Source organism: Allobosea sp. FBZP-16 (assembly GCF_002831785.1).
In the GTDB taxonomy this organism is placed as follows: domain Bacteria; phylum Pseudomonadota; class Alphaproteobacteria; order Rhizobiales; family Beijerinckiaceae; genus Allobosea; species Allobosea lupini.
Genome location: NZ_LNCQ01000029.1, coordinates 57,128 through 105,779 on the forward strand (window position 1 = coordinate 57,128; position 48,652 = coordinate 105,779).

Below are 48,652 nucleotides of genomic sequence, written 5' to 3' on the forward strand. Positions count from 1 at the left end.
TCTCGAATCGGATTTCGCGAAGATCGTCGACTCCGCAGCTGTGCTGGCCGCATGGAATCGCGCCAGCTGATGCCGTTCGCAGCGAGCCTCAGCACGGGCAGCATCAGCCCCGCTCAAACCTCTGCCAGACGCAGACCTTGTGCACGTATTCCCGGTCGCGCTCGGCCTCGCCGAAGGGCGCGACCGGCCAGAGCCAGCTCTCGTCCTCCTTCGGCAGGCCGACGCCGTACATCAGGTCGAGCCGATCATGGATCGCTCCGCCGCGGTCGCGCTCGACCATCTCGACATCGCTGATCAGGCAGACATGGCCCTTGAAGCGGGCGAGGTCGTCGAGATGCCAGGCGATGCAGCGGGCCGGCAGGTTCGCGGGCAGGGTGGCGGCCCGGGCGGGATTGTCCTCGAGCCAGTCGGCAACCGGCCAGGCGAGCTGCGAAAGCAGGTTGGCGGATATGATAAGATCGACACGGTCATCGGCGACGAGGTCCGCGAGCGGGTCCTGCCGGCCCTCCGCCTCGGCGGCGAGCCAGGCCATGGCGCCGGTGAGGTCCCGGCTGAGCAGGCTGACTTTCGGCTGCCGCCAGAGCCTCAGACGCAGCAGCGGCAGATGAACGATATCGACAAGCACGACCTCGTCGAAGCTGGTGCAGAGCATGCCCAGCGGGATGTCGCGGGCGGGGCCGGAGCCGAGCACCACGACCTTGCGGCGGCGTGGCAGGGAGGCTGCGACCTCGGCGATGATGGCGCGGCAGCGGGCCCGGTGCGGCTCCCAGGCCTTGCGTTGGCGCCGGCCGCGCGACCAGAGCCCGACACTCTGCCGCAGCAGGCCGAATCGGCGCGCAAGCGGCGCGGCCGGCGTCAGGGCTCGCAGCGCCAGCTCGGCGAGCACGATTAGCTGAGTGCCCCGCGCGCCGCCACCGGCCAGACCGCCTCGACATGAGCGTCCGGGCCGCCCAGGCCGCGCACGCAGACATACCAGTCGTGCAGGTTGACGGTCGGGTCGCAATGGCCGGGCACGAGCAGCACCCGGTCCCCGCGATGCGGCACGGCGACGGGATCGCCGGTCAGGATGCCGTGCTCGTCGGAGGGCTTGGTGTAGACCACGCCGTCGCGCTGCCAGGGCACCGGCATCCCTGAATCGACCGCGGCGGCCTTGTGACCGGCGTCGACGATGGCACGATCCGGCACCGGCTTGCTCATCACCCCCGCGAGCACGAACAGCGCGTGCTGGAAGGTGTTGAAGGTCGAGCCGTCAGCCATGCGGTTGCGGGCATAGTCGGCGTCCATGAAGATGTAGGAGCCGCATTGCAATTCGTTCCAGATGCCGGAGCGGCTCTCCAGCTCGTAGGTGCCGGTGCCGGCGCCGCCGACGGTCTCGCAGGCGAGACCGGCCTGGGCGAGGCGCTCGATCGCATTGCGGGTGAGAAGCCCTGCGCGCTCGATCGCCTCACTGCGCTCGTCGACCGAGCGCATGTGCTGGGCCGAGCCGTGATAGGCCTGCACGCCGCGGAAGCGCAGCGTGTTGCTGCGCGCCACCGCTTCGGCGAGCCGGACCGCCGCCTCGCCGGGGGCGACGCCGCAGCGGCGCCCGCCGATGTCGAGCTCGACCAGCACGTCGAGGACGACGTCATTGCGCGCCGCTGCTTCGGCGGCCTCGCGCACGCCCTCGATATGATCGACGCAGAGCCCGATTCGGGCCTCGCGCGCGAGCTTTGCCAGCCGGTCGAGCTTGGCGGCGCCGGCGATCTCATTGGTGACGAGCACATCGGTGACGCCGCCGGCGACCAGGATCTCCGCCTCGCCGACCTTCTGGCAGCATTGCCCGACCGCACCATGGGCGATCTGGCGCAGGGCGATCTCCGGGCTCTTATGCGTCTTGGCATGGGGGCGCAGGCGTATGCCCGTCGCCTCGGCGAAAGCCGCCATGGTGACGAGGTTCCGCTCGAAGGCGTCGAGATCGATGATCAAAGCGGGCGTATCGATCTCGGCGAAGGACTGTCCGGGCCGGGCCGGCGGGGGAAGGGGCATGGGTTCTCGAATCTGGTGAATCAACTCATGGCCATGGGACGTCAGGTTCTTGTCCGGAGCAAGACCGGCAGTGGCGCTCGCATGGCGGCCATGTTAGGCCGCGCGCCATGAAGATCGGCCGCGTCACCGACGACACCTTTGCACTCTTCGCCCGAGTCTGGCGCGAGCGCGGGCGGCAATACACGCCGCAACTCATCGCCATCCTCGGTCTCGTCGTGGTCATCGCGGCGACGACGAGCTTCTATCCACTGCTGATCAAGGCGGCCTTCGATGCCTTCGCCGATCCCGTAGGGGCCGAGGCGACCGGCTTCGTGCGCCGCATGGAGCGGCTGGTCTCGAAGTCGATCGATTTCGAGATCGGCGTCGTCAACGCCGTCGCCGTCGTCGTGGTGATCGTCACTGCGATCAAGGGCTTCTCGCTGCTGACCCAGACGGTGATGACCAACAGCGTCGTCAGCCGGATCGAGGCCGACATGCAGAGCGCGCTCTACAACCATCTGATCGACGCCGACCTGGCGCAGCTCCAGAGGGAAAACCCGGCCTCGCTCACCCAGCGCTTCACCACCGACTTCACCTTCGTCAAGGAGGCGCTGACCCGGCTGGTCAACATCGCGGTCCGCGACGTGATGACGGCGATCGCGCTGGTCGGCGCCATGCTCTGGATCGATTGGAAGATGACGGCGGTCGTGCTGCTGATCGCGCCGGTCGTCGCCAGGCCGATCGGCCGGATCGGCAAGAAGCTGCGCCGCATGGCGGCCTCGCAGCAGGAGCAGACCGGCCTAATGGCGAGCCTGGTCACCGAGAGCCTGCAGGGTGCGCGCGTCGCCAAGACCGATTCGCTCGAGCCTTATCTGAAGGAGCGCGCGGCCGGTGCCTTCGAGACGATCCGGGCGCTGAAGATGAAGGCGGCCAACGCCCGCGGGCGGCTTGATCCGTTGCTGGAGGTCGCCGGCGGGCTTGCGGTCGCCGGCGTGCTCGCGGCGATCGGCGTGCGCATCACCTCGGGCAGTTCCACCGTCGGCGATTTCACAGGTTATGTCTCGGCGTTGCTGCTCGCGGCCCAGCCGATGCGCTCGCTCGGCAATCTCAACGCCATCGTCCAGGAGGCGGGCGCCTCGCTGAAGCGCTATTACGCGCTGATCGACGAGAAGTCGCTGATCACCGAGCGCCCCGACGCCAAGCCGCTCGCGGTAGGCGGGGGCGCGGTTGCCTTCCGAGACCTGCGCTTCCGCTATCGCGACGACCAGCGCGGGCTCGAAGGCATCGACCTCGTCGCCGAGGCCGGCAAGACCACGGCGCTGGTCGGCCGTTCCGGCTCGGGCAAGTCGACCATGCTGGCGCTAGTGCCGCGGCTCTATGATCCCACCGAGGGCCGGGTCGAAATCGACGGGCAGGACATCCGCGACGTGACCCTGCGCAGCCTGCGCGGCCAGATCGGCGTGGTCAGCCAGGATGTCGTGCTGTTCGACGACACGGTGCGCGCCAATATCGGCTTCGGCCGCCCCGGCGCGAGCGAGGGGGACATCGTCGCCGCGGCCAGGGCGGCGGCGGCGCACGACTTCATCATGGCGATGCCCGACGGCTACGACACGAAGGTCGGCGAGCGCGGTTCGCGGCTTTCCGGCGGCGAACGCCAGCGTCTCGCCATCGCCCGCGCCATCCTCAAGGATGCGCCGATCCTGCTGCTCGACGAGGCGACCAGCGCGCTCGACACCCAGTCGGAGAGATTGGTGCAGGAGGCGCTGGCGGAGCTGATGAAAGGCCGGACGACGCTGGTCATCGCGCATCGGCTGTCGACCGTGCGGGAGGCCGACCAGATCGTCGTGCTCGACGAGGGCAAGGTGGTCGAGACCGGCGACCATGACGGGCTGATCGCGCGCGACGGTGCCTATGCGCGGCTCTACCGGCTGCAGTTTGCCGAGGGCTGAGCGATGCGCCTGGAGACCGAGCGCCTTGTCCTCGACCTGCACGGCGTCGAGCATTTCGAACCGCTCAGGCTGATGTGGGGCGATGCGGCGGTGGTGCGCCATATCGGCCAGCCCTCGAGCGCGCAGGAGGCCTGGATGCGGCTGCTGCGTTATCGCGGGCTCTGGCCGCTGCTCGGCTACGGCTATTGGGCGTTGACCGAGAAGGCGAGCGGCCGCTTCGTCGGGGATCTGGGTTTCGCCGATTTCCACCGGGCGATCGAGCCATCGATCCGCGGCATTCCCGAGGCGGGGTGGGTGCTGGCGGGCTGGGCGCATGGACGCGGATTCGCGAGCGAGGCGCTCACCGCCGCGCTCGGCTGGCTCGACGGGCAAGGCGCATATGACAGCTCGGTCTGCCTGATCGCGCCGGAGAACGAGCCCTCCCTGCGGCTGGCGCGACGCTTCGGCTTCCGGGACGAGCGCCTCGTCAGCTTCTTGGGGCATGACACATTGCTGCTGCGGCGGGCGCGGCCAGCATAGTCAAAAGGGAAGGTGCCGGCTTCCCCACAATCATGCCGGGCATGCGGCTTGAGCCGCCGTTGCTGACAGGAGCCGCCACATTCTGCTGGCAGTGTCGCTGCTCAAAAAACTGACGAGATCTGATTGTGACGACCATGACGACCGCCGCCGTTCCGGCGCGCAAGGCCACCCGCCGCGAATGGCTGGGCCTGATCGCGATCGCCTTCCCCTGCATGATCTATTCGATGGACCTGACGGTGCTGAACCTGGCGGTTCCGACGCTGACACGCGAACTCAAGCCGACAGCGGGCGAACTGCTCTGGATCATCGACATCTACGGCTTCATGGTCGCCGGCTTCCTGATGACCATGGGCACGCTCGGTGACCGGATCGGCAGACGCAAGCTCCTGCTGATCGGCGCGGCGGCCTTCGGCCTGGCTTCAACGGTCGCCGCCTTCTCGAGCAGCACCGAGATGCTGATCGTGATGCGGGCGCTGCTCGGCATCGCAGGGGCGACGCTGGCGCCCTCGACGCTGTCGCTGATCGCTGTGATGTTCGAGGACGAGACCGAGCGCACCTTCGCGATCTCGATGTGGATCGCCAGCTTCTCGGCCGGCGCCGTGATCGGCCCGCTGATCGGCGGTGCGCTGATCGAGTATTTCTGGTGGGGATCGGTCTTCCTGATCGCGGTGCCGCCGATGCTGATCCTGCTGGTGATCGGGCCGATCCTGCTGCCGGAATACAAGGCGCCGCAGGCAGGGCGACTCGACCTCGTCAGCGCGCTGCTCTCGCTGGCGGCGATCCTGCCGGTGATCTACGGGATCAAGCATTTGGCCGAGTTCGGGCTGTCGGGGTCTGCTGTCGCCAGCATCGTCGCAGGGCTGGTGTTCGGCGTGGTGTTCGCCCGCCGGCAGACGCGCCTCGCCGATCCGATGGTCGATCTCGCCTTGTTCGGGATTGCCGCCTTCCGCGCGGCGCTGGCGATCAACCTCGCCGGCATCATGGTGATGTTCGGCAGCTTCATCTTCATGGCGCAGTATCTGCAGCTGGTCGCCGGGCTGACGCCGCTGGAAGCCGGCATCTGGTCGCTGCCTTCGGCAGTCGCCTTCACGCTCGCTTCGTTCGCGGTGACACCGCTGTCGGTGCGCTTCAAGCCCGCGACGCTGATGGCGGGCGGCATGGTGCTCTCTGGCCTCGGCTTCGCCTGGCTCGCCCTCGCGCCGAACCTCGTCCAGATCGTCGCCTCATCGATCCTGTTCTCGATCGGCTTTACGCCGGTGATCGCGCTGACGACCGGGATCGTGGTCGGTTCGGCGCCGCAGGAGCGGGCAGGGGCGGCCTCGGCCATGTCCGAGACCAGCATCGAATTGGGCGGTGCGCTCGGCGTCGCCGTGTTCGGCAGCCTGGGGGCGGCACTTTATCGCCAGAGCATGGCGGGGCTTTCGGTCACGGGTGTCGACAGCGCCACGCTGGCGCCGGCGCGCTCGACGCTCGGCGGGGCTCTGGCGGCGGCCGAGCAGCTGGCGCCGGACCAGTCGGCTCATCTGCTGCAGGCGGCGCGCGAGGCCTTCATGACAGGCTTCCACGCGGTCGCGCTGATCGCGATCGCCGGCATGGTCTTCTGCATCGCGGTGGCGCTGACGACCTTGCGTGACGCAAAGCCGTCGGCGGCGCATTGAGCGAGGCGACAGCTTGGGGCAATCCCGAGCCTGACGGCTGGATCAGGGCTCGCGCAGCAGCGCCTCGGCCGCGGCCGGGAAGCCGCGGAAGGAGAGCGGCAGCGTGACCTCGCGCTTGCCGGCGTCGAGATAGCGCATCTGGCCGGCCTCGCTGAGGCCGCGCCAGCGCTTGAAGGCGTCGTCGCTCAGTGTCGCCTCGGCGAAGCAGCCACCGGGCAGGCAGCGCTGGAAGACGGCGAGCGCCTCGTCCTTCTCGGCGACGACCACGCGCACGCTGACCTTGTCGCCGAGTGCAAGGTTCGGAGGCACCTGGATCACCAGCTTGATAGGCTCGCTCTTGACCGGCCGGCCGATGGCGACCAGAGCGATCGGGCCGCGCTGCCCCTGCTGTTCCAGGGTCTGGACGATCTCGCAGACGCGGGCTGCAACACTCTGCTGGCAGCGCAGGATCCAGTCGCCATAGGTCGCGGCGGTGTTGTCGGGCTGGGAGATGGCGCCGGGTGTCGGAGTCGCCTGCGCCTGGACCGGGCGCTGCTGGGCGGGGCGTTGCGCCGGCGCCTGCTGTGCGAAAGCCGCGCCGGAGAGGAGAGCGGCGGAGAAGGCGAGGGCAGTCTGTCGTCTCGGCATGGCTGGAATGGTCCAAAGCGGGCAATCGCCGACTTCAAGACTAGGAGTGACGGCCGCGCAAGTCGCGGTTGTGAACGGCTGTCAAGGATGCCAGCCGCTCTCCTGCGCCGGAGCCTCGTCCTTGACCTCCTGGGCGCGCGCTTCCTCGACCACCGCGAAGACCGCGCGCAACGCCGCCTCGACACCTTCGCCCGAGGCGGCCGACAGGGCGATCGGCGTGCGCCCGCTGGCGCGCTTCAGGCGGGCGAGCTGTTCCTTGCGCGCCTCCGGCGTCAGGGCGTCGACCTTGGAGAGCGCGACGATCTCCGGCTTCTCGTCGAGGTCGGCGCCATAGGCGGCAAGCTCCTTGCGCACCGTCTTGTAGGCCTTGCCTGCATGTTCGGTCGTGCCCTCGACAAGGTGCAGGAGCACGCGGCAGCGCTCGATATGGCCGAGGAAGCGGTCGCCGAGGCCATGGCCTTCATGTGCGCCTTCGATCAGGCCGGGGATGTCGGCGAGCACCATTTCGCGCGCGTCGACGCGGACGACGCCAAGGCCGGGATGCAGCGTGGTGAAGGGATAGTCGGCGATCTTCGGCTTGGCCGCCGTCACCGTGGCGAGGAAGGTCGACTTGCCGGCATTGGGCAGGCCGACGAGGCCGGCATCGGCGATGAGCTTGAGCCGCAGCCAGACCCAGCGTTCCTCGCCTGGCAGGCCGGGATTGGCGTGGCGCGGCGCCTGGTTGGTCGAGGTCTTGAAATAGGCGTTACCGAAGCCGCCATTGCCGCCCTTGCACAGCACGAAGCGCTGGCCCGGCTCGGTCAGGTCGGCGATCAGCGTCTCGCCGTCCTCGTCGAGGATCTCGGTGCCCGGCGGCACCTTGAGCACGATCGGGGGACCATTGGCGCCGTGCCGGTCCTTGCCCATGCCGTGCTCGCCGATCCTGGCTTTGAAATGCTGCTGGAAGCGGAAGTCGATCAGCGTGTTGAGGCCCTGGACGCATTCGACCACGACGTCGCCGCCGCGCCCGCCATCGCCGCCATTGGGCCCGCCGAACTCGATGAACTTCTCGCGCCGGAACGAGACGCAACCGGCGCCGCCGTCGCCGGCCTTCACATAGATCTTGGCTTGGTCGAGGAATTTCATGAGGGAGTAGGTAGTCGCATGAGCGCGCGAGAGCAATGCGTCGCCCGCCTCTCCGGGCGTCCCGAATCGCACTTCATGCAGAATTATGTTGCAGTGCAGCAACGAATGCCCATCTCGGGGGTTGTCATCCGCCAGCCCCACTCCGCGGCTGACGAAGCAAGGGCCATGACGATGCGAAAGCTCTCCGACACGATCGCCCGCCTATCGGCCTACCGCACCCAGCTTGGGACGGGGGCGGGCCCCGATATGTCCGGCCGCCTCGGCACCTTGCCGGAGTTCGGCAGCAACCCCGGCGCGCTGCTTGCCCGAACCCATCTTCCGCCCGAGCTTCCCGCCGGCGCGCCGCTCGTCGTGGTGCTGCATGGCTGCACCCAGACCGCTTCCGGCTACGATCTTGGCTCCGGCTGGTCGACGCTGGCCGATCGCGACGGCTTTGCGCTGCTGTTTCCCGAGCAGCAGCGCGCCAACAATGCCAATCTCTGCTTCAACTGGTTCGAGCCGGGCGATACGCAGCGCGGCAGGGGCGAGGCGCTGTCGATCAGCCAGATGATCGAAACGATGATCACGCGCTACGGCCTCGATCGCGGCCGCGTCTTCATCACCGGCCTGTCGGCGGGCGGGGCCATGGCCGGCGTCATGCTGGCGACCTATCCCGAGCTCTTCGCCGGTGGTGCGATCATTGCAGGTCTGCCCTATGGCGTCGCGGGTACCATTCCCGAAGCCTTCGACCGCATGCGAGCCCATGGGCTCCCGGGAGAGAAAAGGCTGCAGGATCTGGTGCGCTCCGCCTCGCGGCATGATGGGCCCTGGCCGACGATCTCGATCTGGCAGGGCAGCGCCGACCGCACCGTCGCCCCTGCCAATGCCGCAGCGCTGGTCGCGCAATGGCGCGGTGTCCACGACCTGCCTGCCGAGCCGTCCGCGAGCGAATCGGCGGATGGCCAGAGGCGCCGGGTCTGGCGGGACGCCGACGGACGCGACCTGATCGAGGAGTACAGCATTGCCGGAATGGGCCATGGCACGCCGATCGCCGGCGACGGAATCGGCCGACCGGGGCCGTATATGCTGGCCGCCGGCATTTCCTCGACACAGCGGATCGCCGGGTTCTGGGGGCTGCGGGCCGGTAAGGCAGAGAAAGCCAAGCCGTACGCGAAAACACCGGCCGCTCCGCTCCCGGCGCGCGAGCCTGCCATGGCCGCCGATCCGGCGCGGCCGGAGCCAGAACCGCCGCGCGTGACCGATCAGCCGGCTACGCCGCCTGCAGCCGCTGGCGTGCGCAAGATCATCGAGGATGCGCTGCGCTCAGCCGGCCTGATGCGGTGAAGACGGATTTCGGCCCCGCCCGGGAGGGCGGGACCGATGGGTTCAAGCGAGGCAGGGCTCCTCGCTGAAGCTGTCAGCCTGCTGCTGATGTTCGGCCGCCGGCAGCGGCGCCCAGCCGGACGCGCTCCAGCTCTTCAGCGCCGCCCAGGTCGAGCGGTCGAGCCGGAACTGCTCGCAGGGGAACAGGCCGCCACGCGCCGGCAGTGACTTCAGGAAGGAACCCTCCTGCCGGAAGCCGCTCTTCTCCAGCACCCGGCGCGAGGCCGGGTTGATGACACGGGTGTCGGCCTCGACCGCATCGATCTCGACCAGCGAGAACATCGTGTCGATCAGCGCCTGCACCGCCTCGGTGGCATAGCCCTTGTTCCAGTGCGGCGTGCCGAGCCAGTAGCCGATGAACGGCCGTCCGGTCGCCTGCTTGTGCGCGCCGATCATGCCGATCAGGTCGTTCGGCTTCTCACGCGGGGTGATCGCCAGCACGAGATGATCGCCGAGCGCATTGCCCTTGCGCGTCGCGAAGATGAAGGGATCGACTGCCTGGGTCGGATAGGGATGCGGAATCGAGGCGGTCATCTCGGCCACGGCCTTCTCGCCGGCGAGGCGCAGGATGGCGGTGGCATCGGCGATCCGCGGCCAACGCAGCCACAGCCGCCGGGTCTCGAGCCGGAAGACGTCGTCTCTCGTCAATTCGGGGAACATCTTGGTCTCTCCGTCGGCGCAAACGAAAGGGGGAGCTGGGCTTTGGTCCCATCTCCCCCTCGCTTGACCTTCGGGAAACCCGCTTGGGGCTCTTATTCCCTTGATCCGTCCGGTTCGATGGAACCGGCGGATCGAGAACATTCCCTATCCGCCGTTTATTCTGCGGCCTCTTGGGCCGGGACTACGTTCACGAAAGCTCGGCCGAGCTTCGTCGTGAATCGGACGCGACCGTTCGACGTGGCAAAGAGCGTATGGTCTTTGCCCATGCCGACGTTCACGCCGGCGTGCCATTTGGTGCCGCGCTGACGAATAATGATGTTGCCGGCCACGACCGCCTGGTCGCCGAAGCGCTTCACGCCGAGGCGCTTGCTTTCGGAGTCGCGACCGTTGCGGGACGAGCCGCCTGCCTTTTTGTGAGCCATAACGCCCTACCTCAAAAACTCTTCAGTCCATGTAACCCGAATCGGCGGCAAAAGCCACCCCGACCGGGCGTGAAGCTGCGCGGTGCCTGTCAGCGCCGGTCAGTAGTCCTCGCCGGAAGCGAGCTCGGCCTGGTCAGCCTTGGCCCGCGGCGGCTTGCCGGCGAGCAGCTCCTTGGCCTGCTCGACCCACTCCTCGCGGGTGGCGCGGCCACGCAGCTTGAGCTCTTCGTCCCACTTGGCGATATCGGCCTCGGTCCAGGCGGCGATGTCGTTCCAGGAGGTGATGCCGGCGGCGCGCAGCTTCTTCTCGATGGTCGGGCCGACGCCCGAGATCAGCGAGAGGTTGGAGGCGTCGAGGCCCTCGGCCTTGGCTTCAGCCTTGGCCTTGGCCGGCTTGGCCGAAGCGGTCTTGGCCGAAGCCTTGCCCTTGACGGTTTCGCTGCCGGCCTTGAGCGCGACCGGAGCGGCTTCGCCCTTTTTCATCTCCGGCTTCTTGCCGCCGGTGAGGATGTCGGTGATGCGCACCACGGTCAGCTCGGCGCGGAAGCCGCGCTTGCGCTTGGAATTCTGGCGGCGGCGCTTCTTGAAGGCGATGACCTTCTCGCCGCGGGCCTGCTCGACGATCTCGCCGGCGACGGTGATGTCACCGAGGAAGGGAGCGCCGATCGTCGACTTCTCGCCATCGGTCAGCATCAGGACGGAGCCGAAAGCGACGGTGTCGCCCGGGTTGCCCTCGATCTTGGCGACGGTGATGCGGTCATTGGCGGCGACGCGGAACTGCTTGCCGCCGGTCTTGATGACTGCGAACATCTTAGTGTTCTCCATGTTGAGCCCCGCCCTGTCATGTGCCCCTGCAGGGCGCACGCGGGACGGCTTTTTGGCAGTCGGTTGCGTGGTCGGGTTGCTCTTCGAGGCCCGCTGCGCCTGCCGCATGGAAGCGGCATGGTGGGCGGCAGCCAAAAGAGATCAGGCGCGGGTTTCCCCACGCCGGACGCGGCTTCCTAGTCGCGCAGGGGCGAGCCGTCAAGGAAAAGCAGCATGGCAGCGATTGATTTCAAGGCGATGACGGCGTTGTGGACGCATCGCTCCGGAAAGGCTTGTGCAGCGGGGATGCAATGTGTAGTAAGCACCCCGCCTCGACCAGAGCGACCGCGGACAGGTGGCAGAGTGGTTGAATGCACCGCACTCGAAATGCGGCATACCCGCAAGGGTATCGGGGGTTCAAATCCCTCCCTGTCCGCCATTCTATCCCGTAAGATGCTGATGTTGCTGACAAATATGTTGGGCTTCAGTTGGCGAGTCGCAAAATCACCTACAAGAGCCCAATCGCTGGGAAATACCTGCGCTTAACGGCGTAAGTTCTATTGATTTTACCGTTTGAGCGGGGATTTGCGCGAGCAGTCCTTAAGCGGGCTACGACGAGGGGCCGGGCGGCTCGCATTGAGAGCCCTAGGCTCAACGAACCATAGCTCCGACCATTCTCGAAAAGCCTCTTTATTTCAAAGGATTGCCTGATTGTCCCGGCGCCGAATCCATCCTGGGGATCGACTGAGCGCCGGGATATGAGGATGTGTCGAAGGCGCATCGCGGCAGCGAATTTCCGATTCGGTGAGACTTTCGGAGCGCAGCCGAGGATGCGTACGAGGGTGGCATTGCAGTCGGTGCGGTGAGAACAGACTTCAACGCCGGAGCGATCGCCAAGCCGCATGCGGCCAACCCAAGTGAAAGTTCCCTGTCCGTGACAGGGGCCAACGATATCTTTTTTCTCTCCGAAGCAGACGCAAAGAAGTCCGGCAAACATGGCCTTCAGGACGCGTTTGGAGAAGTTATCAAAGAATCGCAAATTGAAGTTGTATTATGAAAACTGACTAGCCATCACACTGCTGTGGCCCGAAATCTATTTCTCTCTGAAGGCCCGGCGCATCTGATCGGCCATCGGCTTGACCAAATAGCTTGCCAGCGAGCGGGGATCGGTGCGGATGAAGACCTCGACGGGCATGCCTGGCAGTAGTACCGTGTCACTCGGTATTCCGCTGCGATCGAAACGCAGGCGCACGACGAAATAGGGCTCGTCGACGCGTTCATCCTTCACCGCATCGGCACTGATCCGGATCACGCGCCCCTCGATCTCCGGCGTGGTGCGCTGGTTCAGATTCGAGAAGCGTAAGCTCGCCGGCTGGTCCAGGCGGATTTGGTTGACATCGACCGGCCTCACCCGGGCTTCAGCGATCAAAGCATCGTTCTCCGGCACGATCTGCATCAACTGTTCGCCTGCCGTGATGACGCCGCCGAGGGTATGGACGGAAAGGCTGAGCACCACGCCAGCCTGCGGGGCTCGAATCTCGACTCGCTCGCTCTGGTCGAGCGCGGTGGCTCGCTTCTCGGTCAGTTCGGACGTCTTGGCTCGGATGTCGGCGAGCTGCTTGGCGACATCGGTCCGGGCGGTCTGGTCGATCTCGATGATCTGAAGCTCCGTCTCCGAGATCTTGCCCCTGGTCTGGGCAAGCATCGCCGCGAGCTTTCCCGCCTCGCCGCCAAGCCGCGCGCGCTCACGCTCAAGTGCCATCAGGCGCGTGGAGGGGATGAGCTTCTTCTCCCAAAGCTCGCGGATGCCAGTGAGTTCCTTCTCGACCAGGTCGAGCTCGAGCCGCTTGGCCTCCTGCTGACCTTGCAGGCCTGCGCCCTCGTCGTGAAGCTGCTTGATCCGCTCGCGCAGCTGCGCCTTCTGGCCAGCGAGCGCCTCAGTACGGTAGCGGAAAAGCGTCTTTTCTCCAGAGACGAGACTTGCGAGCGACGGGTCCGATGCGGCAGCCAACAATGCAGGAGTAAAGCCGGGTTCGCTTGCCCCGTCCCGCTCCGCCTCAAGCCTGGCACGGCGCGCCGAAAGCTCCCACAAATCATTGGTCACGGCATTGAGCGTCGCCTTGGCAACTGTCGGATCGAGCCGCAGCAGGACCTCGTCTTTGGCGACGCGGCTGCCTTCGCTCACCAATATCTCGCTTACCACGCCGCCGCTCGGGTGCTGGATCCTCTTGAGCTCGCTCTCGACCACCAGATTGCCGCTCGCAATGACTGCTCCGGAGACATCGATGGCAGCGCTGAGCGTGGTGAATCCACCGATCAGCGCGACGAGCACTCCGGCAAGCGCAACGCTATGCAGCGCAAGCGAGCGTTCAAGCGTGCGTCCGGGCCTGGGCATCGGCTGCGCTCCTTCTCGATGCGGCTATCGCCCGCCCCTTCGAAGCGGTGCGCATGGTCTTGCCTTGGGCAGCGCGAGCCTGGGGCGGCGCCGATGCGGCGAGGGCCTTCAGCACCTCGTCGCGAGGCCCCAGGCGCTGGACATGCCCTTCATTCAACACCATCAGCTGGTCGACGGCGGCGAGAGCGCTCCCATGATGAGCGATGACAATGGCAATGCCGCCACGTTGCCGTATGCCGACGATGGCCCGCAGCAGCGCCTGCTCGCCTGCCGAGTCAAGGCTCGCATTAGGCTCGTCGAGCACGACAAGGAAAGGTCGGCCGAACAGCGCGCGCGCCAGACCAATGCGCTGGCGCTGGCCACCGGAGAGCATGGTGCCTCCTTCGCCGACCTGCGTGTCATAGCCGTCGGGAAGGCGCAGGATCATCTCATGCACGTCTGCTTCAGCTGCTGCGACCTGAACCGCCTCGGCCGACCGATCCATCGCGAAACGTGCAATATTCTCGGCGACGGTTCCCGCGAGCAGCTCCACATCCTGCGGGAGGTAGCCAATCGCCCCGCCGATGACGTCCCGATCCCATTGGTCGAAGGTGGCACCGTCGAGGCGGATGACTCCACGCGCGGTGGGCCAGACACCCACAACGGCGCGAGCCAAGGACGATTTGCCGGACCCACTCGGGCCGACGATGCCGAGGGCGCTGCCGGCCCGCAACACGAAGCTGGCATTGGCGACCACGGCTCGTTCGGAAGCGGGAATGGCCACGCTGACAGCCACGACAGATAGTTCCCGCTTCGGCAATGCGATCGATGTCGGGCCCTGGCGGCTCGGCGTAGACGTCAGCGCCGCATCGAGCCGGGACCACGACTGACGCGCGGCAACGAACCCGCGCCAGTTCGCGATCGCCAACTCCACGGGTGACAGAGCGCGGATGGTCAGGATCGTTGCCGCCAGCATGATGCCGCCGGAAGCTTCCTGATGGATGACGAGCCAAGCGCCCAGCGCAAGGACTGCCGACTGCAGTACCGTGCGCAGCAACCGCGTCGCGGCATTCAGATAGCTCGCGAGACCCTGGGCCGCATCCTGACGATCGAGATAAGTATGCGTCCGCTCGAGCCACCGCCCCTGCATCCGGCTACGCATGCCAAGCGCATCGATCATCAGCGCATTGCGGCGCATTTCCTCGGTCCGCCGACCACGCGCTGTCGACAGGGTGGCAAGCTCCTCACTGGAGCGGGCGGTGAGGCGGTCGCCTGCCCAGGTCAATAAGCTCAGCAGGACGGCACCGGCAAGGACCGCGACCCCGAGGCCAGGGTGAAATGCGAAGCACAACGCGACATAGAGCGGAGTCCAGGGCAAATCGAAGAAGGCGGCACTGCCGCCGCCCGCGAAGCTGCGGATCGTATCGAGATCACGGATCGCCTGGAGCCCCTCGGCGCCCTGCGCTTCGGCCAGGACATGCAAGGCTTTCGGGCTGACGCGGTCCGCGAAAAGACGACCGATCCTGATCAGCATGCGGCTGCGAAGCACCTCGAACAGGCTCTGAAACAGGAACATGGCGAGGGCGAACAGGCTTAGGCCGATCAGGGTTGCCTCGCTACGGCTCGGTAGAACGCGGTCATAAACCTGGAGCATGAAGAGCGGGCCTGTCAGCATCAGCAGATTGATCACGCCACTGGCGATCGCGACACTCGCGATCGCTCCGCCCACCGGGCGTAATGCGGCCTTCAGTTCGGACGCGGCCTTCGTCTTAGCGGCAGGCGACGACATGGGCGAACTTCACCTAGCGTTTTCCGGGAAGGGCGGCGCGATGATGCGCCGCCCAACTCAGTGTCAGATCAGGCCGAGCGCGTGGCCGAGCCCGCCGCCCGACTGACCGTGATTGTCGAGGTCCAGCAACGAAGTCACAGTGCCGATGACGCCACCGTCTGATCCATCTGCCTCGATCACGTTCGTCACCGTGGCTAGCAGCCCGCCGCCCCCGTCCGCCGTCGGCGTGAGCAAGCCGGCGAGGCCATCGGTCCCGGCGCCGTCAAGCGAGGGAATGACGATAGCGCTGCCGAGGCCAGCTGAGGCGGCGTCGTTGGCGAGATCGGCCAGCGCGCCTTCCACGGTCTGGCTGATGCCGGCCAAAAGCCCGCCGGCGTCCGCAGTTCCGCCGCCGAGGCCGAGCGCCTGCGTCGTCGAAACAAGCCCGTCGATGGCGAGCGGAATGCCGATGGCAGTTCCACCGGTGTCACCGAAAGTGTCGAGGGCCTGGCTGACCGAGCCTGTCAGACCATTCGGGGAATTGCTGAGACCACCCTCCGTTGTGCCAAGGATGTTCGCGACGAGATCCCCGGTTGCAGTCAAGGTCACGTCGAGCTGATGACCTGCGTCGGTCAGGCTTGGCGTACCGTTCCCCGAGAGAAGCTCGCCGGGGAGCTTCAGGACGTCAGTGACGAGATTGCCGCTGCCGTCCGAGTTCGAGCCGACCAAGTCGAGGGTCGTCGTCAGATTGTCCACGAGGCCCCCCACGACACCGAGAGCCCCGCCGCCACCCGGGCTGAGCAGGTCCCCGACCTGGTCGAGGTCGAGGCCGCTACCGCCGATGATGCCGTCCGATCCGAGCAAGCCGAGACCCGACGGATCTGAGCCAAGATCTTGCGGGATCGCGGTGATCAGCCCGGCCACGCCATTGGCGAGATCGCCGACATGGTCAGCGACATGCGTCACTGCGCCGAGGACATCGCCACCAGCGAGCAGGGTGCCCGGCAAGTTGACGACGTCGGTAACGAGATTGTCGGTCGTGCCGATTTTGCCGAGGCCGATCGTCTCGCCGAGGTTCGTCACAGCGTGAGTGACATAGGTCAAGCCGATCTCGTGGCTCGCACCTTCGAGGAGTTGGTGGAAATCGAGGACCAGCTCGTTCGCGGTGTCGATCAGCGGCCTTTCGCCCGCGCCCGTCACCGTCTCAGTCACGTCATCGACGAACTGGCCAGCATAAATTGTAGCAGAACCCAGATTGTTGATGGCGTCAGCAACATTGCCGGTCGTCTCGTTGAGGCCGCTCACCTCGCCCGGTAGCTTGGTGACATCTGCAACCAGCGTCTGGTTGGTGTCATGGCCAAGGTCGGTGAGGCTATGGCCGAGCGCCTCGACGAGAGCACCGGGTGAGGCCACAGTCTGGCTGCTGCCTTCGCTAGCCGTGAGCAACGCTGCTGAGCTGACGGAATTGATCAGGTCTGCGACTTGCGAAGAGGCGCTGATGGCGGGCTGTGCCTCATCCGGGCTGCCCTGGGCGCTCAGAAGATCCAGCGGGATCAGCGAGGCGAGCTGAGCGGTGAGCGCATCAGCCGAAAGTCCACCTGGTTGTGTAAAAAGTGATTCGGAGCCGGCTATGGCTTCGATGCTACGCATTCCCAGTAGATCGTTCGAAACCATCATCATGATTACCTCCTGCGGTCGGTCCTTGATCCTCCTCCAGCCAGTTCGATCGGTACGCATAGGCACAATTTCAGTTCCGATCCGCACTATTTATGGGTAAACAATCGATTGAGAACTCATGTAGGCTGCTAGATATCGAAGATGATAAGCCAAGTGGTTCGGCAGCAAACTGATTGCCGAACTGGGTAATAGCAGCCCTGCGACGCTCCCTATCAGGAGGTCACCGCATGCCTTGGCGCCCTTCGCCTACGGGTCGAAGGGTAGCCGCAGCGGTACGACGGTCGACCGCGAGCCGCATGGCAAGCCTGCCAGAGCCGAGGCGTGCAACAAGAAGACCTGCAGCATTGGTCAGGCTCCAATGTCCTGATGTGGCACACTTCGGCGGTGAGAAAGCACTACTGATGCGCAGCCTCGTCGGCCACGGAGCCGAACCGGAGCTGCCCTGTTGCTCTTCCGGTCTCATAAAGGCCTCGCAATTCGTCAGGCCTGAAGTCGAGTGGGTCTACGGCTTCCGGCACGCTCGTCGGCAGCGCGACGAGGTGGAAGCGGGCGCCGGCTCGCCTGGCTTTCGCTTCGGCGTCCTGAACGGAGGTGTACACCAGCTGCCGGATGAGCTGGGTGATGCCGCGTCGCGCCAGACCGAGCATGTGCCGCGCTTCGCTCCGCAGCGCGGCGTCGCGACTGACATGTCCGTTGGCGATGACCCAGACATGCGTCGCGACAGTCCTGCGTGCCTTGAGCATGAAGGCCTCAAGCGGAACCGGCGTCTTGACGCCGCCGTCGCTATGGACGGCGAGCTTGCCTTCCTGGTCGCGCACATACACCGGTTCGACCAGCCCCGGGACGGCGGCCGAAGCGACGAGGACGCCGAGAAAGGCGCTTTTGCGATCGCCCTGACCCGAGGCGATCACACCCATGTCCCAAAGAACCGAGCGGCCGGCCGTCATATCGGTGGTCGTGACATAGAGGCGCCGACCCGCCGCATGCGCCGCCGCGACGGCGTCGAGTGTGGTTTCGTCGATCACCTCGTCCAACAGGCGGCGCAAGGGCGCGGGATCGTAGAGACCCGTTCCCAGCAACGTTTTGACCCCGTTGGAGCGGAAAATGTCGCGGGTCCGCGTGGAGGTGTATATGCGTTCCAGCAGTGCGTCATAATCCGGGCCCAGGAACGCTGCCGTGGCCTGCAAAGCGCCGGTCGACGTGCCGGAGACGATATCGAATTGCGGGCGCCGGCCGCTGGCCGTCCAGGCCGTGATGACCCCGGCCCCAAACGCCCCGTCCGCCCCGCCGCTCGTCAGAACGAGAATGTGGCGGGGGGAACCGGCGCGTCGCGGCAAATTTGGAGCAACCGCGGAGGAGCCGTCTACTCGGCCAGTGGTCAGCATGGCTCCGCTGGCGTCGACGACGAGGCCAGCGTCGGCGCAGCCCGACAGCAGCAACGCCAAGCACAGGGCGGCCAGCTTTGCCCGGCGGCGGGGCGTGGGTGCTGCGCTTCGCGTCACGCGAATGCCATTCCCACCATTTCTTCAGACAGCGCCCAGAGCCGCGCAGCGGCGGTGCTGTCGGTCGCCTGCTGGGGCGGCGTCTCCTCCGTCGGAAAGCCGCGCGTCCCGCCGAGCCTGTCGGGACCGTAATAGCCGCCGTCTCTCGCCGACGGCGCCGTCGCCGCGTAGAGCGTCGGCAGCGCTCCCTGCCACGCCGGCTGGAACAGGAAGGAAAGGTGGCGGCGCGCCAGTCCAGCGATGCTCCACCGGCCGGCCTGGTTGGGGATCAGATCCGTGCGCGTGATCCCCGGATGCGCCGCCAGGCTCTGGACGCCCCAAGCAGCGGCCCGGCTGCGGCGGCTGAACTCCAGGGCGAAGATGATGCAGGCGAGTTTCGACTGCGCGTAGACCGGCATCGACCGGTAGGCGCGCGCCGCCTGCAGGTCGTCGAAGTCGATGGCGCCGCGGCGCGCGGCGACACTGCCGAGCGTGACGACACGTGGCAGCTGCCTCCGCCTGAGCAGGGGAAGCAGGTGCGCGGAGAGTGCGAAGTGCCCGAGATAATTGGTGGCGAACTGCAGCTCGAAGCCATCCGCCGAAACGCGCCGCTGCGGCGGCTGCATGATTCCGGCATTGTTGATCAGAAGGTCGAGGCCGTCGTGCTCGTCGGCCAGGCGCGCCGCAAAAGCGGCGACCGAGCCGAGACTAGCAAGATCGAGCTCCGCAAATCGGACTTTCGCATCGGGCACGGCCGCCCTGATCGCCGTGACCGCATCCGCGCCCTTGGCGGGATTGCGGCCAGCGATGATCACGTCCGCACCGGCACCAGCAAGCGCGAGCGCGTCTTCATAACCCAGTCCACCGGTGCCGGTGACGACGGCCGTCCGGCCGCGCTGCGATGGAATGTCGGCGGTGGTCCACTGGCTCATAAGCAATACCGATCCTTGAGGTTGGGCCGAAACCGCGGGCTCTCGTCCGGTCCTGCCGGCGAGCGAGGTCGCCTTTTGCCGACGAACCCTACGCGCAGGCGAAGAGACGGATTGCGCTGGCTCTTGCGCCTATCGACGACGATCGCCCCTAGCTTCGAGGCCGGGAGAATGCCTGGGAGGCGGCTCGAGCGGCTATGCCTCAACTCCCAAAAAATATGCCTGATCCTGCAATCGAAGCCCGCAGATGGCCGGCTCGGTCCGGTCAGGTCGATCCTGCGGTTCGGCTTCGTCCATGGGGAGGGAGGGCGATCGCCGCTGCCCCTTGCTGGCGGAGGCCCGGCTCCATCCCGCCCAACGGATGAGCATGGTGCACCATGTCGATATCGGCACGGCGACGAGGCTCGCTCTCTCCGCCGCGCTCGACGGCCGCATCGTCAATATCGGCGACGACGCGCCGACATCGCTTCACGAGCTGGTGGAACTGGCCGGGGCGTTTATGGCGCCTGTCACGGAGCCGTTGGCGTCCCCCTGGCGCCTTCATATGGACGTCTCGCTCGCCAGGCGGCTCGGTTTCCAGCCCGTCGTCAGAACTGTCTGTCAGGCCGCCGAGCTGGATGTGATGTGAAGCCGGGCGCAGCGATCCGCTAAGCCGCTGGCATCTTGCGGCTGGCATAGGTGGCATAGAGGCGGGCCTGATTCATCGCGTCCCGTTTCGGCGCGACGCCGAAGGTGCGGGAATACTCCCGGCTGAACTGGGACGGGCTCTCATAGCCGACCTGGTAGGCCGCCTGTGCGACGCTCGCGGCATCCGCCACCATCAGGCGCCGCGCCTCGAGAAGCCGCAGCTGCTTCTGGAACTGGAGCGGGGTCATCGCGGTCAGCGACTTGAAGTGCTGATGGAAGGAGGACTGGCTCATGCGCGCCGCCTCCGCGAGCGTTTCGATCCGCACCGTCTTGGCGAAATCCTCGCGCAGAATCCGGATCGCCCTCGCAATGCGCTCGCTGCTCGATTCCGGCAGAGTGAGGTTGCACAGCTCGCCGCCATGCGGCCCGCTCAGCAGCAGGTAGCAGATCTCTCGCATCACCGATGGGTAGAGGACGGGGATCGCACCGGGCGTCTGGGAGATCCGGATCAGTCGCTGCACGCAGTCCGCGAGCGCCACGTCGACCTGGCCCACGAAAACGCAAGGTCCCGAGCCGGAAGCGGGGCGGGGTAGAGGGTCGAGCTGGGCCAACACGTCTCGCAGCATCGCCACATCGAGATCGATGGTGACGCCGACGAAAGGCCTGTCCGGTCCCGCCTCGATGATCCGGCCGGTGCCCGGCAACTCGATGCTGACCACCAGATACTCCATGGCGCGATAGTCCAGCATGGCGTCGCCGAAGAGGATCTGCTTCGCGCCCGCCAGGACGAGGCAGAGCGAGGGCCTGTAGATCCGGCGCATCGGCATCATCTGCTGGAATGAGCGGACGATGCTCACGCTTTCGATACCCGTCGGAAACAGACCCTGGCCGCCGCCCTGCGCCTCGATATAGGCGTTGACCATGGCGAGCAGCGGCGCGGTCGCCGGCGCCTCCGGCAGAGGAGCCAGCGGTTCCACGAACTCGCTGGTCACCCGCCGCCCATCTGTAGGAACAGGCAGATTTATTACGATTTCAGACATTCTGGTCGCCCGATCCCCATTCTAGCTTGCCTCGTCTCATGCAGGCGAAAGGCGCAAAAATCATGGCGGAATCGGCGACCACGTCGAGGGACAGTTTGGAACTCTTGCCGGATGCGGCCCAGAGATACGGTGCCGGCAATGTAGAAGGCTGGCGTGCCGGAGCGTTGTTGTTGACGTTCTTCCTTGTCAGCGCACTGTCTCAGGTCGACAGGATTTTGCCCTATATCATGGCGGAGTCGATCAAGGCGGAGTTGTCGCTCAACGATACTCAGATCGGACTACTGACCGGGGTCGCCTTCGCTGTCTGCTACACGCTGCTCTCGCTTCCGCTCGCACGCGCCGCCGACCGCGGCTCGCCGCGCTTCGTGCTGGTTTCGTGCATTTTTTTGTGGAGCGCGATGACGGCGCTCGGTGGGCTGGCCTCGAGCTTCCTGCTCCTGGCTCTGACACGGTTCGGGGTGGCCTTCGGCGAAGCGGGCGCGATGCCTGCCGCCCATGCGATCATCGCCCGCCGGATCCGGCCCGAGCGGCGGGGGCTGGCGATCGGCCTGTTCGCCATGGGCATTCCGCTCGGCACCATGGTGGGTTTCGCGGCGGGCGGCGCGCTCGGCGATGCGCTGGGCTGGCGCATGGTGCTCATCGGCGCGGGCATCATCGGCTTAGCGATCGGAGCGATGGCGCTAGCCGTGCCCGGGCCGACGCCGCCGCGTAAGACCGAGGCGATCTCGAAGGAGCCTTTCCTGCGGACAAGCTTCGCCCTGTTGTCTTCTCCCGGGTTTCGCTGGCTCTTCGCCGGCGCCGTCGTCGCCAGCTTCGCAGCGGCACCGTTCTATGTCTTCGTGGCGCCATTCCTGATCCGCACTCACGGCTTCACCGCCAGCGAAGCCGGGTTGGCTTTCGGCCTGCTGCAGGGCCTGATGGGCATTGCCGGGACCTTGCTCGGCGGCCGCTTCTTCGACCGCGCCGTCCGCACCGGTACCGGCCGCGTTCTCGGTCCGCCCGCGATCATCTTCCTGCTCGCGAGCATTCCGATGACGGCGGCGTTGTTCGTTCCGGTCGGATGGGTGTCGATTCTGCTGCTGGTACCGAGCATGTTCTCCTTCGCCTTCATGCTGCCATGGGGCTTCGGAGCCGCGCATCTGGTCGCCGGAGAGGGTAGGGAGGCCATGGCGACGAGCCTGGTCATGATCGGCTCCGGCCTGCTCGGTCCGGCTCTCGGTCCGCTGCTGGTCGGTGTCGTCAGCGATACAGCAACGGCAGCCGGGCTTGCGAACGGCCTGGGCATCGGCCTGCTGATCATTCCTGCGGCGAGCCTGCTGACCGGCCTCGCGCTGCTGACCGCGAACCGGCGCGTCGCCGCCCGACTGCGCGGGGCTGTGACCGGCGACGCGTCCCACTTCTGATCCGGCTCCGGGAAAACGCGAATGCGCACCTATCTCGTTTACGGCACTTTCGGCTGGCTCGTGGTCACTGGCCTGCTGCACTTCATCGTCGACGTCGTCGCGCAATATCTGCGCGGCGCGCGGGCGCCCGGGCTGGCGACATCGATCTACTATGGTCTCAACACATCCTTCGCGTTCGGGCAGGTGGTGTTCGGGCTGCTTTGCCTGTGGCTGGCCTGGCGGCAGCCGGGTTTCATGGGAGAGCGCATGGCCGTGGTGCTGTGCCTGACGGCCGCCGCGGGATGGTTGGCGATTACCTTCGTTTTCATGGAGTACTGGGAGCCGAAGCTCAACGCGGCGGTCTTCGCGGCGCTTCTGGTCGCGTCGGTGCTGATGTCCTGAGGCTCGGGCGGAGGCTCGGCGCATTGATTGGGAAGGCGTGCGCCTACTCTCTCAGTCGATCGCGCGCCCGTCTCTGGGCGGTGCGGATCAGGCCTTGATACTGCCTCTCCTTGCCCGGGTACCAAGGCATGTTGGCGATCGTCCCGAAGCCGGGAATCGTCTCCATATGCGCGACCATGCGGCGGCGCATCGTGGCGTCCGGCAGGGGGCCGCGCATCGCCATGAGATTGTCGATGATGTGGTCGGGGTTCGAGGTTCCGCAGAGCACGCTGGTCACGGCCGGATGGGCCATGGCCCATTTGAGGAAGAATTGAGCCCAGCTCGTTGCGCCGAACTCGCTCGCGAAACCGGGCAGACGATGGCCTTCCACCACCTTCAGCAGTCGTGCCTTTTCGAGCGGAAGGTTCACCAGCACGCCGACCCCGCGGTCGGCCGCTGACGGAAGCAGACGCTTCTCGGCATTGCGGTCGAAGATCGAATAATTCGTCTGGACAAAGTCCACATCGCCCTTCTCGACGATGTGGATCAATTGCTCATGGGCGGCGGTCTCATGGTGTGTGACCCCCAAATGCCGGATTTGGCCCTCCTTCTTCCACGCCTGCATCATCGGGACGATCACCGGCGCGTTGACGATGCTGTGGCATTGCATGAGGTCGATCGGCGAGCGCCACGTGCGCAGCTTGGACTGCTCGAGGCTGGCGGTGGCTGCACCGACATCGCCGAGATATTCGCCCGTCGCCCAGATCTTGTTGGCGAGGAAAACCTCCGTTTCAGCCGGCGTTTCCGCGAGGAAGGCGCCGACGCTGGCCTCGGCCGAACCGTAGAGGGGCGAGGTATCGACCACCCGACCGCCACCTGCGACATAGAGCCGGAACACCTCCCTGATGCGCTCGCGCGGCGCGCCCGGCATGAGATCGAAGGTCAGGAATGTACCGAGCCCGAGCGCAGTCAGGTTCTGTCCTGTGCGCGCGATCCGACGCGTGATGGGTTGTCCGCTCATCGCTCCGGTCATGGCGCCGGAAAGCGGCGGACTGTTCGTCTGGGCTTGTGCGAGTCGCGGGCACCCCAGCGCGGCGGTCGCGCCGCTGACGGCCCCGAGAAAGCCGCGGCGGTCGAGATCTGTCGGCCTGCGGGTCATGTCTCGTCTCCTTTCTGTTCAGAATTGCCAGCCTGCGGGCACCCAGGCGTAGCCGCTGTCCGTCCGCAGCAGATGGCCGAGGCCCGGGAACGGATAGTGGAAGCCGAGAACCGGTATCCGGTCGGCCGCAGCGCGGTCGAAGATGCGCCGGCGCGCGCCGAGCGCGGCGTCCTTGTCGCGGTCGGGGCCCGGCCGCCACGGCCTGTCGACGTTGACGATGGGGTGGTAGGCGAGATCGGCCGTCAGCAGCAGCTGCTCACGTCCCGAGTGGACGAGGAACGAGACCATGCCCGGGGTGTGTCCCGCAGCCGCGATCGTTGTCAGCCCGGGCACGATCTCAGCCCCCGGCTGGTAGAGTTCGACCCCGTTGGCGATCGGCTCGACACTACGCTTGATCGCCGCGGCGAAGCGCCGGCGGAAATCCTCCGGGACCGGCATGTAGGACAAGTCGGGCTCCCCGCGGACAAAGAAGTCCCAATCCGGCTTCGGCGCGAAGATCGTGGCGCGCGGGAATGCTGGCAGCCCATCGGCGGCCCTGAGATTGCCGACATGGTCGGGATGCGTGTGCGAGACGACGACGACATCGATGTCGTGCGCGCTCAAACCGATCTCGGCCAGGCGGGCGAATATCCGTCCTCCATTGGGGCCCATCGTCTGGCCCGCACCCGCCTCCAGGAGCACGCGCCGGCCGCCGACCTCGATTAGCAGCGTGTTGAGATTCAGCATCAAATGGTCTGTCGGCAGGAAGGCGCGCTTCAGCACCTCCTGCAGCTCCTGCTCGGGCGCATCGCTGGCATAGATGCGCGGTGGACCCCCGATCAGGCCGTCGCTAAGCACTGTCGCGCCGATCTCGCCGATCCGGAAGCGATAGTGTCCGGCGTTGCCGCTCGGTGGTTGCGGCGCCTGAGCACGGGCCTCTCCGGCACTTCCTCCGGGAGCCAGCCCGGTAGCGCCGAGGACTGCGGACAAGACGATCTTGCGGCGGTTCAAGGTGATGCTCGTCATGGTTCCCTCGCGGTCGGATCGGTCGATCCAACTCAAGATGACGGTGCACGATTGATCAGATAAGACGTCTTCTCCCGATCAGCTTGATAAGCAGAATGTCGCAATGAGACCGCTCCGCCTCGACAGTCTCGACGCCTTCGCATCGATCGTCAGATGCGGGGGCTTTCGCGCGGCGGCGGCGGAGCGAGGCGTCTCGTCGGCGGCGCTGAGCCAGAGCATCGGTGCGCTGGAGGGGACGCTGGGCCTGCGCCTGCTGAATCGAACCACGCGCAGCGTCGCGCCCACGGAAGCCGGAGCGCGGCTTTACGAACGGCTCGTTCCGACCTTGCGCGACATCAGGCTGGCGATCGAGGATCTCGACCGACTGCGCGAGACCCCGACGGGCACGCTGCGGATCAATGCACCCGGCCCGGCAGTCGACCACGTGCTGTGTCCGCTGGTCTTTGACTTCATGCGACGCTTTCCGGAGGTGAAGGTCGAGCTGATCAGCGACGCGGCGATCATCGATATCGTCCAGCAGGGCTTCGATGCCGGAGTGCGGTTCGGCAGGCAGCTGGAGCAGGACATGATCGCGGTGCCGCTCGGGCCTGCCTTGCGCTACACGATCGTCGCCTCGCCGAACTATCTTCGGGGTCGCGCCGCGCCGGTGATACCGCCGGATCTGATGGGATTCGACTGCATCCGTCGTCGCTTTCCCGGAGGAGCGATCGTCAGTTGGCAGTTCGAGAAGAACGGCGAGCGCTTGGAGATCGCCCCCGAGGGCCGTCTGACGCTGAGCTCGGCGCATCAGGAGCTGCAGGCGGCGCTGACGGGACAAGGCATCGCGCATGTCTTCGAGGACTACGCGAAGCGGCATCTCAATGAGGGCCGCCTGGTGGAACTGTTACCCGATTGGTCGCCCGAGCTGCCGAGCTGGTTTCTCTACTATCCAAACCGGCGCCACCAGAGCGCGGCTATGTCTGTGTTCCTGCAGCATATCCGCGACTTCAAGTGGAACGCCGAGCCGTAGTCGCGTTTGCAGAACGTCCGCTTGCGCGCGAACAGTCAATGGCGGCTGCTGGCGCAGCGCGGGCAATCTCAGCAGGACGTCAGAACGGAATGCGAGATCCGTCCCAGGCGAGACGATGTCCGGATTGTTCAGAAACGGCAGCGTCGACGACAGCAAGACGATGGGCTGCCGCTTCGCGCGGCCGGAAGGTCCCGGGCTTGCCTGCTTCGCCGCGATAGGGCACCGATGGAGCTGTGTCGACAGTGCCGGGATGCAGGGCCAGCCGATGCCACCTCTCGCCCCCAGGATGACTCTCCTCGTTTCGTCAAAGCCGGAGCGTCGGACACGGCCACGTGAAGCGAGGGCGTGATGGTGCCACCCGCCAGCATGTGCGGATGGCTTCCGCGGCATGACCTCATATCGGGTCGGTGTCGGAGTTGCTCAGCGAGCTCGGTTGGCTCGCAGGCGCTTTCACGCCGAGAACCTCCAGCAAGCTGTGTTCCCCGTAAGGCTTGACGAGGATCGACGCGCGCTCGTCCTTCGCGACGGTGGACGCGTCGCCGGTTGCGAACACGACGACGACCTGCGGCCGAAGTTCGCGTGCACGAGCGGCAAGCTCGGTGCCGGATGCTCCCGGGAGATTGATGTCGGTCACCAGGATGTCGACGGGAGCCGTCTGCAGCGCGGCCATCGCCTCTTCGGCGCTTCCGGCATCCACAACGACGAAGCCCGCCTCCTCGATGATTTCGGCCGTGTTCATGCGGATCAGCGCATCATCTTCGACAAGGAGTACGGTGCGTCGCGCATTCGCGGCGGCCGGCGGCGCCGGCACGGCGGCTATCTCCGGCTCCCTGCGTTGGGCCGCTGCGGCATTCCGCTGCTGCTGGTTTGCCAGGACGTGCCTGACCTTTCGCGCCAGCGCTTCGCGCGTGTAGGGCTTCGAGAGCAGCTCGACGCCCGCATCCAGCTTGCCCCCATGCACGATGGAGTTCTCGGTATACCCCGAGGTGAACAGCACGGCGATGTTCGGGAGGCGCTCACGCGCCTTGCGGGCCAGCTCCGGGCTCTTCAGCGTGCCGGGCATCACGACGTCCGTGAAGAGCATGTCGATCGGAACGCCGCTCTCGATCACGTTCAGCGCACTTGCGGCATCGACGGCCTTGAGCACGCGGTAGCCCAGATCGGCCAAGAGCTCGACGACCGTCGCGCGAACCTCCTCGTCGTCCTCGACCACGAGCACCGTCTCGGTCCCGCCCGCGACGGGGCCGGTATCGACCGCGACCTCGACATCCTCGCTCTCGAGTGCGCGGGGCAGATAAAGCTTGATTGTCGTGCCATGCCCGACCTCGGAATAGATCTTCACATGGCCGCCCGATTGCTTGACGAAGCCATAGACCATGGAGAGGCCGAGCCCCGAGCCCTTGCCCTCGCCCTTCGTCGAGAAGAACGGCTCGAACACCTTGTCGATGATCTCGGGCGCCATGCCGCTGCCGGTATCGGTGACCGCAAGCATGACGTACTGCCCCGCTGTCACGTCGTCATGGGCGCGGACATAGGCATCGTCCAACATGGTGTTCGAGAGTTCGATGGTGAGCTTGCCCTGGCCCTCCATCGCATCGCGGGCATTGATCGCGAGATTGAGCAAGGCGTTCTCGATCTGGGCTGGGTCGATGAACGTGTTCCACAAGCCGCCGCCGACCACGGTCTCGATCTCGATCGCTTCGCCGAGCGCGCGGCGCAGCATGTCGTCCATGCCGCGCACGAAGCGGCTGACATTGACGACCTTGGGTTCGAGTGCCTGACGGCGTCCGAAGGCGAGAAGCTGCGAGGCGAGCTTGGCCCCGCGGGAGACGCCGGCCATCGCGTTGGTCACGCGTCGTTCGGCGCGTTCATTGCCGGCGATGTCCTTTGCCAGAAGCTGGAGGTTGCCTGCCACGACCTGCAGCAAATTGTTGAAGTCGTGCGCGACGCCTCCCGTGAGCTTGCCGACCGTCTCCATCTTCTGAGCCTGTGCAAGCTTGGCTTCAGCCTGCCGCCGCTCGTCGATCTCGGCGATGACGCGAGCTTCCAGGTTATCGTTGAGCTGTCGCAACTGCGCCTCGGCCCGCTCGCGATGCCGTACCTGCCGGGCGAGGTCCTCGGCCTGCGCACGAAGAGCGGCTTCAGCCGCTCGCTGATGGGTGATGTCGGTATGGACGCCGACCCATTCGACGATCTCCCCGACCGTGTCGAACACCGGCAAGGCCCGGATCGCGAAGGTGCGCCAGCTGCCGCTGCTGTCGCGCACGCGGTGCTCGTGGACGTACATGCTCCGCGCATCGACCGCCGCGTTCCAGCTTTCGACGGATGCGGACTGGTCATCGGGGTGCACAGCGTCAGCCCAGCCGAAACCCTGGTATTCCTCATAGGCCTGACCGGTGAGCGCAGCCCAGCCGGGCTGCTCGCCATCCATCCGGCCGTCGGGACTGTTGGTCCACAACACCCCGTGAACGGCATCCATCGCCCGACGAAACCGGCTGTTGCTGCGCGCCAGTGCCGCCTCGCGCAGAGCACGCTCCTGCACGTCGATTCCCAGAACGTATACGCCAGGGATCGAGCCGTCCGGCTCAATGCGCGGCACATAGCGAACCTCGAGCCGCCGGGTCACGCCATCACGGTGGGGCATCGTCGTTTCTGCGGTGAAGCGCTCACCCGCAAGCCCGCGGTCGAGATCTGCTCGGCGATCCTGATAAGGCGCATCGCCGATGACGTCCCTGACGTGTCGCCCGATCATGCTGGCGGGCGACATCCCGAACCAGCTTTCGTAGGCGATGTTGGCGAAGCGATAGACGTGCTCCCGGTCGACATAGGAGACCAGCATCGGCAGGGCGTCGGTGACCCGCAGCAATTCGGTTTCGCTGACGGCGACGCGCCGTTCCGCCTCGACCCGTGCGCTGTTGTCAACGATCGTGCACATGACGCCGCCAACGCCGCCATCAGCTTCGTAGACCGGCGTATAGAACAGGTCGAGATAGAGCGTCGTCCTGCCGTCTGGCCTGTCGAATTCGATGGGCTGGTCGCGATAAGAGATGGTTTCGCCGCGCAGGCCGGCTTCCAGAATTGGCCGGTTCCAGTCCCATACCTCGGGAAACGCCGTCGCAACCGGGCTGCCGAGAGCCGAAGGATGACGCTCCCCGGCTATCGTCCTGTAGGCATCGTTGTAGAGCATGATGTGGTCGGGCCCCCACATCAGCACCTTGGCCACCGGGGAGTTCACGATATTGGCGATCGTGGCTCGCATTTCGACCGGCCAGGTATCGACGGCGCCGAGGCTGGTCGCTGCCCAGTCCCGCTCGCGGATCAACGCACCACATTCTCCCCCAGCCACTGGCCATGCCGTGCGTTCCTTCGGCGTCGAAAGGCGAGGCCTATCCCGGAGGACTTTCAAGGCGGCGCGGACCACTTCGCTCGAATCCGCATAATGACCAGAGGCCAGTTGCTCGGATACGAAATCCTCAAGATCGGGCGTGAGGGCGATGTTCTGCATTGGACCGGTCATCATATGCGCTGGAATCGACTGCTGATTTAGTCGTGTCAATACATTCTGCTGCGGCAGCCGCGCGGCTTGAACAGCATGCCGAGATGGGGAGATCCGATCAGTCCGTAACCACCTGCTCAGCAATCACCTGGAAGCGGTTCAGCAGGTTCGGGCCGAAGGTATGGACTATCGGGGCGTTGGCTGCGCCGCATGCCCGCGTCACTAGGCTACGTCCGACCTACGGTACTTTATGTCAGGCGTCGCAGGTCCACCGTCCCCGGCCGGGGCAGCATATGAATCGGGCGTCGCGTTCGGCAGCTGTCATTCTGCCCTATAATCTGAGGTAAGCCGCGCATCCATAAGGAGCTTCGGTAGGTTCGACGAATCCACGATTGAACTCACCGCGGTCGAGAGAGTTGCATTCTCGCTACAGCCATATGCCGTCGCGTCGTCCAGCAAATGACACGACTATCGGGAATGTCTTGGGTTACGAAGCACACCAGGAGATCCAGAACGCATGAATGCCGAAACCGAGCACGATCGTATCGAGAGCGAGATCGACAAGGTCGGCAAGTCATCGGATCCGTTCGCATCCGCCGTCCGCGCGACGCGGATGCCGATGTTGATCACCGATCCCAACCAGCCCGACAATCCGATCGTCTTCGTCAACGACGCTTTCCTGCGCCTGACCGGCTACGAGCGCGAGGAGTGTCTCGGGCACAACTGCCGATTTCTTCAAGGGCCGGATACCGATTCCGCCGATGTGGCCAAGCTGCGCGACGCGATCGAGCGCCGCTCGCAGATCGAGATGGAGATCGTCAATCACCGCAAGGACGGCAGTCGGTTCTTCAACCGCGTGCTGATCTCGCCAGTTTTCGACGAGGACGGCCACCTGACCTATTTCTTCGCGTCCCAGTTCGACGTCACGCTGGAGCGCGACCGTCTGGTGCGTCTCCAGCGCGAGCACGACAAGCTGGAGAAGGAGGTCGAGCGCCGCACCCGTGAGCTCCGGCAGTCCGAGGAGCGCCTCAAATTCACGATCCAGGCGGCCCGCCTCGGCTCATGGACGCTCGACCTCACCGACATGCGGCTGACCTGCTCGGACATCTGCAAGCGCAATTTCGGGCGACAGCCGGCCGAACCCTTCACCTATCAGGACCTCATCGCGACAGTCCTGCCGGAAGAGCGGCAGCGCATGCAGCAATCCGTCGAGGATGCCATCGAGGAACATCACGACTACGAGCAGGAATACCGGATCGAGATACCGAGCGGCGAAACGCGCTGGATCATGGCGCGCGCGCGGCCCTACTACTCCGCGGAAGGTAAGCCGCTCAGCATGGCCGGCGTCACGCTCGATGTTACCGAAAGCCGCCGTAATGAAGAGCAGCGGCTGCTGCTCACCGCCGAGTTGAAGCACCGCGTCAAGAACTCGATGGCGACTATCCAGTCGATCGCGACGCAGACGCTGCGCAATGCAGGTTCGCTCCAGGAAGCGACCGAGGTTCTCACCGCACGCATGCAGTCGCTGGCATCGGCTCATGACCTGCTGACGCGGGAGGAATGGCAGAGTGCGACCATCGCGGAGGTGGTCGCGAGTGCCACAGAGTCTTTCGAAGCCCCGGGGGCAAGGCGCTTCCGCGTTGGCGGTCCGCCAATCAGCCTGCCGCCTCGGGCGGCCATGGCGATGGTGCTCGCTCTGCACGAGTTGTCGACCAACGCGGCGAAGTACGGCGCTTTGTCGGTGCCCGACGGCCATGTCGTGATCGATTGGCAAATTGCCGATCACGCAGGCTCGAAGATGATCGAGTTCCGCTGGCAGGAGGTCGGGGGGCCGAAGGTCACAGGCCAGCCCAGCCGCCGCGGTTTCGGCACTCGGCTCATCGAAAAGGTGCTGACGGCCGAACTCAATGGCAAGGGCTCGCTGAGTTACCTGCCATCCGGTGTCTTGTTCACAGTCGAGGCGCCGCTCCCGGACCAGGACAAAATCAGCGGCACGCCGGACGACGAAGAACTGTTCCGGCGCAATATCACCTCGTCCTTCGACTAACCCATCCGCGAAAGTGCCTGATGCATCTGGCGCGCGGAATAAGGCTTGCTCAAGAATGTCACATCGTCCGGCAATTCGCCTGATTGTAGCTTGTGGTGACCCGAGACCACGATGATCAGGATCGGCGGCCAGCGATCGCGCACCGCCTTGGCCAACTTGACCCCGTCCATGCTGCCCGGCATCTGGACATCGGTGACAACGACGCGAATATCGTCGCGGGTCTCCAGGATGGCGACGGCGGCGTCCGCATTGGCCGCCTCCAGAACATCGAACCCCGCATCCTCGACGATATCCACCGCGTGCATCATCAGCAGTGGCTCGTCTTCGACGATCAACGCGATTGGCTTGCTCACTCACATGGTCCGTTCTGTGGCGGTCGGGTTCCATCAGGGTCCATCTCCGGCTCTTCGCCGTCGTAACCGCTGAATTCCAGTTTCGCGCGATAGATCGCTGCGCCATGCTCGTCGTCTATTTCGACGGCCATATGGGCTTCGCGCTTGCCAGGAATATGATCCCGGGCGATCTCGGCTATCGCGATCTGTGCGTCCCGTCGGGCTGCCGAGGCGTCGGGGAATTCCATTGGTTCTCCCCGATCGGGTCCTTCGCCGACATCCATGCGCACAACGTAGGTTGGCATCGCAGCCATCTCCGATCCCCCTAGGGCCGAACGGTAGGAGAGGTCAGCATGTTCCGCGATGCTCCGTTTTCTTTTTCGTGACGACAGCTCTGCGGCGTGATGGAAAAACGGATCGATCCTTCAACTGGGCTGGAAATTGCCGGCGACTGAGTGCCGATCACGTCGTCGACGTCTGCTCGGCTAGAGAGAGAATGTCTGCAGATGGCGCATCGCGGCGATATGGCGTCGTCGCCATATGCGTCCTAGAGGCGATCAGTGCTGGTGAACCGACCCCCGGAAATCGGCCGAAGACCGAGTAGATGGAGCTGACCCTATGATCGAACGAATTGGCATGACGGAACGCTGGAGCGACGCAGTCATCGTCGGAGATCTGATCTTCCTTGCAGGCCATGTCGCGGAGCAGACGCGCGGACAATCCGTCAAGGTGCAGACCGAGGAAGTTCTGCGCAGCCTCGATGAGACGCTGGCCCAGGCCGGCGTCTCCAAGAACAACCTGGCCAGCGTTACCATCTATCTCGCCGACATGGCGGGGTTCGCCGCCATGAACGAAGCTTGGGACGCCTGGGTCGCAAATGACCACGCGCCAGCCCGCGCGACCGTCGAGGCGCGCCTTGCCTATCCGGATCTGCTCGTCGAGATGACGGCGATCGCCTCTCGATAGTCCAGCGCCGATCCCGTCGCCAAATGCGAGGACAATCCGTCGGGCTTGATCGCTCGACGATCGGCGCTTCGGAAACAATTGATTCTGCAGTGCGGCAATCACTGCAGATCCCGAAGTCTGCTTTCGTGGGGTGCGCCAAGTTCTGCTCTTGGCGCTTCGCACTCTGCCGGCGCGGCATCAGAAGCGGACGCCTGGGGCTGGCGACCGAGAGCGTGGGCCGTCCGGAGCCGACGCTTCTCGCGGGCCAGTCAAGCACTGCGCTCCTGTGACTTCAGCGATCTTCGCCGGTCTCCAGGAAGGCGGGGCGAACCGCCTTCTTCAGCTCGTCGATGAAGGCTCGGATGAGCCGTTTGGGGGCGCGCGCCTTCTGATAGAGCGCATAGGCCTCGACCGAGACGCGCGGGCTAAGGGGCCGCACTTCCAGCCGGTAGCGGCTGCCGCTGATCGCGGTAAAGGAATCGACCAGCGCCACGCCGAGGCCGGCCTCGGCCAGCAGGCAGGCCGTGTTGCTGTAGCGCACCTCGATCGGGCAGGCCGGGCGCGCACCGGCGAAGAAGTCCCGCTGCAGCAGCAGCCCGAGCCGTGCGCCCGGCTCAAAGCCGATCATCCGGTGGCCGGAGAGCATGGCAGGAGAAATCTCGCTTTTGGCGGTCAGCGGATGGTCCCGCGTCATGGCGCAGACCATCTGCCCGGCACCGATCAGTTCCGCCTCCAATCCCGGCCTCGCATAGGGCTCCAGCGAGACGCCGAGATCGGCTGCGCCGCTCTCCAGCCCTTCGATGACGCCATCGGTACGGCGCACGTCGAAATCGACATGCAGCTCCGGCCGGCTGCTCGCGAAGCGCGCCAGGGCGCGGGGCACCAGTGCATTGGCGATCGGGGGCGTCGCGAGAAGCCGTAGCGAGCCGCTGCGCGTGTCGCGCAGCGCGGTGACCTTGCGCGAGAAGGACTGGACCATCGAGAAGATGGGATCGCTGTCGCGATACATCTCGAGCGCTTCCGGCGTCGGGATCAGCCGGTTGCCCTGCCGCTGGAACAGCTGGAAGCCGAGCTGCCGTTCCATCTGCTTGACCGCGGTGCTCACCGCCGGCTGCGACAAGGCCAGCCCCTGCGCCGCCGCCACTGTCGTCTGGCAGCGAATGACCTCCCGAAAGATCTCGAGTTGCCGCAAATTCAGCACGTCGGCCGGCTCCGCTGGACAGATCGCGGGCAGTATAAATTGGATTGATAGTAGGGCTAGTGATTTTTCTAGATCTGATATTGTGGCGGCTTTCCGGCCCTGACTATCCTGCGGTTTCCCGTTCCCAGGAGCGCGCCATGTTCGCCAGAATCGCCACCATCGGCTTGACCTTGCTGCTTGCCCCCGCCGCGATGGCGCAGACGACGTTGAAGACCGCCGTCGATGGCACGTTCGCGCCCCACGCCATGCCCAAGCTCTCCGGCGGCATCGAGGGCTTCAACGTTGATCTGGCCGAGGCCATCGGCAAGCAGCTCGGCAAGACGGTGACAGTCGATGCCGCTCAGTTTTCCGGGCTGATCCCGGCCCTGCAGGCCGGCACCTACGACTTCATCGTCGCGCCGGTAACGGTCAGCAAGGAGCGCGCCGAAAGCCTGCTCTTTACCGAAGGCTATCTCAACACCGACTTCCAGTTCCTGACGAAGAAAGGCGCGCCGCCGATCACCGCCCTCGAAGAACTCAAGGGCAAGGTCATCTCGGTCAACAAGGGCTCGGCCTATGACAGCTGGGCGCGCGGCCTCGAAGAGAAGATCGGCTGGAAGGTCGAATCCTTCGGCACGCAGACCGACGCCGTCCAGGCCGTCATCTCCGGCCGGGCCTACGCCAATGTCGCCGGCAACACGGTCGTGCAGTGGGCGGCCAAGAGCAATCCGCAGATCCAGCTCTCCTACACCTATTCGACCGGGCTGGTCTGGGCCGTCGCACTGCGCAAGGATTCCGGGCCGCTGCGCAGCGAGCTCGACCAGGCCATCGAGTGCCTGAAGACCAACGGCACCATTACCGCTCTCCATGAGAAATGGTTCGGCACCAAGCCGGCGGCCGGCTCCGCCGCCGTCACTCCGTTCCCGGGTTATGGCGTGCCCGACATGCCGGGCTATGATGCCGCGGCGCATACCCCCACTTGCAAGTGAGCGAGGCGATTGCGTCGGCTCGCGGACAGGCTGGAACCATGCGTCCGGCCCACCCGCTGCTGGACATCCGCGGCCTGCGCAAGAGCTATGGCGCGGCCGAGGTCCTCAAGGGCATCGACCTCGCCGTCTCGCCCGGCGAACTCGTCTTCCTCATCGGCCCTTCCGGCTCCGGCAAGAGCACGCTGCTGCGGTGCTGCAACCGGCTGGAAGAGGCCAGCGGCGGCTCGATCTGGTTCGACGGGCAGGAGGTGCTGGCCGACAGGATCGACATCAACGCGCTGCGCCGGCGTATGGGCATGGTCTTCCAGTCCTTCAACCTCTACCCGCACATGAGCGCGCTGGGGAACGTCACGCTGGCGCTGCGCAAGGTTCTGAAGAAGCCGCGCGCCGAGGCCGAGCGCATCGGCATGGCCGCGCTCGAGCGCGTCGGCCTCGCGCATAAGGCCGCGTCCTATCCGGGGGAACTCTCCGGCGGCCAGCAGCAGCGCGTCGCCATTGCCCGCGCCTCGGCGCTGGAGCCCGGCCTGATGCTGTTCGACGAGCCGACCTCGGCGCTCGACCCCGAACTCGTCGGCTCGGTGCTGCAGGCAATGCGCGACATGCGCGCCGCCGGGATGACGATGCTGGTCGTCAGCCACGAGATGCGTTTCGCCCGCGAGGCGGCCGACCGCGTCGTCTTCATGGATGGCGGCGTCATCGTCGAGCAGGGCCCGCCCGAGCAGATCTTCGGTTCGCCACGCCACGAGCGCACCCGCACCTTCGTCTCCGAGGTCGCCCGGTAGCGCCATGGATCGCTTCCTCGACAGCTTCCTGAACGCCAAGCTGATCGCCGCCACCTGGCCGGCGATCCTGAGCGGGCTCGTCGTGACGATCGAGATCGCGGCGCTCGTCGTCGGGACGGGCCTGCTCTTGGGCCTGGCACTCGCGCTGGTGCGCTGGCGGGCCGGCCGCTGGTTTGCCTGGCCGCTGATGCTCTTCGTCGATCTCTTCCGCGCGGTGCCCCCGCTCGTGCTCGTGCTGCTGGTCTTCTTCGGCCTGCCCAATGTCGGCATCGAACTGCCAAGCTTCGCGGTGCTCTGGCTCGTGCTTTCGCTGGTGCTCGCCGCCTTCGCCGAGGAAATCGTCTGGGCAGGGCTGATCGCAGTGAAACGCGGCCAGCGCGAGGCTGCCCGCTCGACCGGGCTCACCGAGACCCAAACGCTTCTCTACGTCGTCCTGCCGCAGGCGCTGCGCCTCGCCGTGGCGCCATTGACCAACCGCACCATCGCCATCACCAAGAACACCGCACTGGGAACGGTGATCGGCGTGCCGGAGATCATCAACCAGGCAACGACCGCGGTCTCCTTCTCGGGCAATGCCACGCCGCTGCTGATGGGCGCCTTCGCCTATCTCCTGCTCTTCATCCCGGTCATCGGCCTCGGTCGGCTGATCGAGAGCCGCTTCGCCTGGAGGCGCCAGTAATGGACGTGCTCCTTCAGCAGTTCTTCAATCTCGACATTATGGCCAAGGCCCTGCCGCTGGTGCTGCAGGGCTTGAAGACCACCCTGCTCATCTGCCTGATCGTCATCCCGATGGGCCTCATCGGCGGCGTGGTGGTGGCGTTGGCCAGCCGATCCACGGTTCGCGCCCTGCGGGTTTCGGTGACGCTGCTCGTCGACCTGATGCGCGCCTTACCCCCGCTGGTGGTGTTGATCCTCGTCTATTCGGGGCTGCCTTTTCTCGGCCTGCGCATCTCGCCGCTCACGGCGGTGGTGATCGCCTTCTTCCTCAACAACGCCGCCTATTACGGCGAAATCATCCGTGCGGGCATTGAGAGCGTCCCCGCCGGGCAGTGGGAAGCGGCGCGCTCGACGGGGCTGAGGGCGGATCAGACGTTCACCTGGGTGATCCTGCCGCAGGGCCTGCGCAACGTGCTGCCGGACCTCGTCTCGAACACGGTCGAGGTGGTGAAGCTCACCTCTCTCGCCAGCGTCGTCTCGCTGCAGGAGATGCTCTACTCGGCCGACATGGCCCGTTCTCTCACCTTCAACGCCTCGCCGATCGTGCTGGCCGCGCTGATCTATTTCGCGCTGCTCTGGCCGGCGGTGAGGCTCGTCAGCCGCCTCGAACACGCAGCCGCCCGCTGAGCGGCCATCATCGAAAGGACGCGCCATGCGCATGCTCACCGTCGCCGCCGCCCAGATGGGCCCGATCCAGAAGGCCGACAGCCGCGCGGCCGTGATCGCCCGCATGATCGCGCTGCTCGACGAAGCCAAGGGGAAGGGTGCCGATCTGGTCGTCTATCCCGAGCTGGCGCTGACGACCTTCTTTCCGCGCTGGTATCACGAGGACCGTGGCGAGGCCGACATCTGGTTCGAGGATGCGATGCCCGGCCCGGCGACGCAGGCCCTGTTCGACCGGGCGCGCGAGCACGGCATCGCAATGTCCTTTGGCTACGCCGAAAAGACATCGGACGGGCATCACTTCAACACGAGCGTTCTCGTCGACAAGACCGGCGTCATCGTCGGCAAGTACCGCAAGATCCATCTGCCCGGCCACGCCGAATACGATCCCGAGCGCACGCATCAGCATCTCGAAAAGCGCTATTTCGAGCCGGGTGATCTGGGCTTCCCGGTCTGGCGCACGCTGGGCGGTGTGCTCGGCATGGCGATCTGCAACGACCGGCGCTGGCCGGAAACCTACCGCGTCATGGGCCTGCAGGGCGTCGAGATGGTGCTGATCGGCTACAACACCCCCTCGGTGAATTCGCAACGCGGCGCAGAGGGCCCTGAAAAGCGCCTCTTCCACAACCGCCTCAGCGTCCAGGCCGGCGCCTATCAGAACGCCACCTGGGTCGTGGCGGTGGCCAAGGCCGGCGACGAGGACGGGCACCATATGATCGGCGGCTCGCTGATCGTCGACCCTAACGGCGAGATCGTCGCCGAAGCCAAGACGGAAGGCGACGAATTGCTGGTGCATGCCTGCGATCTCGATGAGACGGCCTTCGGCAAATCGACCATCTTCGATTTTGCCCGCCATCGCCGCATCGAGCATTACGGGATCATCACCAGCCAGACCGGCGCAGTGCCGCCGCCTGAGGCGTAAGCACTGCCACCGACCAGACGCCCGGCCGCAAGGGGCGCAGCCTTTCGGGGAGACAGACCATGAGCCGCATCCTCGTCATCAATCCGAACTCGAACGAGGCCGTCACCGAAGGGCTGCGCCAGGCGCTGGCGGTCTTCGCGCGCCCGGGCAGCCCCGAGATCGTCTGCGAGACGCTGGCCGATGGTCCCTTCGGCATCGAAACGCAGGAGCATGTCGAGGCCGTGGCCCTGCCGCTGCGCCGGCGCATCGAGGCGGCCGAGGCCGACGCCTTCGTCATCGCCTGCTATTCCGATCCGGGCCTGCACGTCTGCCGCGAGGGAACGGCAAAGCCGGTCTTCGGCATCGCCGAATGCGGCGTGCTGACGGCGCTGGCGAGGGGCGATCGTTTCGGGGTCATCGCCATCAAGTCGCGCTCCATCCCGCGTCATATCCGCTATCTGCGCCAGATGGGGCTGATGGAGCGGCTGGCGGGCGAGCGCGCGCTGGAGATGTCGGTCGCCGAAAGCGCCTCGGGCGAAGGCACGCTCGCCCGCATGATCGAGAAGGGCCGGGAGCTGCGCGATCTGGACGGAGCAGGGGTGGTCGTGATGGGCTGCGCCGGCATGGCCCGCCACCGAGCCCCGCTCGAACGGGCGCTGGGCGTGCCGGTGATCGACCCGACGCAGGCCGCCGTCGCCATGGCGCTCGGCACCGTGCTGGTCGGGACCTGAGACGAGGATCAACGCAATGACGACCCCTTACGACCTCATCATCCGTGGCGGCACCATCGGCAGCGCGACCGGCAGCTTCCGCGCCGACCTCGCGGTCAAGGACGGCAAGGTCGCCGCCCTCGGGCTGGGGCTCGGCCGGGCCACGCACGAGATCGACGCGACCGGCAAGCTCGTCCTGCCCGGCGGCGTCGACACCCACGCCCATGTCGAGCAGGTCTCGGCCGGCGGCCTGCTCAACGCAGACAGCTTCGAAAGCGCCACCGCCTCTGCCGCGTTCGGCGGCACCACCACGCTGATCTCCTTCGCCGCCCAGCATCGCGGGCTCGATCTGCGCAAGGTCGTCGACGACTATGCGGCGCTCGCGCGGCGTGGCGCGATGATCGACTACGCCTTCCACCTGATCGTCGCCAATCCCGATCGCAAGACGCTCGAGACCGACCTGCCGGCGCTGATCGCGGAGGGGCACGCCTCGATCAAGGTCTTCATGACCTATGACCTGATCAAGGTGGACGATGAACCTTTGCTCGACCTGCTGCTGACGGCGCGCGAGAACGGCGCGCTCGTCTGCGTCCATGCCGAGAACCACGGCATGATCGCCTGGATGGCGCGTCGCCTCGTCGAGAAGGGCTATGTCGCGCCGAAATATCACGGCGTCAGCCATCCGCGCGTGTCGGAAGCGGAGGCCTTCAATCGCTTGATCGCGGCCTCCGAACTGCTCGACCAGCCGGTGATGATCTTCCACGTCTCGACCCGCGAGGGCGTCGAGGCCGTCCGTGCGGCGCGGGGAAGGGGCCTGAAGATATTCGCCGAGACCTGCCCGCAATATCTCTTCCTGACGAAGGACGACCTCGACAAACCCGGCCTCGAAGGCGCGAAATGGATGTGCTCGCCGCCGCCGCGCGAGACCGACGATCAGGAGGCGCTGTGGCAGGGCTTGGCTCTCGGCGATCTTCAGACCATCTCGTCCGACCATGCGCCCTATCGCTTCGACGAAACCGGCAAGCTTTCGGCCGGTCCCAATCCGAACTTCAAGCAGATCGCCAACGGCTTGCCGGGGCTGGAGACGAGGCTGCCGCTGCTCTTCGACGCCATGGTGTCGAAGGAGCGGCCCGAATTCGCGGGGCGGGGGCTGGATGCCTTCGTTCAGCTGACCGCGACCGCGCCGGCACAGATTTACAACCTGCCGGGCAAGGGCGCGCTCCTGCCGGGCTATGACGCCGACATCGCGATCTGGGATCCGCATCGCGAGGTCATAGTCACGGACGCCATGATGCATGACCGGACGGGTTTCACGCCTTTTGCCGGACGTCATTCCATTGGCTGGCCCGAGACCGTGCTCGTCCGCGGGCGGAGCGTCATCGCTGAAGGGGTGGTGAAGGCCACGCCTGGCAGCGGTCGCTGGCTGGCCCGCACCGGCGGCTGGGCGGCCAGACCGACCGGTCGGCTCGTGCGGGAAATGGACCCGGCCAGCAATTTCGGCGCGATGCTGCTTTGACCGGCTGTGCCGGTGCTTACTCCGGGAGCTCAGATGCCTTTGACGGACGGGAGGGGGGCACGGAGGCCGCGCGAAGCTCAGCGCATGGTCTGCGCGCCACAGCAGTCACCGGGCGACGCCGTCTCGGCAGAAGCCGCTGGGCCTCGTCATATTCGACGCTGCGAGCGGAAGCTTGGCGTGCGGTCGCCAACCGAGCCTCACCGACATGTCCGCTTCCTGGCAGGCCTTGAACGGCAGTTCCTGGCGCCCAGCAAAGGCATCCGGTTTAGCTGAATAGTCGGTCAGTTCTCAGCATATGCGCGGCCATTGTGACGAAGCTGGCGATGTCGTCTGCTCCATTGCGCCGATCAAGTCGCTGGCAGCGCAGTCTGATCCCGTTTCGAGCGCGATCGTCGAGCATCGTTTCCACCACCTCGCCGATCCGATAGCGATCGTGGTCCCTGCGCAGCAGCATCGCCAGCCCCAAACCTCCGCGTATTTGGCCCGGACCAGCTGCAGGTCCATTTCTTCCGCCTCGTTTGGCACGAAGATCGTCGGTATTGCGCCCAGCAGGTTCTCGTGGAACGCATTGTAGCCGGCCGCCGAGACGCAGATGTCGAAGGCGCTGCTGTAGCGGAAGGCGGGAAAGAGATCGATCGTCCGCCGGCGCGGCTGATTGCCCGGGTCCTTGGCGCGTTTGAGTCGCATCTGACTGCGCCTTGTGCGGGAATCGATACCGATCGTGCAGTCCGGAGCATGCTCCGCAAGGGAAGGGTGCGTTTTTTACGATCGCATCGCACGTGGTGAGCGTCGGCACTTTCCCCCAATGGATGGCTGGCTCGACCTTTGCTGCCGGTGTCGCGGATGCTGGTCTTGTACGAGGCGCATCGGTTCTTTTGCCTAGCGAGCGCCTGTCTCTGAATCGGGGCCGGAAATCTCGAATGCGATTGTCGAGCAGGCACATCTGCTCAAGGAAGAGGACTGGATCAGGACGATCCGTTCCGACGGAACGATACCTCAGATGTCCGCAATCTCCGCCGCGAAAGAGCTCTGGAGCGACAAGCGGCGTGCCTGGTCGGTTTCGAGCGCGCCATCGTCTTGCTCTGGAGGCCCGCTTTCGGGCGAAGTGCCCGAGCCATGTTCTAGTACATTCTGCATTCCGCCCTGTCAGGCTTTGAGATGAAGTGTCACCAGCAAGGTGATCTCGGCGCCCTCCGGCAGCGTCGCCGCCACGCGCACAAAATTGCCGAAATGGGCAAGGCGCTGGAAGGTCACCGCGTCCTTGCTCGCAGGCAGAGCGAATTCCGAACCCTCATGGCACCAGTGCATGCCGTCTGCGGAGATTTCGACCCTCGCCTTTGGCAAAGGCCCCTTCGGCTGCTTCAGCGCGCGCACAAAGACGATCGCCTCCTTCGCCCAGCCGGCCTCGTATGGTTCGGTCGCAGCTTCGCCGATCCAGCTCTCGTTGCGGGCGACGACGGCGGTCAGGTTCTCGGGCAGCATCAGAACTCTCCCGACAGGCAGACGGAATCGAGATAGGCGAAAGCGCGCTTGTCGGTGTCGGTCTCGGCGAAGAAGGCGAGATTGAGCATGCACCACAGGTTCTTCATCGCCGGGATGCGGATGCAGTCGAAGTTGTCCATGGCGAAGATGCGGTCGTTGACCTGGAAACGCGTCGCCTGCATCGCGCCGAGGTCGAAGTCGAAGCGCAGATAATGCCAGTTCACCTTGGTCGGGATCTCGTTGTAGCAGAGCCGCTGCTCGCCGCCGGGCAAGTCTTCCCAGTCATCGGGCGCAAGATGGTAGTGCGTGATCGTCTTGCCGGCCGTCCCGATCGGCTTGATCGGCGTCGTCCGGCGCTTGAACTGCCATCTCTGGATGTGCTTGCCGTCCTGCGCGTTGAGGAAGCGCAAATGCGGCATGACGCGATCGCCCGGGCCTGAGGTATCGCCGATCTGGAGATCGTAGAGGAAGCCGAAGGAGCGGATGTCGGTCTCCGAGAGCTGCAGATCCGTCGCCTCGGGCTTGAAGGTGAAATAGGCTTCGAGACGGATCGGCCCAGGCTTTCGGAAGGTCAGGCGCTTGATCGCGACATTCTGCGCGCCCTTCTTCGGCCGCGTCGCGATCTTCAGCGCATAGGAGCCGTCGACGCCGCCATGCGAGCCGAAATCCCAGTTCGGCAGGGTCGAGAGCATGGCGTGGCTGTGCTGGGCATAGCCCGGCAGCATCGCATCCAGCGTCTCCTCGTAGTTGCCGACGAGCTGCGTCCAGCCGCACATGCCGCGGTCGAAATCGTCGAGGCAGATGATGCGGGGCAGCGGATCGAAGCGGCTGAGCTGCGGATCGGCCTCGCGGATGGCGCGGCGCAGGGCGTCGATGTCGGTCATGGCGATTACCCCTTCACCGCGCCGGCGGTCAGGCCCGCGACGAGATGCTTCTGCATGAGGATGACGAAGGCGAGCACCGGCACGAGCTGCACGGTCGAGGCGGCGAAGAGCACGCCCCATTCGACGCCCTCGACGGCGCCGATCATCTCGGAGATCACCAGCGGCGCGGTCTTGGCCTTGGTCGTGGTGAAGATGAAGGCGAAGAGGAACTCGTTCCAGGCGTACACGATGACGAAGACCGAGACGGCGAGCATGCCCTGCGCCGCCATCGGCAGGATCACGCGGGCGATGATCTGAATCTGCGAGGCGCCGTCCATCATCGCGGCCTCGTCGAGCTCGCGCGGAATCTGGTCGATGAAGGTGCGCATCACCACCGTTCCGAGCGAGACGAAGAAGGTCGCGTAGAGCACGATCAGCACGAAATGCGTGTCATTGAGCCCGAGCCAGTTCACCACCGGAAACAGCGGCAGCGTGATCACGATCGGCGGGATCAGCCGGATGAAGATCAGGAAGAAGGCCGAGGCCTGCAGGCCCTTCGAGGCGAAGCGCGAATAGGCGAAGCCGGCGAGCAGGGAGACGCCGACGGCGAGCACGGTCGCGCCGACCGTCACCAGGAAGCTGTTCCACAAACCGAAGAAGAAGTCGCCCCAGCGACTCCAGAGCGCCTGGTAGTTGGCCAAGGTCGGCGCGAAGGAGAAGGTGCTGCCGGTCGAGAAGATGTCGCGGTCGGCCTTGAAGGACGACAGTGCGATCAGGCCGATCGGCACCAACGACCAGGCGACGATCGCAAGCACGCCGACGAGCTTGAGGAGATGGCGCAGGAGCTTAGTCACGCGCGAACATCTCCCTGTAGAGCCGGCGCAGATAGAACAGCGCGAGCAGGAGCGAGGCGAGCACGAGGAGCCAGCCCGTGGCGGCGGCCGGGCCGAAGGCGTTGTAGCGGAAGGCCTCGAGGTAAAGGTAGACCGCCATCACCTCGGTCGAGCGCGCCGGGCCGCCGCCGGTCATCAGCCAGACCTCGGAGAATAGCCGGAAGGCGAAAATGTAGCGGAACAGGGCGGCGACCAGCAGCGCCGGCATCAGCAGCGGCAGCGTCACCCGGCGGAACGAGGTCCAGGGCGAGGCGCCGTCGATCGCGGCGGCCTCATAAAGATCGCTCGGGATCGAGAGCCTCGCCGCGTAGAGGATGATGAAGCTGAACGGCAGATGCAGCCAGATCGAGAGGAGGCTGACCATGGCGAGGCCGTGGCTCGGGTTCACCGCCCATTCGATCGGCGGCAGTCCGAGTGAGATCAGGAGCCGGCTCATCATCCCGACATCGGGCTCGAACAGGAAGCGCCACATCACCACCGCCGAGACCTCGCTGACGGCATAGGGCGCGAGCACGATCGCCAGCAGCAGCGGCCGGAACGGCACGCCCGAGGCGAAGAACAGCGCCATGCCGAGACCAAGCAGGAGCTCGACATGCACCACCACGGCGACGACGATCACCGTGTTGACCAGCGCCTTCCAGAAATAGGCGTCGCCCAGCACCTTGGCGTAGTTGGCGAAGCCGACGAAGCTCGCCGCCTGGCCGAAGGAGGACTGGTTGAGGCTGAGCCAGAAGACATAGATCGCCGGCAGGAAGATGATGCCGCCGATCATCAATTGGACCGGCGAGACCAGTGCGATCGCGGAGAGGGGCGTCCTCTGACTCATCTATGGTTCCCCACCTTAGTCATCCCGGGCGAAGCGAAGCGCAGACCCGGGATCCATGCCTGAACCGTTCCGGAATGGATCCCGGATCGGCGCGGCTTCGCCGCTTGTCCGGGATGACTCCGGAGGTATTGGAGACCGAGAACACAGCGCATTGTCAGGCGATCCTGAAGCGCGCGAGCGCGTCGCGGTCGATCTCGATGCCAAGTCCCGGTCCCTGCGGCACGGAAAGCTTGCCCTCGACCAGCTGGGAGCCTTCGCCGACGATCGGATGAGTGAAGGCGTCGCGCAGCGGGTTCTGGTAGACCATGCATTCGAAGGTGCGGAAGGTCTCGGCCGCTGCGGCAAGCTGCAGGCTGGCGGCGACGCAGATCGCGCCCGACCAGCCGACATGCGGGGCATAAGCCGTGTTGAAGGCGGCGGCGAGCTCGCAGATGCGCCAGGTCTCGCTGATCCCGCCCGAGCGCGTCACGTCCGGCTGGATCAGCCCGAGCGAGCGGTCCTGCAGCGAGATCAGCGCGTCGGTCGCGACGAAATCGCTTTCGCCGGCGGCGAGCCGGATCGGCAGGTGCTGGGCGAGGCGGCGATAGCCTTCGCGATCCTGCGGCGCGATCGGCTCCTCGAAAAAGCCATAGCCGAGATCGGCCAACGCCCGCCCGATGATCAGCGCGTCGTCGACGTCATAGGCCCAGTTCGCGTCGACATAGAGGGCGATATCGTCGCCCGCGAGCTCGCGCACGAGCCTGGCGCGGGCGATCGCGTCGCGCAGCGGATGGCCGAGCTTGACCTTGATCTCGCGGAAACCGGCCTTCAGCACAGCGGCGACCTCGGCCTCGACCGTGGCATCGTCGAGCCAGTTGATCGAGGAGGCATAGGCGGCGACTTCTTTGCGGCCCATGCCGCCGAGCAGCGTGTGGATCGGCTGGCCTGCCTGCTTGCCCGCGATGTCCCACAGCGCGATGTCGACCGCCGCGATCGCCTCGACGATCTGGCCGCCCGGGCGCCCAGACAAGGCGGCGCGCATCGCCTTCCAGAGCAAGCGCCGGTCGGCGGCATCGCGGCCGAGCAGGCGCGGCACCAGCGCCTCCTCGATGAAGCGGGCGTAGCCGGCGGCGCCGCGGCGGCAGAGACCTTCGCCGAAGCCGATGACGCCATCCTCCGTCTCGACCTCGACCACGACGATCTCGATCGCCGGATAGTCGCCCTGCGACGTGCGTTGGACTTTGGGCAAGGTCGCCCGCAGCGGATGTACGGTCACCTTCGAGATGCGGCTGGCCGGCATGAAGCGGCGTCCTCACAAGTGCTCAACTTATCTGATAGGTTGAACAGTTGCCAAGTTGAGTGGCATCTGTCAATGATCTCCGCACGGAGGTGATTGATGAGCGATGCCGCTTCATCCCTGCTGGGTGGCGACGACCCATTTGCCGGCGGCGACGTCGTCCCGATGCGGCTTGGCGACGCCGTGATCCAGCGCATCACCCAGGCGATCCAGGACGGCAGGCTAAAGCCCGGTGACGCTTTGCCGTCGGAAGCGCGGATCGCCGCTTCCTTCGGCGTCAGCAAGCCGATCGCCCGCGAGGCCATCCGCCAGCTCGCGGCGATGGGCGTCGTGCACATCCAGCAGGGCAAGCCGACCCGTATTCAGGCGCTCGATGCCGCCCCGCTCGACCGCTTCTATCGTTTCGCCGTGCGCGGCCGGGCCAATGGCCTGACCGAGGCAGTGGAATTGCGCCGCATCCTCGAGCCGCCGATCGCAGCCCATAGCGCCGCGCGGCGCTCGGCTGATGATGTCGAGAAGCTCGATCTGATCCTCGCCCGCATGGAGGATGCACTCGGCCATGTGCCGCGCTGGATCGAGGCTGATCTCGACTTCCACGAGGCGATCGCCGCCTCCTCCGGCAATCGTCTGCTCGATTTCCAGATCAGGGGGCTTCGGCCGGTGATCCGCGAGGTCATGGAGATCTTCAATTCGCGCGAGAAGCGCACCAAGGACGACTGGCGCCGCACCTTCGCGCGGCATGTGCGCGTCGTCGAGGCGATCCGCGTCGGCGATCAGGCCGCGGCTTTCGCCGCCATGAACAAGCATTTCGAAGCGGCAGAAGCCGCCATCGCGGAACTCGCGAACCATCGGGAGGACAGGCATGACGACGGAGACATGGCTGAATCGTAGGCAGTTCGGCGCCGGCATCCTCGGGCTGAGTTTCACGGCGCTAGGCGCCGGAGGCGCACGCGCGCAGCAAGGTGGGCCGTTCAACGTCTTTGCCCATCGCGTCATGCAGACGGTCTCGACCGGCGCACAGGGCGGCGACATCACCAAGGATTGGGCCGCCAAGAACGGCGTCGGCGTCCAGTGGACGACCTTCGACACCGGCCCGTTGCAGGAGCGGCTGTTCCGCGAGACGAGCCTTGGCGAGACTTCGGTCGATGTCGGCTTCGTCCTCAACACCCAGGTCGTGCCGCGCGCCGCAAATCTGTTCGAAGCGCTCGACGACTATCTCAAGCGCGATCCGCTCGAGGACCCGGCCGACGTCTTCCCCGGGTTGATGCAGGGCATGACTGTCGGCGGGAAGCAGCTCGCCGTCCCGTTCCGCCATGCCTCCTCCGGCCTGCACTACAATGAGGAGATCCTGGCCGAGAAGGGCTTCTCCAAGCCGCCGGCGACGATCGAGGAGATGATCGAGATCGCCAGGGCCTGCAGCTATCGCCGCTCCGACGGCACCCAGGTCGTCGGCCTGTGCATGCCGGGCGTGACCTATCCCAACGTGATCGACCTCGCCCGCGCCTGGGATGGCGAGTTCATCACGCCCGACTTCAAATGCGCCGCCGACCAGCCGCCGATGCTGAACGCGATCCGGACCTTGCGCGAGCTCTTCCAGGCCAACGCCTTCCCGCGCAATTTCGCGACGCTCTCGCCTGAGGACGTCAATGTCTGGATGCAGCAGGGCCGCGCCGCGATGAGCCTGCAGAGCATGGGCCGCAACCGCATCTACAACGATCCGCAGAAGTCGAAATTCTCTGGCAAGATCAGGACGATCGCCGTTCCAGCCTCCAAGACGCTGGCGGGCAAATACGATGCCGCCCCGGCCAAGGTCGAGTTCTGGGGCATGGTCATCCCGAAGAACGCCAGGCGCAAAGACCTCGCCTGGAGCTTCATCAAGGCAATGGCCTCGAAGGAGGCGACGCTGAAGGCCGCGCTCAACGGCAACGGCCCGGTGCGCGCCTCGACCTATGCCGATCAGAGCTTCGCCGGGACCGTGCCTTACGCGGCCGAAGAACTGAAAGTGCTGAAGGTGGCGCGCGTGCCGCTGCCGGCTTTCGACGAGGCGGCCCGCGCCGGCGACCTGTTCAAGGAGGAGGCGGAGGCCGCGGTGCTCGGCATGAAGACGCCGGAGGAGGCGATGGCCTCGCTGGTCAAGCGCGTGCAGCCGCTGCTGCCGGCTTGACCACAAGGCAGAAAAGGCCCGGAGGAGATGCCATGACCTTTCCGATCTCACGCCGCCGCTTTGGCGCTCTCGCCGGCGCGGCCGTAACCGCTGCCGCTTTGCCAAGTCGCAGCCTCGCGCAGGCGAAGACGCTTACCGCGCTCGGCCACCGCGTCCACCAGACCGCCGCCACGACCGGGCCGGGCGGCGACGCCACCGAGGCCTTCCGTAAGACGAGCGGGGCGAACCTGAACTGGGTCACCTTCGGCGACGTCAATGCCGTGCATGAGCGCCTGCTGCGCGAGGCCTCGCTGGCCGAGACCTCGATCGACGTCGCCTATCTCGTTAATAGCCGCGCCGTGCCGCGCAATCTCAAGCTGTTCGAGCCGCTCGATACGCTGCTCAAGGATGCGCCGATCGAGGCCTTCGACGATTTCGCGCCCGGCCTGATCGGCCCGCTCAAGGTCGATGGCGCCCTGCACGGCATCCCGGTCCGCCACGCTACCAATGCGCTGATCTACAACGAGGCGCTGCTGGAGGAACGCGGCATCAACAAGCTGCCGACGACCTTCGAGGAGCTGGTCGAGGTGGCGCGCAAGCTCACCTTCAAGCGCGAGGACGGCACACAGGTCCACGGCCTCGCCTTCACCGCCGTCTTCGCCTCGAATTTCCTGACTGTCTCGCGCTGCCTCGGCGGCGACTACATGACGGCCGACGGCAAGCTGACCGCGAACGAGCCTCCGATGGTCAAAGCGCTGACCATCCTTGCCGATCTCTACAAGGCTGGCGTGCTGCCGCGGAACTTCGCCACGGTGAACAATGAGGAGATCACCACCTGGATGCAGCAGGGCAGGGCGGCGATGACGATCAATCCGTTCGCGCGCCTCGTCTCCTACAACGACCCGGCCAAGGGCAAATATGGCGGGCGC

Annotated in this window: 47 protein-coding genes and 1 tRNA gene (1 of these 48 only partly in view); 23 read left to right on the plus strand and 25 right to left on the minus strand. The window is 65.8% G+C overall.

Translation table 11 applies throughout. The features are described 5' to 3' along the window. Positions 1-70 carry the 3' end of an isochorismatase family protein gene (locus CXY91_RS14985; protein ID WP_100962146.1) on the plus strand. Its footprint begins 476 nt before the window's first position, so 70 of the gene's 546 nt are visible here — the last part of the coding sequence; its start codon lies off the left edge, out of view; its stop codon occupies positions 68-70. A 33-nt stretch (positions 71-103) separates the two neighbouring features. Here the strand turns inward: CXY91_RS14985 and CXY91_RS14990 are convergent, their stop codons facing one another. Together CXY91_RS14990 and CXY91_RS14995 are read right to left on the minus strand one after the other, a co-directional pair. Then, positions 104-886 carry a hypothetical protein gene (locus CXY91_RS14990; RefSeq protein ID WP_100962147.1) on the minus strand — a complete coding sequence of 261 codons (783 nt, stop codon included), beginning with the start codon at positions 884-886 and terminating at the stop codon, positions 104-106. Positions 887-888: 2 nt separating this feature from the next. Then, positions 889-2,025, minus strand: a complete 1,137-nt coding sequence (locus tag CXY91_RS14995; protein WP_100962148.1) for a DSD1 family PLP-dependent enzyme — start codon at positions 2,023-2,025, stop codon at positions 889-891. 107 nt (positions 2,026-2,132) lie between these two features. Here CXY91_RS14995 and CXY91_RS15000 point away from each other — a divergent pair, with 107 nt between their 5' ends. From CXY91_RS15000 to CXY91_RS15010, 3 genes are all read left to right on the plus strand, one after another. After that, a complete protein-coding gene (locus CXY91_RS15000) occupies positions 2,133-3,953 on the plus strand; it encodes an ABC transporter ATP-binding protein (RefSeq protein ID WP_091842371.1) in 1,821 nt (606 codons plus the stop codon). Positions 3,954-3,956: 3 nt separating this feature from the next. After that, positions 3,957-4,472 carry a GNAT family N-acetyltransferase gene (locus CXY91_RS15005; protein WP_100962149.1) on the plus strand — a complete coding sequence of 172 codons (516 nt, stop codon included), beginning with the start codon at positions 3,957-3,959 and terminating at the stop codon, positions 4,470-4,472. 122 nt (positions 4,473-4,594) lie between these two features. Beyond that, positions 4,595-6,130 carry an MFS transporter gene (locus CXY91_RS15010; protein WP_465246865.1) on the plus strand — a complete coding sequence of 512 codons (1,536 nt, stop codon included), beginning with the start codon at positions 4,595-4,597 and terminating at the stop codon, positions 6,128-6,130. Positions 6,131-6,172: 42 nt separating this feature from the next. Here CXY91_RS15010 and CXY91_RS15015 read toward each other — a convergent pair whose 3' ends face one another. Beyond that, on the minus strand, positions 6,173-6,757 hold the full coding sequence (locus CXY91_RS15015; protein ID WP_100962151.1) for an invasion associated locus B family protein: 585 nt from the start codon (positions 6,755-6,757) through the stop codon (positions 6,173-6,175). A gap of 81 nt (positions 6,758-6,838) precedes the next feature. Continuing rightward, positions 6,839-7,882, minus strand: coding sequence for a GTPase ObgE (obgE, locus tag CXY91_RS15020; protein WP_100962152.1), 1,044 nt, complete (start codon positions 7,880-7,882; stop codon positions 6,839-6,841). Between the two features lie 171 nt (positions 7,883-8,053). On the opposite strand from obgE, the gene CXY91_RS15025 reads away from it, so the two are divergent. Continuing rightward, positions 8,054-9,205, plus strand: coding sequence for an extracellular catalytic domain type 1 short-chain-length polyhydroxyalkanoate depolymerase (locus CXY91_RS15025; RefSeq protein ID WP_100962351.1), 1,152 nt, complete (start codon positions 8,054-8,056; stop codon positions 9,203-9,205). 42 nt (positions 9,206-9,247) lie between these two features. On the opposite strand, the gene CXY91_RS15030 is transcribed toward CXY91_RS15025, so the two are convergent. The 3 genes from CXY91_RS15030 to CXY91_RS15040 form a co-directional block, all read right to left on the minus strand. Next, positions 9,248-9,904 carry a GNAT family N-acetyltransferase gene (locus CXY91_RS15030; RefSeq protein WP_100962153.1) on the minus strand — a complete coding sequence of 219 codons (657 nt, stop codon included), beginning with the start codon at positions 9,902-9,904 and terminating at the stop codon, positions 9,248-9,250. Between the two features lie 155 nt (positions 9,905-10,059). Further along, a complete protein-coding gene (gene rpmA / locus CXY91_RS15035; protein WP_091842353.1) occupies positions 10,060-10,326 on the minus strand; it encodes a 50S ribosomal protein L27 in 267 nt (88 codons plus the stop codon). A 99-nt stretch (positions 10,327-10,425) separates the two neighbouring features. Further along, entirely contained in the window at positions 10,426-11,136 is a 711-nt protein-coding gene (locus CXY91_RS15040) for a 50S ribosomal protein L21 (protein ID WP_100962154.1), read from the minus strand. 343 nt (positions 11,137-11,479) lie between these two features. On the opposite strand from CXY91_RS15040, the gene CXY91_RS15045 reads away from it, so the two are divergent. After that, positions 11,480-11,569, plus strand: a tRNA-Ser gene (locus CXY91_RS15045). Between the two features lie 423 nt (positions 11,570-11,992). Continuing rightward, entirely contained in the window at positions 11,993-12,187 is a 195-nt protein-coding gene (locus CXY91_RS30225; RefSeq protein ID WP_158673428.1) for a hypothetical protein, read from the plus strand. A gap of 36 nt (positions 12,188-12,223) precedes the next feature. Here the strand turns inward: CXY91_RS30225 and CXY91_RS15050 are convergent, their stop codons facing one another. From CXY91_RS15050 to CXY91_RS15070, 5 genes are all read right to left on the minus strand, one after another. Continuing rightward, a complete protein-coding gene (locus CXY91_RS15050; protein WP_100962155.1) occupies positions 12,224-13,525 on the minus strand; it encodes an HlyD family type I secretion periplasmic adaptor subunit in 1,302 nt (433 codons plus the stop codon). Beyond that, complete coding sequence (locus CXY91_RS15055) at positions 13,500-15,293, minus strand: type I secretion system permease/ATPase (protein ID WP_100962156.1); 1,794 nt, start codon at positions 15,291-15,293, stop codon at positions 13,500-13,502. The genes CXY91_RS15050 and CXY91_RS15055 overlap by 26 nt, the downstream gene beginning before the upstream one ends. Positions 15,294-15,356: 63 nt before the next feature. Further along, positions 15,357-16,952, minus strand: a complete 1,596-nt coding sequence (locus tag CXY91_RS15060) for a hypothetical protein (RefSeq protein WP_100962157.1) — start codon at positions 16,950-16,952, stop codon at positions 15,357-15,359. Positions 16,953-17,344: 392 nt separating this feature from the next. Then, the gene (locus CXY91_RS15065; RefSeq protein WP_158673429.1) at positions 17,345-18,394 is read right to left on the minus strand and encodes a patatin-like phospholipase family protein; all 1,050 of its coding nucleotides are present in this window, start codon (positions 18,392-18,394) and stop codon (positions 17,345-17,347) included. A gap of 53 nt (positions 18,395-18,447) precedes the next feature. Further along, entirely contained in the window at positions 18,448-19,362 is a 915-nt protein-coding gene (locus CXY91_RS15070; RefSeq protein WP_100962159.1) for an SDR family oxidoreductase, read from the minus strand. A gap of 364 nt (positions 19,363-19,726) precedes the next feature. Between CXY91_RS15070 and CXY91_RS15075 the strand changes: the two genes are divergently transcribed. Continuing rightward, a complete protein-coding gene (locus CXY91_RS15075) occupies positions 19,727-19,987 on the plus strand; it encodes an NAD-dependent epimerase/dehydratase family protein (RefSeq protein ID WP_158673430.1) in 261 nt (86 codons plus the stop codon). Positions 19,988-20,006: 19 nt separating this feature from the next. Here the strand turns inward: CXY91_RS15075 and CXY91_RS15080 are convergent, their stop codons facing one another. Next, on the minus strand, positions 20,007-20,909 hold the full coding sequence (locus CXY91_RS15080) for an AraC family transcriptional regulator (protein ID WP_248307514.1): 903 nt from the start codon (positions 20,907-20,909) through the stop codon (positions 20,007-20,009). A 287-nt stretch (positions 20,910-21,196) separates the two neighbouring features. Between CXY91_RS15080 and CXY91_RS15085 the strand changes: the two genes are divergently transcribed. Continuing rightward, positions 21,197-22,429 (plus strand): MFS transporter, encoded by a 1,233-nt coding sequence (locus CXY91_RS15085; protein ID WP_248307500.1) that lies wholly within the window; start codon positions 21,197-21,199, stop codon positions 22,427-22,429. Between the two features lie 21 nt (positions 22,430-22,450). Further along, entirely contained in the window at positions 22,451-22,810 is a 360-nt protein-coding gene (locus CXY91_RS15090) for a hypothetical protein (protein ID WP_100962162.1), read from the plus strand. 43 nt (positions 22,811-22,853) lie between these two features. Here CXY91_RS15090 and CXY91_RS15095 read toward each other — a convergent pair whose 3' ends face one another. Together CXY91_RS15095 and CXY91_RS15100 are read right to left on the minus strand one after the other, a co-directional pair. Continuing rightward, complete coding sequence (locus CXY91_RS15095; RefSeq protein ID WP_100962163.1) at positions 22,854-23,948, minus strand: aldo/keto reductase; 1,095 nt, start codon at positions 23,946-23,948, stop codon at positions 22,854-22,856. An 18-nt stretch (positions 23,949-23,966) separates the two neighbouring features. Next, the gene (locus CXY91_RS15100) at positions 23,967-24,953 is read right to left on the minus strand and encodes an MBL fold metallo-hydrolase (protein WP_100962164.1); all 987 of its coding nucleotides are present in this window, start codon (positions 24,951-24,953) and stop codon (positions 23,967-23,969) included. A gap of 103 nt (positions 24,954-25,056) precedes the next feature. On the opposite strand from CXY91_RS15100, the gene CXY91_RS15105 reads away from it, so the two are divergent. Then, complete coding sequence (locus CXY91_RS15105; RefSeq protein WP_100962165.1) at positions 25,057-25,962, plus strand: LysR family transcriptional regulator; 906 nt, start codon at positions 25,057-25,059, stop codon at positions 25,960-25,962. A 394-nt stretch (positions 25,963-26,356) separates the two neighbouring features. On the opposite strand, the gene CXY91_RS15110 is transcribed toward CXY91_RS15105, so the two are convergent. Continuing rightward, positions 26,357-29,467 carry a hybrid sensor histidine kinase/response regulator gene (locus CXY91_RS15110; RefSeq protein WP_100962166.1) on the minus strand — a complete coding sequence of 1,037 codons (3,111 nt, stop codon included), beginning with the start codon at positions 29,465-29,467 and terminating at the stop codon, positions 26,357-26,359. A gap of 508 nt (positions 29,468-29,975) precedes the next feature. Between CXY91_RS15110 and CXY91_RS15115 the strand changes: the two genes are divergently transcribed. Continuing rightward, positions 29,976-31,505: a PAS domain-containing protein gene (locus CXY91_RS15115; protein ID WP_100962167.1), complete on the plus strand. Its 1,530-nt coding sequence runs from the start codon at positions 29,976-29,978 to the stop codon at positions 31,503-31,505. On the opposite strand, the gene CXY91_RS15120 is transcribed toward CXY91_RS15115, so the two are convergent. Beyond that, positions 31,502-31,858, minus strand: a complete 357-nt coding sequence (locus tag CXY91_RS15120) for a response regulator (protein WP_091842313.1) — start codon at positions 31,856-31,858, stop codon at positions 31,502-31,504. The genes CXY91_RS15115 and CXY91_RS15120 overlap by 4 nt on opposite strands. Next, complete coding sequence (locus CXY91_RS30230; protein WP_210202606.1) at positions 31,855-32,151, minus strand: DUF6894 family protein; 297 nt, start codon at positions 32,149-32,151, stop codon at positions 31,855-31,857. Before CXY91_RS30230 ends, CXY91_RS15120 begins: the two co-directional genes overlap by 4 nt. Before the next feature lie 304 nt (positions 32,152-32,455). Here CXY91_RS30230 and CXY91_RS15130 point away from each other — a divergent pair, with 304 nt between their 5' ends. Further along, on the plus strand, positions 32,456-32,803 hold the full coding sequence (locus tag CXY91_RS15130) for a RidA family protein (protein WP_100962169.1): 348 nt from the start codon (positions 32,456-32,458) through the stop codon (positions 32,801-32,803). Positions 32,804-33,074: 271 nt separating this feature from the next. Here CXY91_RS15130 and CXY91_RS15135 read toward each other — a convergent pair whose 3' ends face one another. Then, the gene (locus CXY91_RS15135; RefSeq protein WP_091837065.1) at positions 33,075-33,983 is read right to left on the minus strand and encodes a LysR family transcriptional regulator; all 909 of its coding nucleotides are present in this window, start codon (positions 33,981-33,983) and stop codon (positions 33,075-33,077) included. Between the two features lie 137 nt (positions 33,984-34,120). On the opposite strand from CXY91_RS15135, the gene CXY91_RS15140 reads away from it, so the two are divergent. The 7 genes from CXY91_RS15140 to hydA are packed head-to-tail and all read left to right on the plus strand — an operon-like array spanning position 34,121 to position 40,240. After that, positions 34,121-34,951, plus strand: a complete 831-nt coding sequence (locus CXY91_RS15140; protein WP_100962170.1) for a transporter substrate-binding domain-containing protein — start codon at positions 34,121-34,123, stop codon at positions 34,949-34,951. Between the two features lie 38 nt (positions 34,952-34,989). Next, positions 34,990-35,733: an amino acid ABC transporter ATP-binding protein gene (locus tag CXY91_RS15145; protein WP_100962171.1), complete on the plus strand. Its 744-nt coding sequence runs from the start codon at positions 34,990-34,992 to the stop codon at positions 35,731-35,733. Between the two features lie 4 nt (positions 35,734-35,737). After that, positions 35,738-36,412: an amino acid ABC transporter permease gene (locus tag CXY91_RS15150; protein ID WP_100962172.1), complete on the plus strand. Its 675-nt coding sequence runs from the start codon at positions 35,738-35,740 to the stop codon at positions 36,410-36,412. Further along, entirely contained in the window at positions 36,412-37,077 is a 666-nt protein-coding gene (locus CXY91_RS15155; RefSeq protein WP_100962173.1) for an amino acid ABC transporter permease, read from the plus strand. Before CXY91_RS15150 ends, CXY91_RS15155 begins: the two co-directional genes overlap by 1 nt. Before the next feature lie 25 nt (positions 37,078-37,102). Then, a complete protein-coding gene (locus tag CXY91_RS15160) occupies positions 37,103-38,035 on the plus strand; it encodes an N-carbamoyl-D-amino-acid hydrolase (RefSeq protein ID WP_100962174.1) in 933 nt (310 codons plus the stop codon). Between the two features lie 59 nt (positions 38,036-38,094). Then, entirely contained in the window at positions 38,095-38,745 is a 651-nt protein-coding gene (locus CXY91_RS15165) for an aspartate/glutamate racemase family protein (RefSeq protein ID WP_100962175.1), read from the plus strand. Between the two features lie 16 nt (positions 38,746-38,761). Continuing rightward, the gene (hydA, locus tag CXY91_RS15170) at positions 38,762-40,240 is read left to right on the plus strand and encodes a dihydropyrimidinase (protein ID WP_100962176.1); all 1,479 of its coding nucleotides are present in this window, start codon (positions 38,762-38,764) and stop codon (positions 40,238-40,240) included. A gap of 288 nt (positions 40,241-40,528) precedes the next feature. Here the strand turns inward: hydA and CXY91_RS15175 are convergent, their stop codons facing one another. From CXY91_RS15175 to CXY91_RS15200, 6 genes are all read right to left on the minus strand, one after another. Then, complete coding sequence (locus CXY91_RS15175; protein WP_100962177.1) at positions 40,529-40,927, minus strand: hypothetical protein; 399 nt, start codon at positions 40,925-40,927, stop codon at positions 40,529-40,531. A gap of 459 nt (positions 40,928-41,386) precedes the next feature. Further along, positions 41,387-41,722 (minus strand): hypothetical protein, encoded by a 336-nt coding sequence (locus CXY91_RS15180; protein WP_100962178.1) that lies wholly within the window; start codon positions 41,720-41,722, stop codon positions 41,387-41,389. Continuing rightward, the gene (locus CXY91_RS15185) at positions 41,722-42,606 is read right to left on the minus strand and encodes a DUF6772 family protein (protein ID WP_248307501.1); all 885 of its coding nucleotides are present in this window, start codon (positions 42,604-42,606) and stop codon (positions 41,722-41,724) included. Before CXY91_RS15185 ends, CXY91_RS15180 begins: the two co-directional genes overlap by 1 nt. A gap of 5 nt (positions 42,607-42,611) precedes the next feature. After that, complete coding sequence (locus tag CXY91_RS15190) at positions 42,612-43,439, minus strand: carbohydrate ABC transporter permease (protein WP_248307502.1); 828 nt, start codon at positions 43,437-43,439, stop codon at positions 42,612-42,614. Then, positions 43,432-44,304 carry a carbohydrate ABC transporter permease gene (locus CXY91_RS15195; protein WP_100962179.1) on the minus strand — a complete coding sequence of 291 codons (873 nt, stop codon included), beginning with the start codon at positions 44,302-44,304 and terminating at the stop codon, positions 43,432-43,434. The genes CXY91_RS15190 and CXY91_RS15195 overlap by 8 nt, the downstream gene beginning before the upstream one ends. A 154-nt stretch (positions 44,305-44,458) precedes the next feature. Then, positions 44,459-45,583 carry a mandelate racemase/muconate lactonizing enzyme family protein gene (locus CXY91_RS15200; protein ID WP_100962180.1) on the minus strand — a complete coding sequence of 375 codons (1,125 nt, stop codon included), beginning with the start codon at positions 45,581-45,583 and terminating at the stop codon, positions 44,459-44,461. Between the two features lie 96 nt (positions 45,584-45,679). On the opposite strand from CXY91_RS15200, the gene CXY91_RS15205 reads away from it, so the two are divergent. The 3 genes from CXY91_RS15205 to CXY91_RS15215 all read left to right on the plus strand — a co-directional run. Beyond that, positions 45,680-46,471, plus strand: coding sequence for a FadR/GntR family transcriptional regulator (locus CXY91_RS15205; protein ID WP_100962181.1), 792 nt, complete (start codon positions 45,680-45,682; stop codon positions 46,469-46,471). Then, positions 46,443-47,744, plus strand: coding sequence for an ABC transporter substrate-binding protein (locus tag CXY91_RS15210; protein ID WP_100962182.1), 1,302 nt, complete (start codon positions 46,443-46,445; stop codon positions 47,742-47,744). The genes CXY91_RS15205 and CXY91_RS15210 overlap by 29 nt, the downstream gene beginning before the upstream one ends. A gap of 32 nt (positions 47,745-47,776) precedes the next feature. Then, the coding region (locus tag CXY91_RS15215) for an ABC transporter substrate-binding protein (protein ID WP_100962183.1) at positions 47,777-48,652 on the plus strand (876 nt) is incomplete at its 3' end.

Bases quoted from the DNA above. Each gene is read 5' to 3' on its own strand.
- CXY91_RS15100 (WP_100962164.1), bottom strand. From the start codon at position 24,953: ATGACGAGCATCACCTTGAACCGCCGCAAGATCGTCTTGTCCGCAGTC.
- CXY91_RS15000 (WP_091842371.1), top strand. From the start codon at position 2,133: ATGAAGATCGGCCGCGTCACCGACGACACCTTTGCACTCTTCGCCCGA.
- CXY91_RS15180 (WP_100962178.1), bottom strand. From the start codon at position 41,722: ATGCTGCCCGAGAACCTGACCGCCGTCGTCGCCCGCAACGAGAGCTGG.
- CXY91_RS15090 (WP_100962162.1), top strand. From the start codon at position 22,451: ATGCGCACCTATCTCGTTTACGGCACTTTCGGCTGGCTCGTGGTCACT.
- CXY91_RS14995 (WP_100962148.1), bottom strand. From the start codon at position 2,025: ATGCCCCTTCCCCCGCCGGCCCGGCCCGGACAGTCCTTCGCCGAGATC.
- CXY91_RS15015 (WP_100962151.1), bottom strand. From the start codon at position 6,757: ATGCCGAGACGACAGACTGCCCTCGCCTTCTCCGCCGCTCTCCTCTCC.
- CXY91_RS15140 (WP_100962170.1), top strand. From the start codon at position 34,121: ATGTTCGCCAGAATCGCCACCATCGGCTTGACCTTGCTGCTTGCCCCC.
- CXY91_RS15115 (WP_100962167.1), top strand. From the start codon at position 29,976: ATGAATGCCGAAACCGAGCACGATCGTATCGAGAGCGAGATCGACAAG.
- CXY91_RS15145 (WP_100962171.1), top strand. From the start codon at position 34,990: ATGCGTCCGGCCCACCCGCTGCTGGACATCCGCGGCCTGCGCAAGAGC.
- CXY91_RS15070 (WP_100962159.1), bottom strand. From the start codon at position 19,362: ATGAGCCAGTGGACCACCGCCGACATTCCATCGCAGCGCGGCCGGACG.
- CXY91_RS15175 (WP_100962177.1), bottom strand. From the start codon at position 40,927: ATGCGACTCAAACGCGCCAAGGACCCGGGCAATCAGCCGCGCCGGCGG.
- CXY91_RS15165 (WP_100962175.1), top strand. From the start codon at position 38,095: ATGAGCCGCATCCTCGTCATCAATCCGAACTCGAACGAGGCCGTCACC.
- CXY91_RS15130 (WP_100962169.1), top strand. From the start codon at position 32,456: ATGATCGAACGAATTGGCATGACGGAACGCTGGAGCGACGCAGTCATC.
- CXY91_RS15185 (WP_248307501.1), bottom strand. From the start codon at position 42,606: ATGACCGACATCGACGCCCTGCGCCGCGCCATCCGCGAGGCCGATCCG.
- CXY91_RS15075 (WP_158673430.1), top strand. From the start codon at position 19,727: ATGGTGCACCATGTCGATATCGGCACGGCGACGAGGCTCGCTCTCTCC.
- CXY91_RS15210 (WP_100962182.1), top strand. From the start codon at position 46,443: ATGACGACGGAGACATGGCTGAATCGTAGGCAGTTCGGCGCCGGCATC.
- CXY91_RS15095 (WP_100962163.1), bottom strand. From the start codon at position 23,948: ATGACCCGCAGGCCGACAGATCTCGACCGCCGCGGCTTTCTCGGGGCC.
- CXY91_RS30230 (WP_210202606.1), bottom strand. From the start codon at position 32,151: ATGGCTGCGATGCCAACCTACGTTGTGCGCATGGATGTCGGCGAAGGA.
- rpmA (WP_091842353.1), bottom strand. From the start codon at position 10,326: ATGGCTCACAAAAAGGCAGGCGGCTCGTCCCGCAACGGTCGCGACTCC.
- CXY91_RS15200 (WP_100962180.1), bottom strand. From the start codon at position 45,583: ATGCCGGCCAGCCGCATCTCGAAGGTGACCGTACATCCGCTGCGGGCG.
- CXY91_RS15110 (WP_100962166.1), bottom strand. From the start codon at position 29,467: ATGCAGAACATCGCCCTCACGCCCGATCTTGAGGATTTCGTATCCGAG.
- CXY91_RS15025 (WP_100962351.1), top strand. From the start codon at position 8,054: ATGCGAAAGCTCTCCGACACGATCGCCCGCCTATCGGCCTACCGCACC.
- CXY91_RS15105 (WP_100962165.1), top strand. From the start codon at position 25,057: ATGAGACCGCTCCGCCTCGACAGTCTCGACGCCTTCGCATCGATCGTC.
- CXY91_RS15005 (WP_100962149.1), top strand. From the start codon at position 3,957: ATGCGCCTGGAGACCGAGCGCCTTGTCCTCGACCTGCACGGCGTCGAG.
- obgE (WP_100962152.1), bottom strand. From the start codon at position 7,882: ATGAAATTCCTCGACCAAGCCAAGATCTATGTGAAGGCCGGCGACGGC.
- CXY91_RS15160 (WP_100962174.1), top strand. From the start codon at position 37,103: ATGCGCATGCTCACCGTCGCCGCCGCCCAGATGGGCCCGATCCAGAAG.
- CXY91_RS15060 (WP_100962157.1), bottom strand. From the start codon at position 16,952: ATGATGATGGTTTCGAACGATCTACTGGGAATGCGTAGCATCGAAGCC.
- CXY91_RS15055 (WP_100962156.1), bottom strand. From the start codon at position 15,293: ATGTCGTCGCCTGCCGCTAAGACGAAGGCCGCGTCCGAACTGAAGGCC.
- CXY91_RS15205 (WP_100962181.1), top strand. From the start codon at position 45,680: ATGAGCGATGCCGCTTCATCCCTGCTGGGTGGCGACGACCCATTTGCC.
- CXY91_RS15080 (WP_248307514.1), bottom strand. From the start codon at position 20,909: ATGGTCAACGCCTATATCGAGGCGCAGGGCGGCGGCCAGGGTCTGTTT.
- CXY91_RS15155 (WP_100962173.1), top strand. From the start codon at position 36,412: ATGGACGTGCTCCTTCAGCAGTTCTTCAATCTCGACATTATGGCCAAG.
- CXY91_RS15195 (WP_100962179.1), bottom strand. From the start codon at position 44,304: ATGAGTCAGAGGACGCCCCTCTCCGCGATCGCACTGGTCTCGCCGGTC.
- CXY91_RS15050 (WP_100962155.1), bottom strand. From the start codon at position 13,525: ATGCCCAGGCCCGGACGCACGCTTGAACGCTCGCTTGCGCTGCATAGC.
- CXY91_RS15030 (WP_100962153.1), bottom strand. From the start codon at position 9,904: ATGTTCCCCGAATTGACGAGAGACGACGTCTTCCGGCTCGAGACCCGG.
- CXY91_RS15040 (WP_100962154.1), bottom strand. From the start codon at position 11,136: ATGTTCGCAGTCATCAAGACCGGCGGCAAGCAGTTCCGCGTCGCCGCC.
- CXY91_RS15150 (WP_100962172.1), top strand. From the start codon at position 35,738: ATGGATCGCTTCCTCGACAGCTTCCTGAACGCCAAGCTGATCGCCGCC.
- hydA (WP_100962176.1), top strand. From the start codon at position 38,762: ATGACGACCCCTTACGACCTCATCATCCGTGGCGGCACCATCGGCAGC.